The sequence below is a fragment of the Microbacterium sp. CFBP 8801 genome (assembly GCF_014839455.1).
Lineage (GTDB): Bacteria > Actinomycetota > Actinomycetes > Actinomycetales > Microbacteriaceae > Microbacterium.
In genome coordinates, this window is sequence record NZ_JACYNU010000010.1 from 1 (window position 1) to 49,946 (window position 49,946).

At 71.7% G+C, this 49,946-nt stretch carries 49 protein-coding genes; 25 read left to right on the forward strand and 24 right to left on the reverse strand.

Features of this window, described 5'->3' with window-relative positions; all coding sequences use genetic code 11:
* The first annotated feature begins 534 nt into the window (after positions 1-534).
* The 3 genes from IFR11_RS12150 to IFR11_RS12160 all read left to right on the forward strand — a co-directional run bounded on the left by IFR11_RS12150 (position 535) and on the right by IFR11_RS12160 (position 2,454).
* Positions 535-1,395, forward strand: coding sequence for an SGNH/GDSL hydrolase family protein (locus IFR11_RS12150; RefSeq protein WP_055837571.1), 861 nt, complete (start codon positions 535-537; stop codon positions 1,393-1,395).
* A 5-nt stretch (positions 1,396-1,400) separates the two neighbouring features.
* On the forward strand, positions 1,401-2,084 hold the full coding sequence (locus tag IFR11_RS12155) for a hypothetical protein (RefSeq protein ID WP_192040466.1): 684 nt from the start codon (positions 1,401-1,403) through the stop codon (positions 2,082-2,084).
* 67 nt (positions 2,085-2,151) lie between these two features.
* Positions 2,152-2,454: a putative quinol monooxygenase gene (locus tag IFR11_RS12160; RefSeq protein WP_191916328.1), complete on the forward strand. Its 303-nt coding sequence runs from the start codon at positions 2,152-2,154 to the stop codon at positions 2,452-2,454.
* Here the strand turns inward: IFR11_RS12160 and IFR11_RS12165 are convergent.
* The gene (locus IFR11_RS12165; protein ID WP_055837580.1) at positions 2,451-3,257 is read right to left on the reverse strand and encodes a TrmH family RNA methyltransferase; all 807 of its coding nucleotides are present in this window, start codon (positions 3,255-3,257) and stop codon (positions 2,451-2,453) included. The genes IFR11_RS12160 and IFR11_RS12165 overlap by 4 nt on opposite strands.
* A gap of 682 nt (positions 3,258-3,939) precedes the next feature.
* Positions 3,940-5,142 (reverse strand): amidohydrolase family protein, encoded by a 1,203-nt coding sequence (locus tag IFR11_RS12170; protein ID WP_244630755.1) that lies wholly within the window; start codon positions 5,140-5,142, stop codon positions 3,940-3,942.
* Between the two features lie 96 nt (positions 5,143-5,238).
* On the opposite strand from IFR11_RS12170, the gene IFR11_RS12175 reads away from it, so the two are divergent.
* The 3 genes from IFR11_RS12175 (at position 5,239) to IFR11_RS12185 (ending at position 7,235) form a co-directional block, all read left to right on the forward strand.
* Complete coding sequence (locus IFR11_RS12175) at positions 5,239-5,409, forward strand: hypothetical protein (RefSeq protein WP_156458872.1); 171 nt, start codon at positions 5,239-5,241, stop codon at positions 5,407-5,409.
* 74 nt (positions 5,410-5,483) lie between these two features.
* Positions 5,484-6,332: a Sir2 family NAD-dependent protein deacetylase gene (locus IFR11_RS12180; RefSeq protein ID WP_055837586.1), complete on the forward strand. Its 849-nt coding sequence runs from the start codon at positions 5,484-5,486 to the stop codon at positions 6,330-6,332.
* 315 nt (positions 6,333-6,647) lie between these two features.
* Complete coding sequence (locus IFR11_RS12185) at positions 6,648-7,235, forward strand: histidine phosphatase family protein (protein WP_191916329.1); 588 nt, start codon at positions 6,648-6,650, stop codon at positions 7,233-7,235.
* 39 nt (positions 7,236-7,274) lie between these two features.
* On the opposite strand, the gene IFR11_RS12190 is transcribed toward IFR11_RS12185, so the two are convergent.
* From IFR11_RS12190 to IFR11_RS12210, 5 genes are read right to left on the reverse strand one after another with little or no spacing between them, the layout of a single operon-like run.
* Positions 7,275-8,087 (reverse strand): aldolase/citrate lyase family protein, encoded by an 813-nt coding sequence (locus tag IFR11_RS12190; RefSeq protein ID WP_191916330.1) that lies wholly within the window; start codon positions 8,085-8,087, stop codon positions 7,275-7,277.
* Between the two features lie 43 nt (positions 8,088-8,130).
* Positions 8,131-8,598, reverse strand: a complete 468-nt coding sequence (locus tag IFR11_RS12195) for a MaoC family dehydratase (RefSeq protein WP_070408047.1) — start codon at positions 8,596-8,598, stop codon at positions 8,131-8,133.
* Entirely contained in the window at positions 8,595-9,770 is a 1,176-nt protein-coding gene (locus IFR11_RS12200) for an acyl-CoA dehydrogenase family protein (RefSeq protein WP_191916331.1), read from the reverse strand. The genes IFR11_RS12195 and IFR11_RS12200 overlap by 4 nt, the downstream gene beginning before the upstream one ends.
* Positions 9,767-12,049 (reverse strand): ATP-binding protein, encoded by a 2,283-nt coding sequence (locus IFR11_RS12205; RefSeq protein ID WP_191916332.1) that lies wholly within the window; start codon positions 12,047-12,049, stop codon positions 9,767-9,769. Before IFR11_RS12205 ends, IFR11_RS12200 begins: the two co-directional genes overlap by 4 nt.
* 5 nt (positions 12,050-12,054) lie before the next feature.
* Complete coding sequence (locus tag IFR11_RS12210; RefSeq protein WP_191916333.1) at positions 12,055-13,662, reverse strand: carboxyl transferase domain-containing protein; 1,608 nt, start codon at positions 13,660-13,662, stop codon at positions 12,055-12,057.
* 119 nt (positions 13,663-13,781) lie between these two features.
* Between IFR11_RS12210 and IFR11_RS12215 the strand changes: the two genes are divergently transcribed.
* On the forward strand, positions 13,782-14,615 hold the full coding sequence (locus tag IFR11_RS12215; RefSeq protein ID WP_244630756.1) for a TetR/AcrR family transcriptional regulator: 834 nt from the start codon (positions 13,782-13,784) through the stop codon (positions 14,613-14,615).
* Between the two features lie 565 nt (positions 14,616-15,180).
* On the opposite strand, the gene IFR11_RS12220 is transcribed toward IFR11_RS12215, so the two are convergent.
* From IFR11_RS12220 to pdhA, 3 genes are read right to left on the reverse strand one after another with little or no spacing between them, the layout of a single operon-like run.
* Entirely contained in the window at positions 15,181-16,584 is a 1,404-nt protein-coding gene (locus tag IFR11_RS12220) for a dihydrolipoamide acetyltransferase family protein (protein ID WP_191916334.1), read from the reverse strand.
* Positions 16,581-17,627, reverse strand: a complete 1,047-nt coding sequence (locus IFR11_RS12225; RefSeq protein WP_191916335.1) for an alpha-ketoacid dehydrogenase subunit beta — start codon at positions 17,625-17,627, stop codon at positions 16,581-16,583. Before IFR11_RS12225 ends, IFR11_RS12220 begins: the two co-directional genes overlap by 4 nt.
* Entirely contained in the window at positions 17,624-18,751 is a 1,128-nt protein-coding gene (pdhA, locus tag IFR11_RS12230; protein WP_191916336.1) for a pyruvate dehydrogenase (acetyl-transferring) E1 component subunit alpha, read from the reverse strand. Before pdhA ends, IFR11_RS12225 begins: the two co-directional genes overlap by 4 nt.
* Before the next feature lie 176 nt (positions 18,752-18,927).
* Between pdhA and IFR11_RS12235 the strand changes: the two genes are divergently transcribed.
* On the forward strand, positions 18,928-19,401 hold the full coding sequence (locus tag IFR11_RS12235; protein WP_055837611.1) for an Lrp/AsnC family transcriptional regulator: 474 nt from the start codon (positions 18,928-18,930) through the stop codon (positions 19,399-19,401).
* A gap of 92 nt (positions 19,402-19,493) precedes the next feature.
* Here the strand turns inward: IFR11_RS12235 and IFR11_RS12240 are convergent, their stop codons facing one another.
* The gene (locus IFR11_RS12240) at positions 19,494-20,486 is read right to left on the reverse strand and encodes an EamA family transporter (protein WP_191916337.1); all 993 of its coding nucleotides are present in this window, start codon (positions 20,484-20,486) and stop codon (positions 19,494-19,496) included.
* Between the two features lie 72 nt (positions 20,487-20,558).
* Here IFR11_RS12240 and IFR11_RS12245 point away from each other — a divergent pair, with 72 nt between their 5' ends.
* Positions 20,559-21,119: a CGNR zinc finger domain-containing protein gene (locus tag IFR11_RS12245; protein WP_191916338.1), complete on the forward strand. Its 561-nt coding sequence runs from the start codon at positions 20,559-20,561 to the stop codon at positions 21,117-21,119.
* A gap of 114 nt (positions 21,120-21,233) precedes the next feature.
* On the opposite strand, the gene IFR11_RS12250 is transcribed toward IFR11_RS12245, so the two are convergent.
* Positions 21,234-22,106 (reverse strand): alpha/beta fold hydrolase, encoded by an 873-nt coding sequence (locus IFR11_RS12250; protein ID WP_191916339.1) that lies wholly within the window; start codon positions 22,104-22,106, stop codon positions 21,234-21,236.
* 141 nt (positions 22,107-22,247) lie between these two features.
* Between IFR11_RS12250 and IFR11_RS12255 the strand changes: the two genes are divergently transcribed.
* From IFR11_RS12255 to IFR11_RS12265, 3 genes are all read left to right on the forward strand, one after another.
* Positions 22,248-22,982, forward strand: coding sequence for an exonuclease domain-containing protein (locus tag IFR11_RS12255; RefSeq protein ID WP_191916340.1), 735 nt, complete (start codon positions 22,248-22,250; stop codon positions 22,980-22,982).
* A 229-nt stretch (positions 22,983-23,211) separates the two neighbouring features.
* A complete protein-coding gene (locus IFR11_RS12260) occupies positions 23,212-24,765 on the forward strand; it encodes an HNH endonuclease signature motif containing protein (protein ID WP_191916341.1) in 1,554 nt (517 codons plus the stop codon).
* A gap of 281 nt (positions 24,766-25,046) precedes the next feature.
* A complete protein-coding gene (locus IFR11_RS12265; RefSeq protein ID WP_191916342.1) occupies positions 25,047-25,853 on the forward strand; it encodes a carbon-nitrogen hydrolase family protein in 807 nt (268 codons plus the stop codon).
* Between the two features lie 791 nt (positions 25,854-26,644).
* On the opposite strand, the gene IFR11_RS12275 is transcribed toward IFR11_RS12265, so the two are convergent.
* The 3 genes from IFR11_RS12275 to glgA form a co-directional block, all read right to left on the reverse strand.
* Positions 26,645-26,896 carry a type B 50S ribosomal protein L31 gene (locus tag IFR11_RS12275; RefSeq protein WP_055837630.1) on the reverse strand — a complete coding sequence of 84 codons (252 nt, stop codon included), beginning with the start codon at positions 26,894-26,896 and terminating at the stop codon, positions 26,645-26,647.
* 112 nt (positions 26,897-27,008) lie between these two features.
* Positions 27,009-27,791, reverse strand: a complete 783-nt coding sequence (locus IFR11_RS12280) for an ABC transporter ATP-binding protein (protein WP_055940109.1) — start codon at positions 27,789-27,791, stop codon at positions 27,009-27,011.
* Positions 27,792-27,912: 121 nt separating this feature from the next.
* Positions 27,913-29,103, reverse strand: a complete 1,191-nt coding sequence (gene glgA / locus IFR11_RS12285; protein WP_191916344.1) for a glycogen synthase — start codon at positions 29,101-29,103, stop codon at positions 27,913-27,915.
* 76 nt (positions 29,104-29,179) lie between these two features.
* Between glgA and glgC the strand changes: the two genes are divergently transcribed.
* A complete protein-coding gene (glgC, locus tag IFR11_RS12290; RefSeq protein WP_055837638.1) occupies positions 29,180-30,424 on the forward strand; it encodes a glucose-1-phosphate adenylyltransferase in 1,245 nt (414 codons plus the stop codon).
* Between the two features lie 210 nt (positions 30,425-30,634).
* Here the strand turns inward: glgC and IFR11_RS12295 are convergent, their stop codons facing one another.
* A complete protein-coding gene (locus IFR11_RS12295) occupies positions 30,635-31,108 on the reverse strand; it encodes an S-ribosylhomocysteine lyase (protein WP_055837641.1) in 474 nt (157 codons plus the stop codon).
* Between the two features lie 121 nt (positions 31,109-31,229).
* Between IFR11_RS12295 and serB the strand changes: the two genes are divergently transcribed.
* The gene (serB, locus tag IFR11_RS12300; protein WP_055837644.1) at positions 31,230-31,871 is read left to right on the forward strand and encodes a phosphoserine phosphatase SerB; all 642 of its coding nucleotides are present in this window, start codon (positions 31,230-31,232) and stop codon (positions 31,869-31,871) included.
* Between the two features lie 209 nt (positions 31,872-32,080).
* Here serB and fabG read toward each other — a convergent pair whose 3' ends face one another.
* Entirely contained in the window at positions 32,081-32,791 is a 711-nt protein-coding gene (fabG, locus tag IFR11_RS12305) for a 3-oxoacyl-ACP reductase FabG (RefSeq protein ID WP_055837650.1), read from the reverse strand.
* Between the two features lie 274 nt (positions 32,792-33,065).
* Between fabG and IFR11_RS12310 the strand changes: the two genes are divergently transcribed.
* The 4 genes from IFR11_RS12310 (at position 33,066) to IFR11_RS12325 (ending at position 35,465) form a co-directional block, all read left to right on the forward strand.
* A complete protein-coding gene (locus tag IFR11_RS12310) occupies positions 33,066-33,782 on the forward strand; it encodes a DUF4190 domain-containing protein (RefSeq protein ID WP_342030296.1) in 717 nt (238 codons plus the stop codon).
* A 118-nt stretch (positions 33,783-33,900) separates the two neighbouring features.
* Complete coding sequence (locus tag IFR11_RS16650; RefSeq protein WP_082516580.1) at positions 33,901-34,275, forward strand: DUF3099 domain-containing protein; 375 nt, start codon at positions 33,901-33,903, stop codon at positions 34,273-34,275.
* Complete coding sequence (locus IFR11_RS12320; protein ID WP_191916346.1) at positions 34,272-34,478, forward strand: hypothetical protein; 207 nt, start codon at positions 34,272-34,274, stop codon at positions 34,476-34,478. The genes IFR11_RS16650 and IFR11_RS12320 overlap by 4 nt, the downstream gene beginning before the upstream one ends.
* A 132-nt stretch (positions 34,479-34,610) precedes the next feature.
* A complete protein-coding gene (locus tag IFR11_RS12325) occupies positions 34,611-35,465 on the forward strand; it encodes an SURF1 family cytochrome oxidase biogenesis protein (protein WP_191916367.1) in 855 nt (284 codons plus the stop codon).
* A 171-nt stretch (positions 35,466-35,636) separates the two neighbouring features.
* On the opposite strand, the gene IFR11_RS12330 is transcribed toward IFR11_RS12325, so the two are convergent.
* Positions 35,637-37,235, reverse strand: coding sequence for an ABC-F family ATP-binding cassette domain-containing protein (locus IFR11_RS12330; RefSeq protein ID WP_055837672.1), 1,599 nt, complete (start codon positions 37,233-37,235; stop codon positions 35,637-35,639).
* A 267-nt stretch (positions 37,236-37,502) separates the two neighbouring features.
* Here IFR11_RS12330 and IFR11_RS12335 point away from each other — a divergent pair, with 267 nt between their 5' ends.
* Genes IFR11_RS12335 through IFR11_RS12355 form a run of 5 tightly spaced genes read left to right on the forward strand, consistent with a single transcriptional unit; the run spans position 37,503 to position 42,524 of the window.
* Entirely contained in the window at positions 37,503-38,525 is a 1,023-nt protein-coding gene (locus IFR11_RS12335; RefSeq protein WP_191916347.1) for an ABC transporter substrate-binding protein, read from the forward strand.
* A gap of 32 nt (positions 38,526-38,557) precedes the next feature.
* Positions 38,558-39,604 (forward strand): FecCD family ABC transporter permease, encoded by a 1,047-nt coding sequence (locus IFR11_RS12340; protein ID WP_235561609.1) that lies wholly within the window; start codon positions 38,558-38,560, stop codon positions 39,602-39,604.
* A gap of 56 nt (positions 39,605-39,660) precedes the next feature.
* Positions 39,661-40,725: an iron chelate uptake ABC transporter family permease subunit gene (locus tag IFR11_RS12345; protein ID WP_191916368.1), complete on the forward strand. Its 1,065-nt coding sequence runs from the start codon at positions 39,661-39,663 to the stop codon at positions 40,723-40,725.
* Positions 40,726-40,777: 52 nt separating this feature from the next.
* Entirely contained in the window at positions 40,778-41,632 is an 855-nt protein-coding gene (locus IFR11_RS12350; RefSeq protein WP_055837679.1) for an ABC transporter ATP-binding protein, read from the forward strand.
* Positions 41,616-42,524: a siderophore-interacting protein gene (locus tag IFR11_RS12355; RefSeq protein WP_191916348.1), complete on the forward strand. Its 909-nt coding sequence runs from the start codon at positions 41,616-41,618 to the stop codon at positions 42,522-42,524. The genes IFR11_RS12350 and IFR11_RS12355 overlap by 17 nt, the downstream gene beginning before the upstream one ends.
* A 97-nt stretch (positions 42,525-42,621) precedes the next feature.
* Here IFR11_RS12355 and IFR11_RS12360 read toward each other — a convergent pair whose 3' ends face one another.
* From IFR11_RS12360 to sufB, 6 genes are all read right to left on the reverse strand, one after another.
* Positions 42,622-43,785: a MalY/PatB family protein gene (locus IFR11_RS12360; RefSeq protein WP_191916349.1), complete on the reverse strand. Its 1,164-nt coding sequence runs from the start codon at positions 43,783-43,785 to the stop codon at positions 42,622-42,624.
* 107 nt (positions 43,786-43,892) lie between these two features.
* Positions 43,893-44,222: a metal-sulfur cluster assembly factor gene (locus tag IFR11_RS12365; RefSeq protein WP_055837689.1), complete on the reverse strand. Its 330-nt coding sequence runs from the start codon at positions 44,220-44,222 to the stop codon at positions 43,893-43,895.
* A 9-nt stretch (positions 44,223-44,231) separates the two neighbouring features.
* Complete coding sequence (sufC, locus tag IFR11_RS12370; RefSeq protein ID WP_055837692.1) at positions 44,232-45,002, reverse strand: Fe-S cluster assembly ATPase SufC; 771 nt, start codon at positions 45,000-45,002, stop codon at positions 44,232-44,234.
* A gap of 37 nt (positions 45,003-45,039) precedes the next feature.
* A complete protein-coding gene (locus IFR11_RS12375) occupies positions 45,040-45,369 on the reverse strand; it encodes a non-heme iron oxygenase ferredoxin subunit (RefSeq protein ID WP_055837695.1) in 330 nt (109 codons plus the stop codon).
* Positions 45,366-46,559, reverse strand: coding sequence for a Fe-S cluster assembly protein SufD (gene sufD / locus IFR11_RS12380; protein ID WP_055837697.1), 1,194 nt, complete (start codon positions 46,557-46,559; stop codon positions 45,366-45,368). The genes IFR11_RS12375 and sufD overlap by 4 nt, the downstream gene beginning before the upstream one ends.
* 64 nt (positions 46,560-46,623) lie before the next feature.
* The gene (sufB, locus tag IFR11_RS12385) at positions 46,624-48,042 is read right to left on the reverse strand and encodes a Fe-S cluster assembly protein SufB (RefSeq protein ID WP_055837990.1); all 1,419 of its coding nucleotides are present in this window, start codon (positions 48,040-48,042) and stop codon (positions 46,624-46,626) included.
* A gap of 247 nt (positions 48,043-48,289) precedes the next feature.
* Between sufB and IFR11_RS12390 the strand changes: the two genes are divergently transcribed.
* Positions 48,290-49,276 carry a COX15/CtaA family protein gene (locus IFR11_RS12390; RefSeq protein WP_191916350.1) on the forward strand — a complete coding sequence of 329 codons (987 nt, stop codon included), beginning with the start codon at positions 48,290-48,292 and terminating at the stop codon, positions 49,274-49,276.
* Positions 49,277-49,535: 259 nt separating this feature from the next.
* Positions 49,536-49,946: hypothetical protein (locus IFR11_RS12395; RefSeq protein ID WP_191916351.1), on the forward strand; the 411-nt coding region annotated here is incomplete at its 3' end.

Here is a 49,946-nt window from a genome sequence, read left to right on the forward strand (position 1 = left end):
GCCGCCTCGCGAGGCGGCGCGGGGGGGTCGTCGAGCGGGGAGCGGCCCGGGCTGGCGATCGGGCCCGGGCTGGCGATGCGCGCCGTGCTCGCGACAGGGCCGGGGCTGGCGATGCGGATCGTGCCGACGCCCGCCGGGGAGGAGTCTGCGTGAGGGGGGTGCGGGGGGCGGGCTTCTTCTTCCAGCATCGAACCTCCATCCCTCGCGAGCGCGAACATCAACGATAGGTCACCTCCGCACGGTGTCGCACCGGACTGCGGACAGATCTCGCCTTCGCCGGGCTCTCACCGCGGGCCGGAGCGGGTCGTGCGGCCGCGCGCGTCCGCACGGCCGTCTGCGCGGCGGGGCGTCGCGGCGCGGCGGGCAGCGCGGAGGGCGCGGCGCGGCGGGGCGGGCGGCGCGGAGGGCGCGGAGGGCGGTGCAGCGGGCGTCGCGGCGGGCGACGGCCGACCCGCTGCCGCGTGCGCCGCCCCGGCCGTCCGGCACCTCCCGCCGTGTCGGGGGTCGGGGTTAGCCTGGACCGAGGAGGTACCGATGACGACAGATCCGCACTCGCCCCGCATCCCGTCCGCATCCGACAATCCCGGCCCCCACCCGTGGCGCCGCTACGTCGCCCTGGGCGACTCGTTCACCGAGGGGATCGGCGACCCGCTCCCCGACGGCGATCACCGCGGCTGGGCCGACCGCGTCGCGGCCGTGCTGGCCTCGCAGGTCGACGACTTCGCCTACGCCAACCTCGCCGTGCGCGGAAAGCTCATCGCGCAGATCGTCGCCGACCAGATCGAGCCGGCCCTCGCCCTCAAGCCCGATCTCATCACCTTCTCGGCCGGCGGCAACGACGTCATCCGCCCCGGAACCGATCCCGACGCCGTCTCGCGCCAGTTCGAAGACGCCGTCAGGCGCCTGCGCCGCGACGGCGCCACCGTCGTGGTGTTCACGGCGATCGACACCGAGTTCACGCCCGTGTTCCGCGGCATCCGGGGCAAGGTCGCGATCTACAACGAGAACATCCGCGCGATCGCCGACGCCCACGACTGCGTCGTCGCCGACCAGTGGGGGCTCAAGGGGGTGCAGGACATGCGCTTCTTCGACGACGACCGCCTGCACTACAACGCGCTCGGCCATCACGAGGTGGCGCGCATGGTGCTGCGGGCGCTCAACGTTCCCAACGATCTGCAGCCGATGCAGCCCGAGACGCTTCCGGTGCGCACGTGGCGCGCCGCGCGCGAGCGCGACCTGGTCTGGGCGCGGTCGTACCTCATGCCGTGGGTCCTGCGGCGCCTGCGGCACCAGTCGTCGGGCGACGACGTGCACGCCAAGCGTCCGGAGCCGCTGCCCGTCGTGACCCTCGCGCCGGGTCCGGATGCCGCGGGCCCACGCGGGACGCAGGTGTGAGCGGCGTGGACCACGACGACCTGCCCGACGCCGTCACCGCGCTGCTGGACGCCGCCGACGCCGACGTGCTGCTGCGCGATGCCGAGTCACTGGCCGCGGGACTCGTCGAGGCCGGCTGGACACCCGAGGTCGAGAGCGGGCGCTTCAGCGCCGACGGCTGGGACGTGCTGTCTTCGGCCCGGGCGCCCCACGTGTCGGTGTTCCTCGACGGCGAGGTGAGCCGGGTGAGGGGCGCCGCCCTCGCGGTCGCGTCGGCGATGAAGGCCGTGCCGCACCGCTGGGTGTTCGACTCCGAGGGGCCGGACTGGTCGACGTGGTCGGTCGACGACGAGCGATGGGACGCCGAGTCCATCGACGCGCTGGAGTGGACGGGAGCCGACGTCGTCGTCACCCTCTTCACCGCGGGCGAGACGCCGGCGGGGCCGGGCACGCTCCCCGCCCACCTGCACCTCGCGATCGAACGCGCCGACACTCCGTCGGACGGCCTGCCGCGCGATGACGACCGCGCGCGGCGCGTGCTGCGCGAGGGCTCCGTCATCGATCGCTGGTACCTCACGGGCGAGGATGACCTCCCCGACGACGTGCTCACGGCCCTCGAAGCCGACCACGACCCGCGCGTGCGCGCCGCGGCCGAGTCGGAGCGGTGGATCCGCGAGCGCTCGCTCGGTGAGCAGCCGCCGGGGCTCTGACCCTTCTGCGCGCCCCGGCGCCGCGGCGGCTCCCCGCGATGTCCGAGCCCCTCGCTAGCCTTCAGGCATGACCTTCGTGAACGCCGGCACGCTCGGCACCGAACCCGGCCGACGCGATGAGCTCGTCGGCATCCTGACTCGTCGCAACGACGCGCTGCGCGAGCTGGGCTGCGAGCTGTACGAGGTGGGCACGACCGACGACGAGCCCGACACCGTGTTCGTCGTCGAGGTGTGGCGCGACGCCGAGGCTCATAAGGCCTCACTGCGGCATCCCGACGTCGTTGCCGCGATCGCCGAGGCCAGGCCGCTGTTGAACGGGGAGTTCGGCGGCTTCCGGTTCGAGGTGTCGGGGTCGCCTCTGCGCGACTAGCGCCGCCCGCGCCCCAGTTCCCACAGCGCGACGGCGCTCGCCGCGGCGACGTTCAGGGAGTCCACTCCCCCGGCCATCGGGATCGTCACGACCGTGTCGGCCGCGGCGAGCGCGGTACGACTCAGACCGTCGCCCTCGGCGCCGAGCAGCAGCGCGACGCGTTCGTGTCCCGCGGCCGAGAAGGCGTCGAGGCTGACGGCGTCGTCCGAGAGCGCGAGGGCGGCGAGGTGGAGCCCCGCGTCGTGCAGCAGCGGGGTCGCTTCCGACCACTCGGGCAGGCGGGTCCACGGCACCTGGAACACCGTGCCCATGCTCACGCGCACGCTGCGTCGGTACAGCGGATCGGCGCACCGCGGCGTCACCAGCACGGCATCCGCGCCCAGGGCCGCCGCCGAGCGGAACGCGGCACCGATGTTGGTGTGGTCGACGATGTCCTCGAGCACGACGACGAGCCGCGCATCCCGGACGACGTCAGCGACGGATGCCGGCATCGGGCGGTGCATGGATGCCAGCAACCCCCGGTGCACGGCGTACCCCGTGATCTGCTCGGCGGTCTCGGACGTGACGACGTACACCTCGGCATCCTCACCGACGAGGGCGAGGGCGTCGGCGAGGAACTTCTGCTGTACCAGGACCGAGCGGGGGCGGTGCCCGGCGCGGAGGGCCCGGTCGAGCACCTTCGACGACTCGGCGATGTACAGCCCTCCCGCGGGCTCCGATACCCGGCGCAGCGACACGTCGGTGAGATCGCGGTAGTCGGCGAGTCGGGGGTCGTCGGCGGAGTCGAGCGGGATGACGGGCATCGTCCCATCGTGCCAGCCGCGTGCCGCGCGCTGCGCCCACGCCCACGCCCGGTCCCACGTCCACGCCCAGTCCGCCCACGTCCAGGCCGCATCCGCCCCCCACGTCTACGCCCAGGCCCACGCCGCGCCCACCCCCACGCTTGCGCCCAAGCCCACGCTCCGCACCCACGCTTACGCCCAGACCGCGCCCCGTGCGCCCCGGGAGCACGTCGAGTGTCCGGAACACGCCGCATCCGGGCCCGCTGGCACGGCGCGTCTTGGACACTCATCAGCTTCGGCGCCGCGCGTCACTCCCGCAGTCCGCACCGGCGTTCGCGCCCGGGGCCACGCCCGCGCCCACGCGTAGGCCCGGGCCCGGGGCTAGGCCGCGCCCATGCCCGGGACTAGGCCGCGCCCACGCCCGGGCTCGCGCCTCGCCGGCGCCCCGTGAGGGCCGGAGCACGTCGAGTGTCCAACACACGCCGCGTCCCTGCCCGCTGGCACGGCGCGTCTTGGACACTCAACGGCTTCAGCGTGAGCGTGAGCGTGAGGGCCGGGACCGAGCCGGGGCCGGGCCGGGCGCGAGCCGGCGCGAGGCGCGAGCCGGCACGAGGCGCGAGCCGGGGCCGGGCGCGGGGCGACGCGAGCCGGGGCCGGGCGCCGGGCGGCGCGAACCGGGACCAGCACCAGGCGCCGCGCGCCTTCACGCCACGTGCAGCACCCGCCCGCCGCCGACGACCAGCATCCGCTCGGGCAGGCGCACCAGCACGTCGAGGGGGTTCTCGGCATCGAGCAGCACGATGTCGGCGCGGGCACCCTCGATGAGGTCGTGGGTCTCCCGGCCGACCGACCAGGCCGCGTCGGTCGTGGCGAGATGCACGACGCGCAGCAGATCGTCGTCGCGCACGAGGCCCGCCGCGCGGGCGTACTGCCAGGCGATCCCGAGGGTGTCGCCGGTGCCGTAGGGGCTCCACAGATCACGGATGCCGTCGGTGCCGAACGCGAAGCGCACCCCGGCCTCGTCGAGCTCGGCGAGCGGCAGCTGCGGCAGGCGGAGCGGGGCGACCGTGGTCATGGTGACACCGACCTCGGCCATCGCGGCGAGCAGGTCGCGGCGGCGCGCGGGCTCGATCTGCGCGACGGCGAACCCGTGGGCGATGTTCACCCGCCCCTGCAGCCCGAGCCGGGCGGCACGGTCGACGAGAAGTTCGATCTGGAAGGCTCCGAGGTCGGCGGGGTCGTGCAGGTGGATGTCGATGCCGACGCCAGTGTCGGCGGCGAGCGCGGTGATCGCGTCGATCTGCCCGACGGGGTCGCGGTCGATGGTCGCCGGGTCGAGTCCGCCGATCCCCTCCACGCGGGGTCGGGCGGCGGCCGCGCGCAGCAGGTCGAGGACTCCGGGGCGGCGCAGGACCCCGTCTTGAGGGAAAGCGACGATCCGCACGTCGAGCGCGCCTTCGTATACCGCGGCCGCTTCTTCCACGGCCTCGATTCCCCGCAGGCCGACTCCGCCGTCGACGTCGACGTGGGTGCGGATCGCGGTGGTGCCGTGGCGGACGAATTCGCGCAGCACGTGGGCGGAGCGCTCGAGCGACGGGATGCCGAGGCGGTCGCGCTCGGAGCGTTCGTGGCGGATGCGCCCCTCGGTGGACGCCTCGCCGCCGTAGGACTGCCAGGGAAGCCCCCACCACGACTTGTCGACGTGCGCGTGCGCGTTCACGATGCCGGGGAGGGCGAGGAGACCGCGTCCGTCGAACTCCCGCACGCCGATGGGGGCCGTGCCCGCCGGGGTGATGCCGGTGATCTTCCCGTCGGCCATCGCGATGTCGACGAGGTCACCGCCCCAGGGCCGGACGCGCCGGAGCGAGGTGATGTCGAGCATGGCCGGAGGGGGAAGGGGGGTCATGGTCCCAGTATCCCCAGCGCCTCGGCCCCGTCGGCGGCGCCGCGCGCGGCGACCGCCCGCGCGCCCCGCTGGCCGGGGCTGTGCGACGATCACCGTATGGATCTGCAGAGCTTTCTCGCCGACGTGTGGTCGTACGGTGTCCTCGGCCTCATCGGCCTGATCGTTCTCGCCGTCGTGCTCGCCGTCATCTTCGGGCCGGCCCTGCTGCAGGCGCGGATCGCGCGCACGGAGCCGAAGAAGCCCTACCCCTGGCAGCGGCGCAAGTAGGGGCCTCCCGCGCCGGCCGCCCGCGCGCGTCCGGTGTCGGTGCCCGTCCTAGACTCGGTACGACGGAGGTGAGCATGACCGACACGACGGAGGATGCCGAGTTCCTGGCATCCATCGATCGAGCCGTCGAGGTGCTCGCGGGCCGCCGCATCGCGGTGTTGACCGGTGCCGGCGTGTCGACGGACTCGGGGATTCCCGACTACCGCGGCAAGGGGGCTCCGACGCGGACGCCCATGACGGCGCAACAGTTCCTCTCGAACGCCGAGGCGCGACGCCGGTACTGGGTGGGCAGTCACTTGGGCTGGAAGGTCTTCGCCGCCGCCGAACCCAATGACGGGCACCGCGCGCTCGCCGACCTCGAACGCGCGGGAGTGGCGAACGGCGTCGTGACGCAGAACGTCGACGGACTGCACGTGCGCGCGGGCAGTGGACGCGTCGTCGAACTGCACGGCACGATGCGCCGGGTCGGCTGCCTGCACTGCGGTCAGGTGTTCGACCGTCGCGACCTCGCCGAGCGCGTCGAAGCCGACAACCCGTGGATCAGCCTGCCCGAGAACGTGGAGCTCGGCCCCGACGGCGACGTCACCCCCGCCTCGGCCGACGGGTTCGTGGTGCCGGTGTGCTCAGTGTGCGGTGGCACACTCAAGCCCGACGTGGTGTTCTTCGGCGAGTACATCCCGGTCGAGAGGTTCCGCGAGGCGGAGCAGCTCGTGCACACCAGCGGGGCCCTGGTGATCGCCGGCTCGTCGCTGGTGGTCAACTCCGGCATCCGTCTGGTCGAGCGGGCGCGACGCAAGCGCCTGCCGGTCGTGATCGTGAACCGCGGCGAGACCCGCGCCGACCAGCGCGCCGCGGTGAAGATCGACGGGAGCACGACCCACGTGCTGCGCGCACTCGCCGAGCGGCTGCCCGCGCTCCTCTAACGCCTGTCAGCGGAACCGACGTTCGCGGGTCGAGATCACCTGCGGCGGGCGCTGCGAGCCGCGATGCCCGGCCCGTCGCGCGGTGGAGCGTGACGGGCGGAGGATCTGGGACGAGTGGAGGAGCGCAATCCGCCCCGGCATCCTCCCCTGCCCCCACGCCCTCCGCTCCGCACTACCCCGCGCGACCCACCCGCACCACCCGCACCACCCGCGCGAGCCGCGCGATCTGCGCGAGCCGCGCGAGCCGCGCGAGCTGCGCAACCTGCCGCCCGGAGGGCCGGACCGGCGGATGCCGCGCTCGGTTAGGCTCGAACGGTGACGATCCTGACCCTCGTGCGACACGGTGAGACCGACTGGAACTCCGGGGGCCGCATCCAGGGCTCGACCGACATCGCCCTGAACGACAGCGGTCGCGCCCAGGCGCGCGAGCTCGCCGAGCGTCTCGCCGCCGAGTACGCCGGGCGCGACGCGGTGGTGGTCTCGAGCGACCTGTCCCGCGCGGCCGAGACCGCCGACGTCATCGCCGCAGCACTCGGCACCACCGTGGCGCTGCGACTCCCCGGCCTGCAGGAGCGGTCGTACGGAGACGCCGAGGGGATGGACGCCCCGTCGTTCGCCCGGGCCTATGGAGCATGGCACGCGGCCGACGTCCCCGGCGCCGAGACCTGGCCGGTGGTGCGCGAGCGCGCGCTCACCGCACTCGCCGAGGCCCTGGCCGCCGCTCCCGAGGGTGCCGACGTCATCGCCGTCGCGCACGGCGCGCTCATCCGCGAAGTCATCCTCTACGCCACCGACGGCGCGTTCCCCCGCGAGGGCGAGCGACTGCCGAACTGCTCGGCGACCACGTTCCGCCTCGATGGCGACTCGTGGGAGATGCTGGCGTACGCCGGCGTCGCGAGCTGAGACGCCCGGACCGGAGTCGCTGAGACCGGGTTCCCCGCCTCAGCGCCTCGCGCGCTCAACGAGCGATCGCGCGTGCCGCAGGATCGGCTCGTCGATCATGCGCCCTTTGAACCGGAACACCCCGCGCTCGCCCTCGGCGGCCGCGAGCACGGCGTGCGCCCACTCCACCTGCTCCGGGCGGGGGGCGTAGGCCTCGCGGATCGCCGCGACCTGCCCCGGGTGGATGCACGCGGTGGCCGCGAACCCGGATGCCGCGGCATCCCGCGCCTCGAGCGAGAGACCCTCGAGGTCGGCGATGTCGACGTGCACGGCGTCGATCGCCTGCTTGCCGAACGCTCCCGCGGCGAGAAGCACCCGGGCGCGCGCGAGGCGGGCGACGTCGCGATACCCGCCGTCGTCCCCCCGGCTGGAGGTACCGCCAAGGCTGGCGACGAGGTCTTCCGCGCCCCACATCAACGCCACCACCTGCGCGCATGCGGCGAGCTGTTCGGCCGCGACGACGCCGCGCGCGGTCTCGCAGAGGGCGATGACCTCGTACGACACCAGCGGATCGAGGGATGCCGGGTCCTCGGCCTTGGCGACCATCACCGTGCGCACGCGGGTCTGCGCCAGCGCGGCGAGGTCGAGCGCGAAGTCGGCGGTCGCAGGAGCGTTCACCCGCACCACGACCCGGTCGGGATCGGGATCGGCGGCGATCAGCGCCTCACGGGCGGCGGCCTTGGCATCGGGGGCCACGGCGTCTTCGAGGTCGAGGATCGCGGCATCCGCGCGCTCGAGGGCTTTGGCGAGCCGCTCGGGCCGGTCTCCGGGAACGAAGAGCAGCGCGGGGCCGAGCTCGAACGACCCGCTCACGCAAGACGCCCCTGCGGGGGCACGCCGAGCAGCGCCGAGCCGCTCACGCCCGCCCCTCCTGCGCCCACACCAGCACGGTCCGCGTCGCCGTGACGACCACCTCGTCGTTCTGCGATCGACCGGTGTGCGCCATCACCACGATCCCTTGACCGGGGCGTGAGCTCGAGGCGCGCACCGACACGACCTCAGTCTCGGCGCCGAGGGTGTCGCCGACGAACAGCGGGGCGGGAAAGCTCACGTCGGTCAGCCCCAGCTGGGCGACGAGGGTGCCCTGCGTCAGCTGCGCGACCGACAGTCCCACGAGTGTCGACAGCGTCCACATCGAGTTCACGAGCGGCCGACCGAAGGGCTGGGTCGCCGCGTAGGCGGCATCCAGATGCAGGGCCTGCGTGTTCATCGTGAGGGTGGTGAACAGCACGTTGTCGGCGTCGGTGACGGTGCGACCGGGGCGGTGCGCGTACCTCTCGCCGACGACGAACTCCTCCAGATACAGGCCGCGCTGCTCGATCATGCCGCCACGGTACCGGTGAGGCCCAGCGCGCGCGAGATCACCATGAGCTGCACCTCGGTCGTGCCCTCGCCGATCTCGAGGATCTTCGAGTCGCGGTAGTGCCGCGCGACGGCGTACTCGTTGATGAACCCGTTGCCGCCGAACACCTGCGTCGCATCGCGCGCGTTCGCCATCGCCGCATCGCTCGCGGTCATCTTGGCGACCGCGGCGTCGACCGAGAACGGCTTTCCGGCGTCGCACAGCCGCGCTGCGTGCACCCAGGCCAGCCGGGCGGTGTGCACGCGGGCGTGCATGCGCGCGAGCAGGAACTGCATGCTCTGACGCGTCGACAGCGTCTCACCGAACACGGTGCGGGTGCGGGCGTAGTCGACCGCCGCTTCGAGGCAGCCCTCGGCGGCTCCGGTCGCGAGGGCGGCGATCGCGACGCGGCCCTCGTCGAGCGTGCGGAGGAAGTTCTTGAACCCCTGTCCGCGCGCGCCCAGCAGGTTGGCCGCGGGCACGCGCACGCCGTCGAAGTGCAGCGGGTGGGTGTCGGAGGCGTTCCAGCCGACCTTGTCGTAGGCCGGGCCCACGGTGAAGCCGGGGGTGCCGTTCGGCACGATGATCGTCGAGATCTCGGGGCGATCGCCCGTGCGACCCGTCACCGCGGTGACGGTCACGAACCGGGTGATGTCGGTGCCCGAGTTGGTGATGAACTGCTTCGACCCGTCGATCACCCACTCGTCGCCCTCGAGTCGGGCGGTGGTGCGGGTGGCGCCGGCGTCGCTTCCCGCTTCGGCCTCGGTCAACCCGAAGCCGGCGAGCGCGCGACCGGCGACGAGGTCGGGGAGGTACTCGGCCTTCTGCGCCTCGGTGCCGTAGCGGTAGATCGGCATCGCGCCGAGCCCCACTCCCGCTTCGAGGGTGATCGCCATCGACTGGTCGACGCGCGCGATCGCCTCGATCGCGACGCACAGGCTCGCGTAGTCGCCGCCCTGCCCGCCGACCTCCTCGGGGAACGGCAGTCCGAACAGGCCGAGCTCGCCCATTTGCGCGACCAGGTCGAGGGGCAGTTCGTGCGCACGGTCGGCCTCGTACGAGCGGGGCGCGATCACCTCGTCGGCGAACTCGCGCACCATGGCGCTGAGGTCGCGCTCGTCGTCGGTGAAGGCCTGCTGGCTGTCGATGCTCACGGGAGGGTCTCCTTGTGGGAAGCGGGGATGGACGAAGCGGGGAGAGAGGATGCCAGGGTGGCGGCGGAATCGCGAGGTTTCGCGGGTGCGGCGTCTGGGTCTGCGGGTGCGGCGTCTGGGTCTGCGTCTGCGTCGGTTTCTGCGTCTGCGCCGGCGTGCGCATCCTCCGCGATGCGCGCATCCTCCGCCGCACTCGCCGCATCGGCGACGGAGGTTGTGCGCATCGCCGAGGTTGTGCGCGAGGATTCGCGCCCGGCGGGGGCGTCGATGGGCTCAGCGACCTGATCAGCTCCGGTCGGTGAGCCGGTCGACGCCTCTCCCGCGGGGGTAGCCGGCGTCACGGTCGCGACCACCGCATCGCGGGCGACCTGCGCGCCCGCGGACGTGCGCAGCCGCACGGTGCCGGCGTGGGGAGCGGTCACTGTGTGCTCCATCTTCATCGCCTCGATGGTGACGAGCCGGTCCCCCGCCGCGACCGCGTCGCCGTCGGCGGTGTGCACGGCGACGACGGTGCCCGGAAGCGGGGCGACGAGGTCGGGGTCGATCGTTCCCGGCGCCCGACCCGCGGCCGCCCGGCGCCGTTCGGCGGCCGCCCGCCGCGAGACGACACGCAGCCGGTGCGCCCCGCCGTCGGCGTGAACCCAGTACTCGGTGGGCCCACCGGTCACGACGGCGGCCTGAACCGGGCCGGGAGCCACACCGTGCGCGCGCTCCAGGTCGTCGCCGAGGTGGATGACCCCGGGCGCGACGTCGTGCACGCGACCGGCGTCGTCCTCGAGGTGGACGATCCGCGGGGCGGCCGCTCCCCCGGCGCGCCACGGTCCGACGCGGCGCCACACGGAGCCGAGGGTCGGGGTGCCGGCATCCGGGCCCTGTTCATTCGCGACGCGGTCGGCGACCGCGGCGAGCGCGGCGGCCGAGGGGTGGGGAGCCTCGGGCGTTCCGCGCCGATCCAGCAGACCGGTATCGAGCTCACCGGCCCGCACCGCGGGATCGGCCAGCAGCCCTCGCAGATCGGCGATGTTCGTGTCGACGCCGAGCACGACGGTGTCGGCGAGGGCGGCGTCGAGGCGGGCGAGCGCGGTGGCGCGGTCGGGGCCGTGCGCGATGACCTTCGCGATCATGGGGTCGTAGAGCGCGCTGATGACCGATCCGGTCTCGACGGCACTGTCGACGCGCGCGTCTCCGGCGTGCCAGTGGGTGACGGTGCCGGTGGCGGGAAGGTATCCGCGAGAAGGCGTCTCGGCATAGACCCGGGCCTCGATCGCGTGCCCGTCGAGGCGCGCCTCGGGCAGATCGAGCGCGAACCCCGCCGCGACCCGCAGCTGCTGCTCGACGAGGTCGATGCCGGTGACGAGCTCGGTGACGGGGTGCTCGACCTGCAGGCGCGTGTTCATCTCGATGAAGAAGGGGTCGTCGAGCCGGTCACCCGAGACGAGGAACTCCACGGTGCCCGCGCCGAGGTATCCGACGCTGCGGGCAGCGGCCACGGCTGCCTCGCCCAGACGCCGGCGGGTGTTGGCGTCGACCACCGGCGAGGGCGCCTCCTCGATGACCTTCTGGTGCCGGCGCTGCAGGGTGCACTCGCGTTCGCCGAGCGACAGCGTCGTGCCGTGCCGGTCGGCGAGCACCTGCACTTCGATGTGCCGGGGGCGCTCGAGGAGGCGCTCGAGGAGCAGGGTGTCGTCGCCGAAGGCCGATGCCGCCACCCGGCGGGCCGTGGCGAGGGCGTCGACGAGGTCGTCGGGGCGGGTGGCCACCGTCATCCCCTTGCCTCCCCCGCCGGCGGAGGGCTTCACCAGCAGGGGGTACCCGGCACGGTCGGCCTCGACGGCGATCTCGGCGTCGGTGAGCCCGGTCGCCGAGAACCCCGGCACGGTCGGCACTCCGTGGGCGGCGACGTGCTCCTTCGCGCGGATCTTGTCGCCCATGACCTCGAGCGCCTCGACGCCCGGGCCGACGAAGACGACCCCGGCCGCGGCGCACGCGCGGGCGAAACCGGCGTTCTCGCTGAGGAAGCCGTAGCCCGGGTGCACGGCCTCGGCACCGCTGGCGACGGCCGCGGCGACCACCGCATCGACGTCGAGATACGAGGGCACGCGCACGGCGTGGTCCGCCTCGCGGGCGTGGGGGGCGTCGGCATCCGCGTCGGTGTACACGGCGACGGAGCGGATGCCGAGACGCCGGAGCGTGCGGAACACCCGGCGTGCGATCTCTCCCCGGTTGGCGACGAGCACGGAGGAGAACGGGCGCGGGTCGGCGTCGGGGCTGGTGGGCACGGGGATCACATCCGGAAGAGGCCGAAGCCCCGGTCGGCCAGCGGCACCCGGCTGACGACGTCGAGCGCGAGCCCGAGCATCGTGCGGGTGTCGGCGGGGTCGATCACGCCGTCGTCCCAGAGGCGGGCGGTGGCGTAATACGGGCTGCCCTGTTCGTCGTAGCGCTCGCGGATCGGCTTCTGGAACGCCTGGTCGTCGGCATCCGTCCACTCCTCGCCGCGGGCGGCGCGCTGATCGCGCGTGACGGTCGAGAGCACGGAGGCCGCTTGCGCGCCGCCCATGACCGAGATGCGGCTCGCGGGCCAGGTCCACAGGAACCGCGGATCGTACGCGCGCCCGCACATCGCGTAGTTGCCCGCGCCGTACGAGCCGCCCACGAGTACGGTGAGCTTGGGCACGCGGGTGGTGGCGACGGCGGTGACCATCTTGGCGCCGTCTTTGGCGATGCCACCGGCCTCGGCGTCGCGGCCCACCATGAACCCGGTGATGTTCTGCAGGAACAGCAGGGGGATGCCGCGCTGGTCGGCGAGCTCGATGAAGTGCGCCGCCTTGAGCGCGGATTCGCTGAACAGCACCCCGTCGTTCGCGATGATGCCGACCGGGTGGCCGTGCAGGCACGCGAAGGCGGTGATGACGGTCTCGCCGTAGAGCGCCTTGAACTCGTGCAGGGAGTCCGCGTCGACGAGCGTGTCGATGATCGCGCGCATGTCGACGGGGTGCGACACGTCGACGGGGACGAGGTCGTACAGGTCTTCCGCCGGGCGTCGGGGGGCGACCGCGGGCAGCACCTCCCACACCGGCGCGGGAGTCGGCGGCAGGGTGGCGATGATGTCGCGCACGATCTCGAGCGCGTGCGCGTCGTCGTCGGCGAGGTGGTCGACCACTCCGGAGCGGCGCGCGTGCATGTCTCCCCCGCCGAGCTGCTCGGCGGTGACGTCTTCGCCGATGGCGGCCTTCACCAGGGGCGGTCCGCCGAGGAACACCGTGCCCTGGTTGCGCACGATCACGCTCTCGTCGCTCATCGCGGGCACGTACGCGCCTCCCGCGGTGCACGAGCCCAGGACGGCGGCGATCTGCGGGATGCCGAGGGCCGACAGCTGCGCCTGATTGCGGAAGATGCGACCGAAGTGCTCGCGATCGGGGAAGACCTCGTCCTGCATCGGCAGGAACGCCCCGCCCGAGTCCACGAGGGCGATGCAGGGCAGACGGTTGTCGCGCGCGATCTCTTGGGCGCGCAGGTGCTTCTTGACCGTGAGGGGGAAGTAGGCGCCGCCCTTCACGGTGGCGTCGTTGGCCAGCACCATCACGTGGCGCCCGTGCACGAGACCGATCCCCGCCACCATGCCCGCCCCGGGGGCGCCGCCGTCGTAGAGCCCGTGGGCGGCCAGAGGCGCGACCTCGAGGAAGGGGCTGCCCTCGTCGAGCAGGCGGTCGATGCGGTCACGGGCGAGGAGCTTGCCCCGCGCGGTGTGGCGTTCGCGGGCGGCATCCGATCCCCCGCGCGCGGCCCGGGCGAGGGTGTCGCGGAGCTCGGCCGCCAGGGAGCGCTGCGTGGGCGCGGCGTCGCTCGTCGCCTCGGGCGAGGGTGAATCGATAACCGGTGCTGTGCTCATGGCGGCTCCGTCTCGATGCCGCATCGTCGACGGCATCGTCGTTCCCGGCGGGGGGTCGTTCCCCGGGGAAGGGTTTCAGTTAATGTTGGCTAACTGAGATTTCAGGCTAGCCCGATGGGATGCCGATGACAAGAGCGAACGGGAAGCCGCCGGCCGACGCCGGCGAGGCGCGCGACGAGCCCTCCGCCCGCGCCGCCGAAGCGCGCGACGAGCCCTCGGCCGACGTCGGCGAAGCGCGCCCGGGCACCGCGCGAGACCGCGCCAAGGCCGATCGCCGAGCGGCGCTGCTCGCGGCCGCCGCCCGTCTCTTCGCCGAGCGCGGCTTCGACGGCGTGACCCTCGAAGACATCGGCGCCGCCGTCGGGGTCAGCGGCCCCGCGGTGTACCGCCACGTCTCCGGCAAGCAGGCGCTGCTCGGTGCGATCCTCGTCGACGTCAGCGAGCGGCTCCTCCACGGCGGGCGTGCCGTCACCGCGGCGGCGTCGGACCCCACGACCCCGAGCACAACGGCGGAGGCCCGTCACGACACACCGGGCGACGGCTCCCTCGACCGGCGTGTCGCCGAGGATCCCCGCAGCCGTGCACGCTCGGCATCCGGGGACTCCCCGTCCGAGCGGAATCCGGGCGCACCGCTGCTCCGCGCCCTCGTCGACTTCCACGTCGCGTTCGCGCTCGCCGAGGCCGACGTGATCCGCGTGCAGGACCGCGACCTCGACCGCCTCTCGCCCGCCGACCGCCGTACGGTCCGCGACCTGCAGAACGCGTACGTCTCGGTGTGGACCGCGGCTCTCGCCGCCGCGGACCCGGATGCCGAGACCCCCGCCGAACGCCGCGTCCGCGCCCTGGCCTGCTTCGGTCTGATCAACTCGACCCCGCACAGCGTGCGCGGGGTGGCGGCCGCTCGCGTGGGCCCCACGCTGACGCGCATGGCCCTCGCGGCGTTGACGGCCTGACGCGCTCTCGCGGCGTTGGCGACCTGGCGCGCCCTCGCGCGGCGCCGCGCGTCGCCCCGCGCCTCGTCACCCGCCCGCCGTCTCCCCACTGTCGAGTGTCCAAGACACGCCGCACGCCGGAGCCCACTCGCGGCATGTCCTGGACACTCAACCTGTGTCACGACGGCCACTCGGCGTCGAACCCTGCGCCGCCTGCCCGGGTCACTCGACCCGCCTCACGACGCCGCCCGGCGTCGAACCCGCCTCATTCGCCCCGCCCCCTGTCGAGTGTCCAAGACACGCCGCACGGCGGAACCCTCTCGCGGCATGTCCTGGACACTCAACCTGTGTCACGACGCCACTCGGCGTCGAACCCTGCGCCGCCTGCCCGGGTCACTCGACCCGCCTCACGACGCCGCACGGCCGCGAACCCGAACCCACTCGCACCCGCACACGCACACGCACACGCACACGCACACGCACACGCACACGCACACGAGTGTCCAAGACACGCCGCATTCCGAAGCCCCTCCCCGGCGTGTCCTGGACACTCGACGCACCCGCCACCCCAGCGCTCGGCCCGAGCTCACCGCAGCAGCATCGCCCTCCCGGGTTCGCGCAGCACTCCGGCGACGTCGGTGAGGAACCGGGCCGCCTCGGCGCCGTCGACGAGACGGTGGTCGAACGACAGGCTGAGCGTCAGCACGTCGCGCAGCGCGATCTCGCCGCGGTGCTCCCACGGCGTGCGGCGAACGGCCCCGACGGCGAGGATCCCGGCCTCACCCGGGTTGAGGATCGGGGTGCCGGCATCCACGCCGAACACGCCCACGTTGGTGATCGAGAACGTGCCTCCCGTCATCGCCGCCGGGGAGGTGCGCCCGGCCCGCGCGGTGGCGGCGAGTTCCGCGATCGCGTCGGCGAGGTCGACGAGGTCGAGGCCGTCGGCATCCGGGATCACCGGCACCACCAGCCCGCGCTCGGTCGCCGCGGCGATGCCGAGGCCGACGTAGTGGTGCTCGACGATCTCACCCGCCGCCTCGTCCCATCGCGCGTTCAGCGCGGACGTGCGCCCGAGGGCGAGGCACACGGCCTTCGCGACGATCGCGAGCACTCCGATGCGATGACCGTCGAGGGCGCGATCGTGTTTCAGGGATGCCAGCAACTCCGTCGTCGCGGTGACGTCGACCGTGAGGAAGGTCGTCGCGTGCGGAGCGGTGAAGGCGCTGCGCACCATCGCCGCGGCGGTGTGCTTGCGCACTCCGCGGATCGGCGTGCGGGTCTCGCGCGCGCCGGGAGACGAGGCCGGGGGGACCGTCGACGTGGGAGTGGAGGCGAGGGAGGAGTCCGCTCGTGCGGCGTACTCCTCGACGTGCGTGCGCGTGACCGCTTCACCGGGGTGAGCGGCGGCGACGAGCACGAGATCGACGCCCAGGTCTTTCGCGAGCTTGCGCACCGGCGGCGTCGAGCGCGGACGCTCCATCGGCAGATCGATGGGGCCGGTGCGCAGCACGTCGTGCGGGGCGGCTTCGCGCACCGCGGTGTCAACGGCGGCGTCGGCGTCGAGGGTAGCGGTGACGCCGCGCGCTCGCCGCCGGGGGCGACCGCCCGACGACGGAGCCGCGCCGTAGCCCACCAGGTTCGGGGTCGCGCGGGCGGCGATGTCGTCGGCGGGAGCCTCGACGGGCGCCTCGACGACGGTCTCGACGGCCCGGCCCTCGGCGGCGGCGGGGGCGTCGGGCTCATCGTCGGCCCCCGCCACGGCGAAGGACACCAGCGGTGCCCCCACGGCCACGACGTCGCCGGCGGCGGCGTGCAGTCCCTGCACGGTGCCCGCGTACGGCGAGGGGATCTCGACGATGGCCTTGGCCGTCTCGACCTCGGCGATGGTCTGGTTGAGGGTGACGTCGTCGCCCTCGGCCACGTGCCACTGCACGATCTCGGCCTCGGGCAGTCCCTCACCGAGGTCGGGCAGCAGGAACTCGGCGATCATCGGACACCCCCGTCGACGCGGACTCCGGCGGGGGTCGCGGCGGCTGCGACCGCACCCGTCCCGCGATCGAGCACCCGGTCCACCGCGTGCAGGATGCGGTCGAGGTCGGGCACGTGATGCTTCTCGAGCTTCGACGGCGGGTAGGGGATGTCGTGGCCCGTGACCCGCATCGGCGGCGCCTCGAGGTACTCGAAGCACTGCTCGGTGATGCTCGCCACCAGCTCCGCACCGAGACCTGCCTCGCGGGCGGCTTCGTGGGTGACGACGACCCGGCCGGTCTTGCGCACCGACGCGGCGATCGTGTTCAGATCGAGGGGCGACAGGGAACGCAGGTCGACGACCTCGAGCGAGATCCCCTCGTCTTCCGCGGCGAGCGCGGCATCGAGTGCCGTCCGCACCTGCGCGCCGTAGGTGACGATCGTCGCGTCGGTGCCCTCGCGGGCGATGCGGGCGAGGTGCATGGGCGGGGCGTCCGAGAGGTCGGCGTCCAGGTCGACCTCGCCCTTGGAGTGGTAGAGGCGCTTGGGTTCGAAGAAGATGACCGGATCATCGGATGCCACGGCCTGCTGCAGCATCACGTAGGCGTCCTGCGGGTTGCTGGCGGCCACGACGCGGAGCCCCGCGGTGTGCACGAAGTACGCCTCGGGGGACTCGGAGTGGTGCTCGGCGGCGCCCACGCCCCCGGCCCACGGGATGCGGATGACCAGTGGCATCCGGATCCGCCCGTTGCTGCGGTAGTGCAGCTTCGCGACCTGGCAGACGATCTGGTCGAACGCGGGGTAGACGAAACCGTCGAACTGGATCTCGACGACGGGCCGGTAACCGCGCAGGGCGAGTCCGACGGCGGTACCGACGATGCCCGCCTCGGCCAGCGGGGTGTCGACGACGCGCTGCGCTCCGAAACGCTTCTGCAGGCCGTCGGTCACGCGGAAGACCCCGCCGAGCTTGCCGATGTCCTCGCCCATGAGCAGCACCTTGTCGTCGCCCTCGAGGGCTTTCGACAGGCCGGCGTTGATGGCGGCACCGAGGGTGAGGGCGGTCATCGCGAGACCTCGAATCCGGCGAGGTACTGCACGTACTCCGCCTTCTGCTGCGCGAGCCCCGCGTGCGGCTCGGCGTAGACGTGGTCGAAGATCGTCTCGGGTGCCCGGGTGGTAGCCCCGATGCAGGCGGCGCGCACCTCGGCGGCGAGGGCGTCGGCGGCACGGGCCACCTCGGCGAGGCCGCCGTCGTCGAGCATCCCCTCGGCGCGCAGGTACGCCTCGAGCCGGGCGATGGGGTCGCGCTCCGCCCAGGCCTCCACCTCGCCCGGCTCCCGGTACCGGGTGGGGTCGTCGCTGGTGGTGTGCGGACCCATGCGGTAGGTCACGGCCTCGAGGAATGAGGGTCCCTCCCCGCGGCGCGCGCGGTCGAGCGCCCACCGCATTGCCGCGACGCAGGCGAGCGCGTCGTTGCCGTCGATGCGCAGGCTCGGGATGCCGAACCCCGGCGCCCGTCCCGCGAGGGGGAACTCGGACTGCACGGTGACGGGCTCGGAGATCGCCCATTGGTTGTTCGAGCAGACGAACACCACGGGGGCACGGAACGACGAGGCGAACACCATGGCCTCGTTCACGTCGCCCTGGCTCGTGGCCCCGTCACCGTAATACGCGACGGCGACGTCGGTGGAGCCGTCGCGCTGCGCACCCATCGCCCACCCGGTCGCGTGCAGCGACTGGGCTCCGATGATGATCTGGGGCGGGGCGGCGTTGATGGTCGTGTGGTCGTAGGCCGAGTGCTCCTCGCCGCGCCAGGCGAGCACGTAGTCGGCGGGCTGGGCGCCGCGGCCGAGGAGCACACCGTGCTCGCGGTAGCTCGGGAAGACGAAGTCGCCCGGGGCGAGGGCGTGCGCGGTTCCGACCTGCGTGGCCTCCTGTCCGCGACACGGGGCCCAGAGCGCCAGCTGCCCCTGGCGTTGCAGGGCGACGCCCTCGGCATCGAGGCGGCGGGTGAGGACCATGTCGCGGTGGAGGGCCCGCAGCTCGTGCGGAGACAGGTCGCTCACCCAGGGATCGAGCGTCGGCTCGGCAACGCGGGTCCCATCCGATTCCAGGAGCCGCAGGGCGTCCTCATCGTCGTGGTGGCGCGCTCTTCCGATCGAAGAATCCTGCGTCTGGGTGTACGTCATCGTCATCCCTCCAGGTGCGGCCGGGGCTCCTCGTGGGAGCGTCGGCGGTCCGGGTGCCGGCAGCGTCGCCGACGAGGCCGACCGTACGCGCGGAATGCACCCCGCTCAAGACCTCGCCGTCATATTGAGCACACTGCCCATTGCGAACGGTCGCGCCGCTGCTAATGTTTCGCAGCATGAGCAAGCTCGACGCGGTCGACCTCGACCTCCTCCGCGCCCTCGCCGCCGATCCGCGGGCCACCGTCGTGGCGCTCGCCGAGAAGCTCGGCCTCTCGCGCAACACCGTGCAGGCGCGCATGAGCCGCCTCGAACGCGGTGGGGTGTTCCTGTCGTACGAGCGCACGCTGTCGGCCGAGGCCCTGGGCTTCCCGATCGAGGCGTTCCTGCAGGTGACCGTGCGCCAGGCCGAGTTGCCGGCGATCCGCGCGGAGCTCGCGAAGGTACCCGAGGTGCTGCAGGCCCACGGCCTCAGCGGCCAGGTCGACCTTCTCGTGCGCGTCGCCTGCCGCGACACGCAGCACCTCTTCGACACCGACGCGCGCATCCTCGCGATCGAGGGCGTCGAGCGCACCGAGACCTCGCTCGTGATGGGCGAGGTCATCGGCTACCGCGTGGGTCCGCTCATGCAGCTGGCGCGCGAGGACATCTAGGTCGGGGGCGGGCGGGTCAGTCTGCGCTCACGCACCGACGGCCCCGCGGCCGCACACGACGCCCCGGGCCACCCCCACACCGCCGCACCGCCCTACGGCGACGGCACCACCGGAATACTCGCCGTCTCGGCGCTCCGCTCGGCCGGACTCGCGGCATCCAATCGCACGAGCACGACCCCGACCAGGATCAACGCTCCGCCGACGAACTGGATCTGGGCGGGCGTCTCACCGAGCAGCAGCCACGCGAAGCCCAGGGCGAAGAGCACCTCGCTGAGCCCGACGAACGACGCGAGCCGCGACCCGATGAGCGGCACCGCGATCACCCCGAGCGCGTACCCCACGGTGGTGGCGACCGCGCCGACCCACAGCAGGGGCAGGATGCCGGGGAGCTCCAGCCCCGCCAGCGTCACCGTGATCGACGGCGCGGCGAACGGCAGCACCCCGGTGCCGACGAGCACGCCCATGAGCAGCGTGCCGGTGAGCAGGCCGCCCGCGGCGAGGGCGAGCGGGGGGAGGTCGTCGCCCGCGCGTCCGGCGATGACGAAGTACGCCGCCGCGCAGACGGCCGCGCACAGCGCGAAGATCGTGCCGAGCAGGTCGAACCGGGCTCCGCTGATGTCGACGACGAGCACGAGGCCGGCCATCGCGACGACCGAGCCGATCAGTACCGCTCTCGACGGCGCACGGCGCGTGCGCACCCAGACGGCGATGACGATCAGCACGGGGGCGATGTACTGGATGAGCAGTGCCACGGCGACGGGCATGCGCTGCATGGCGGCGAAGTAGAACAGCTGGCACCCGGCGACGGCGGTGAGACCGAACGAGACGATCAGCAGGCCGTGACGGCGCAGGAACCCGCGTTGCCGTCGGATCGCGAGCAGGAGCGCCGGCGAGAGCAGCAGGGCGGCGACGCCCATGCGCACGAGCAGCACCGCGCCCAGCGACCACCCGCCGTCGAGCAGCGGCTTCACGAACGGACCGCTGGAGGAGAAGGCGAGGGCCGAGGCGACCGCGATCGCGAGGCCGGTGACGGCGCTGGATCCGCGATGCGTGGGGCGCGGGAGGGTGACGGACGACGTGGTCATGCGATGCCTGCTGTCAGGAGTGAAGAACGTTTACACTCGTGACAGTACGACCTCGACATGTCAGGAGTCAACGTGATCTTCATTCGTGACACGGAGCTCGTGCTGCGCGCCGCCGTGGAGCTCGTCAACACCCTGCCGCAGACCGACACCAGCGGTGCCGACACGCTCACCGACGTGTCCGACCTCGAGGCCTTCATCGAGCGGCACGGGTACACCGGATCCCGCACCCGCGACGCGGGCGAGCTCGCCGCCGTCCGCGGCATCCGGGGACGTCTGCTGCCCCTCTGGAGCGTCGACCGCGACGCAGCGGTGCCCCTCGTGAACGCGATGCTCGCCGACGGCCGCGCCCTTCCTCAGCTCGTTCGGCACGACGGGCTCGACTGGCACATCCACGCGAGCGACCCGGCGGATCCGCTGGCCACGCGCATCCTCGTCGAGACGGCGCTCGCGTTCGTCGATGTGATCCGCGCGGATGAGTACGGGCGCGTGCGGGTGTGCGACGCCGACGACTGCAACGGCGTGTACGTCGATTTCTCGAAGAACGGCTCGAAACGCTACTGCGACGCGGGCAACTGCGGCAACCGCATGAACGTCAACGCGTACCGTAAGCGCAAGGCCGACGCGCCGGTCTGACACCGCGCGGCCCCGTTGACGAGGTGCCCACCGAAGCGCAGGGCCGACCCGCCGGCCTGACACCCCGCGCGGCCCCGTCGACGAAGCGCCCGCCCGACCGCGACACCCCTGCGCCTAGGCGAGGAACTCCCGAATCGCGGATGCCGCCGCCCGGGGCGTCTCGTAATGAATGAGGTGCCCGACCTCGGGGATCTCGACCAGCTCGGCGTTCGGGAAGAGCGTCGCGAGGTGCCGCTCGGCCTCGATCGGCGTGATGTCGTCTTTCTCGGCGGCGATGAGCAGAGTCGGCTGGGCGATGCGCGGCGCGAAGGCGCGCACGTCGTGCGACACGCTCGTCACGAACGCCTCGTGCAGCACGTCGCGGTCGGCGAACCGCGAGAAGTACTCGTCGTGCTGCTCGTGCACGAAGCGACGCAGCGCGGGGTCGCGCGTCTTCGCCATGGCGTTGCTCATGACGCGCACGATGATCCCGTTGCGCAGCAGCCCCTCGCCCACCGGGCGCGGCAGCTTCGCCCCGGCGAGGTAGTAGAAGACGGCGAGACGCGTGAGGACCCCCCGCGGCCCCTCGAGCGCGGGCGCGCCGATCGGGTTCACCAGGATCAGTTTCGGGGTGGAGAGCCCCCCGGCGACCGCGGCCGACGCGACGATGGATCCGAACGAGTGGCCGAGCACGACGGCATCCGGAGCGACGGATTCGACGAACTGCCGCAGCCACTCGGCGTACGTGTCGAGGTCGTGCGCGTGCCCGACGAGAGGGGCGGTCTCACCGAAGCCGGGGAGATCGGGCGAGATGACCCGGATGCCGGGAAGATGCGCCACGACCGGATCGAGCCCGTGATGCTCGCCGCGGAACCCGTGCACCGCCACGATCGTCATCGTCGCGGTGTCGTCGCCGTAGACCCAGTACGCCGTGGTTCCACCGAGCAGGGCGACCTCGCGCCGCACGACGGGGATCTCGGCGAGCTGCGCGGCATAGGGGTTCGGCATCCGTGAAGTCTACGAGCAGGGTCCGACATCGCCGTGCCGGGCGGAGCGGGCGCGGGCGCCGGACCCCGTGACCCCGGCCTCTTCGCTTTCGGGCCTGCGCGCCTCGGCGGCCATGTCGGAGCCCCGCTCTACCGTGGGCGCATGACCCTGTGGCAGGCCGAGCCGCTCCCGCTCTTCCAGACTCCCGAGTGGACGCGTGTCGTCGGCGTCTTCGACCTCGAGACCACCGGTGTCGACGTCGTGAACGACCGCATCGTCACCGCGCACGTCGGTGTGCTCGACGCCGATGGGCAGGTGGTCGACGCCCGCGATTGGCTGGCCGATCCCGGCATCGAGATCCCCGCGGGTGCGGCCGCGATCCACGGCGTGACCACCGCGCACGCGCGCGCCGAGGGAGACCCCGCCCCGCGCGTGGTCGCCGAGGTCGTCGAGGCGCTCGGCGCGCTGTTCGCCGCCGGCATCCCCGTCGTCGCCTACAACGCCCCGTTCGATTTCTCGATGCTCAAGTACGAGGCCCTGCGCCACGGTGTCGAGCCCATCCACTCCCCCGCGCCCGTGATCGACCCGCTCGTCGTCGACAAGACGTACGACCGGTACCGGCGCGGCAAGCGCACGCTGTCGGTCGTCGCCGAGCACTACGCCGTTCCGCTCGAATCCGCCCACGAGGCCTGCGCCGACGCGGTCGCCGCGGGCCGTCTCGCCCTGGCCCTCGCCGAGAAGTTCGGCCCCTGGATGCCACCCACCCTCGACGAACTGCACACCCGCCAGATCGCCTGGGCCCGCGCGCAAGCGGCGAGCCTCAGCGAGTATTTCGTGAAGATCGGTCGACTGGATGCCGCGGCGGCGCCGATCGACGGGGCGTGGCCGATCCGCTGAGGTGAGGTTCTCTTCGCGGCGGGGCGTGGCCGATCCGCTGACGCCGAGTCTGACTGCTCCGGGGCCTTCCGGCATCCGTCCCGCTCAGCGCCCGCCCGAGCCGACTTCTGCCCGCTCCCCGGCATGGCCCTGGCTCCGCCGGACCACGCGAACGGTCCTCCCGCATCGATCCCCGCGCCGCGACATCCCTCCGCCAGCCAATGTCGGAGGTCCCCGATACCGTTCTCCCATGACCCGAACCGCACGTCCCGCCGACCGGCCCGCGCCGGTGTTCCGGGCGTGCGACGGGGTGCCGTGGCCGACCGACGACGACCTCGATCTGGATGCCGAGTGGGCAGCGTTGCGCGAGTGCGGCGACGTCGAGTGGTGGACGGATGCCGCGCCCGAACCCACCGATGAAGACGCGCCCCTCGAGATCCAGAGCCCGCACGATCGGGGTCACGGCGCGGCCGATGCGGCCTCCGACCTCGACGCGCGGCTGGGGCATCTCGAGACCGTCGTGAGCGAGCGCCAGCGGGCGACCGCCGAGGAGTACCGGCTGATTCTCACGGTCCTCGACGACGCGGCGTTCGACCCGGCGCCCTGGGTCGGGCCCGACCCCACGCTCGACCGCGCCTGGATCGACGCCCGCGGGCGGACGCCCCGGGCCGTGCGGCGCGACCGCGTCGACCTCGCGGAACGCGCCGCCGTCGCCGAGATCGCGGTACGGCTGCACCTCTCGGAGCAGACCGTGCGAACGCGCGCCGCCCACGCACGCACGCTTGTCGGCGGTTGTCCGCAGCTCTGGGCGGCGTTCGGCGACGGTCGCATATCCGAGAAGCACGCCGTCGACGCGGCTCGCCTGGCGTCGACCCTCCCCGCGGGCGATACGGCAGCCTTCCATCGCTTCGACGATGAGGCGTGCGCCCGGGCGCTCGTCCTCCCACCCGCGAAGTTCTTCGTCGCGGCGAGGGCGGTGCGCGAGCGCGTCCACGCCGAGTCCCTCGAAACCCGGCACCGTCGCGCCGCAGACGACCGTGCCGTATGGATGACGCCCGAGCTCGACGGCATGGCCACGCTGCACGCGCTCCTGCCCGCCGATCGGGCGAGAGCCGTGATGTCCACGCTCGATCAGACGGCCCGTCACCTCCGCTCGCGCGACGACGAAGACCGCACGCTGGCGCAGTTGCGAGCGGACGCGTTCGCCGACCTCGTCACGACGACGGGCGATGAGGCGCCCGCTCCCGCTGAGGGTGCGACGACGGCCACCGAGGCGGCGCGCCCGGCCGGCGCGCCGACGTCAGGGACAGCACCGCGCACTTTCCGCGCGGCTCCCCCGGCGACCGTCGTCGTCACCATTCCCGCTCTCACCCTTCTCGGCGCCGACACCGAGCCCGCGACGCTGGAGGGCTACGGCCCCATCGACCTCGACACGGCCGGGCGGCTGGCCGGCACCGCCACGTCGTGGATCCGGCTCCTCACCCACCCCGTCACCGGGGCGCCGCTGGTTCTCGACCGCAAGACCTATCGCGTTCCCGCCGCGCTGCGGCGCCGGCTCGGCGTCACCTCACCCACCTGCGTCTTCCCCGGCTGCGGCCGAGCGGCCCGAGACTGCGACATCGACCATCTCACCGCCTGGGCCGACGGCGGAACTACCGACGACGACAACCTCGACCCGAAGTGCCGACATCACCATCGCCTACGCCACGAGTCGCGATGGGACATCGCGCACACGACCGGCGGGCCCACGGCCTGGACGTCGCCCCTCGGCGGCACGTACGGCACCGATCCCCCGCCGTTCTAGGAACGGCGCCTATCGCGCATCACCCCCGACCCCGCCGACCCCGCCCCCGAGGCTGCGAGTCGCGCACACCACCCCCGCCCTCCCGCGAAACCGTGAGTCACGCGCATCACCCCCGCCCCGCCCGCGAGGCTGCCGGTCGCACACCTCACCCCGTCCCACCCGAGTAGCCGCGAGTCGCGCAGATCACCCCCGCCCGCCCGCACGGCCGCCAGTCGCACACACCACCCCCGCGTCGCCCGAGAGGCCGCGAGTCCCCCGCACCTCCCTGCCAGACTGTCCCCGTGACCTGCCGCATCGCCACCGTCCAGGCTGAGGCCGTTCCCGGCGCGCTCGAGCGCAACGTCGCTCGTGCCGCCCGCTTCGTCGCCGAGGGCTCCGCCCAGGGAGCCGACGTCGTCGTCTTCCCCGAGGCGTTCCTCACCGGCTACGACGAGACCGTCTTCGCGGGCGTCCTGCCGCACCTCGACGATGTCGCCTGGTTGCACCCGCTGCAGAGCGTCGTCGATGAGACCGGCGTCGTCGCCGTCGTGAACACCGCTCTTCAGCTCGGCGAGCACCGCACTCTCACCGACCTGCTGATCGCCCCCGGTCGATCCCCTCACCCCGCGTACGCCAAGCAGCACCTCCACGCACCCGAGAGGGCGATCTTCACCCCGGGAACACGCGGATACTCCTTCGAGGTCGGCGGCGTCGAGCTCGCCCTGTCGGTCTGCTACGACGCGAACTTCCCCGAGCACGCCGCCGCCGCGGCCTCCGCGGGAGCCACCATCTATCTCAACAGCGGAGCGTACTTCCCCGGTGGGCAACGCCGTCGCGACCTGCACCTGGCCGCACGCGCGCTCGACAACGGCATCTACGTCGTCTACAGCGGTCTCGTCGGCGCCCCGAGCGACTTCATCGGCGGCTCGGCGATCTTCGACCCCCTCGGCCGCCGCATCGCCGACGTCACCGAACGCGAGGGACTGGCCGTCGCCGACATCGATCCCGCCCTCGTGGATGCCGTCCGCGGCGACCAGCGGATGTGGACCGACCGGCGCGCCGACCTGGGTGCGTACGAACGGTCAGGCTCGCTCGTGCCGCGCGGCTAGGGCATGTCTGACGAAGGTTCGGGGCGTCTGGACCCTGGCAGACGGCGTGGACCTGGCGTCACCGGATGGCGATGTTCCTGCCACTGATGCAACAGCTTCGCGTGGCCCGCGCGCTCCGTCGCCGTCCTCAACGCAGTCATCGCCTGGACCAACCATCTGACCGGAGTCCAGTAGACCGAAGCGAACGCCGCAACAGCCCCGGCAGACCGGCTCTGGCGACTATGCAAACCGCCGGATACAGTCCGCGAGTCGATACCGACGACCGTCACTACAGGCCAACTCGTTGCCTTCGATCAAGGCAATCACACAGTGCCGATGACGCGCGATCGCCTCAACGTACCGCCGCCACCCTTCGATGTCGCCCCGATAAGAGAGTCCGGCGAACACCAAGCCATCCGGAGTGCGAACGAGTACCCGCTCCTCGACGCAACCACCTTCGGCAGGCAGTGGCAGAGTCTCAGCGACATCGAGGAGGTCATGGAACCATCCCCGCGAAGACGCCGCTGCTTCGGCAACCTGCACGTAGCGAAACTCGCGCCACTCGAGGGCCACGAACCCGGGCAGCTCTTCCACCGCCACCTCTCCTACACCAGCCACACCTCAACGCTAGAGCACTGTCGGACAAGCCCGAGCTCGCACCGCGGGACTCCTCGCTCGCACCCAACGGATCCACGCTCGCACCACACGCCCCCTCGCTCCCACAGCACACCTCCCCGCCGCACCGCGCTGACGGAACGAAAAAAGCCCCCCGTCCCGAAGGACGAGGGGCTTTCGCGACGGATCCGTGGGGATCAACGACCGCCGAAGTTCTTGAAGCGCTGGTTGAACTTCTCGACGCGACCGGCCGAGTCCATGATGCGCTGCTTACCCGTGTAGAAGGGGTGCGAGGCCGACGAGATTTCCACGTCGATGACGGGGTACTCCACGCCGTCGAGCTCGATCGTCTTGTCGCTCGAGACCGTCGAACGGGTCAGGAAGGTGTCGCCCGAACCGAGGTCGCGGAAGACGACGGCCTTGTACGTGGGGTGGATGTCAGTCTGCATGGGAGGTCCTTTGAGAAGTGGTGCCCTGGATTCTGCCAGGACGTCAAAGTCGGCGGCGCCGTATGCACCAACGGAAGAGTCTACCAGGCCCGCGCGCGAACGCCGGTCGCGCTCAGACCGCGCGCGCCGCGTAGCGACCGGCTTCGTGCGTCAGCGTGATGTTCAGCCCGAACGTCGACGAGAGGTTCTCGGCGGTGAGGGCCTCATCGAGGGGTCCGGATGCCACGACCTCGCCGTCGCGCAACAGCAGCACGTGCGTGAATCCGACGGGGATTTCCTCGACATGATGCGTCACCATCACCATGGCGGGCGTCGTGGGCGCTTGCGCGTATCCCGACAGCAGCGCGAGCAGTTCCTCGCGCGCGCCGAGGTCGAGGCTGGCCGTGGGCTCGTCGAGCAGCAGCAGTTCGGGGTCGGTCATGACGGCGCGGGCGATCTGCACGCGCTTCTGCTCGCCGTCGCTGAGCGTGCCGAACGTGCGGTCGGCGAGGTGGTCGAGCTTCCACTCGGCGAGCACCCGCAGCGCGCGTCGCTCGTCGATGTCGTCGTAGTCCTCACGCCAGCGCCCCACGACCGAGAACGCGGCGGTGAGCACCACGTCGAGCACGCTCTCCTCGGGCGGAACGCGGCGGGCCATCGCCGACGAGGCGAAGCCGATGCGCGGACGCAGCTCGAACACGTCGGTGCGCCCGAGCTGCTCGCCGAGGATCGTGACGGAGCCCGAGGTGGGATGCAGAAGCGTGTCGGCGAGCTGCAGCACCGTGGTCTTGCCGGCGCCGTTCGGTCCGAGGACGACCCAGCGCTCGTCATCCGAGACCGTCCAGTCGAGGTGGGACACGATGTCCCGACCGTTGCGGCGGACGACGACATCGGAGAATTCGAGCACCTGCGGCATGGGGCTAGCCTACTGGCCCCGACACGCCGGGCCGTGTGCGACGCGGCCCGCGCGGCGAGGCGCCGCGGCACCGCGAGGCCCGAGACCTCGGCGTACCGCGCGCCCCCGACGGCGCCGCCCGCTACTTCCCCGCCACCTCCGCGTACAGCGCCGCCGTGGTTTCGGCGATCGCCGCCCAGCTGAAGTCGTCGATGGCGCGCTGGCGACCGGCCTGTCCGTAGGCGCGGGCGGTCTCGGCATCCGTCACCACCTCGGTGAGCACGCGGGCCAGGTCGTCGACGAAGCGCTCGGGGTCGACGGGCGTGCCCGTGCCGTCCTGCACCTGCTCGATCGGCACGAGACGGCCGGTGACGCCGTCGACGACGACCTCGGGGATTCCCCCGGTCGCCGTGCCGACGACCGCGGCACCGCACGCCATGGCCTCGAGGTTGACGATGCCCAGCGGCTCGTAGACCGACGGGCACACGAACGTCGTCGCCGAGGTGAGGATCGCGCACAACTCGCCCCGCGGCAGCAGTCGGTCGATCCAGACGACGCCGTCGCGCGTGGCCTGCAGTCCACGCACGAGCTCCTGCACCTCGGCCATGATCTGCGGGGTGTCGGGCGCCCCCGCGCACAGCACCAGCTGCACCTCGGGGGGCAGCTGCTCCGCCGCGCGCAGCAGGTAGGGCAGCCCCTTCTGACGGGTGATGCGCCCGACGAACACGACCGAGGGCCGCGCGGGGTCGATGCCGACCGACGACAGGAACGCGTCGTCCGACACCGGATGCCACGACTCGGTGTCGATGCCGTTGTAGATCACGCGCACCTTGGCGGGGTCGAGAGCGGGGTAGCTGCGAAGGATGTCGTCGCGCATGCCCGAGCTCACCGCGACGACCGCCGCGGCTCCCTCGTACGCGGTCTTCTCGATGTAGCTCGACACGGCGTAGCCGCCGCCGAGCTGCTCGGCCTTCCACGGGCGCAGCGGCTCGAGGCTGTGCGCGGTGACGATGTGCGGGATGCCGTGCAGCAGAGAGGCGAGGTGTCCGGCGAAGTTCGCGTACCAGGTGTGGGAGTGCACGACGTCGGCGCCGGCGGTGTCGGAGACGATCTCGAGGTCGGTGCCGAGCGTCTGGATCGCGCCGTTCGCGGAGGAGAGCTCCGCCGGGACGCCGTACGACGTCGTGTCGTCCTCGTCGCGCGCCGCACCGAAGGCGCGGACCTGCACCTCGGTGCCCTCGGCACGCAGCGCGCGCACCAGTTCGGTGGCGTGGACACCCGCACCGCCGTAGATCTCCGGCGGGTATTCCTTGGTCACGATGTCGACGCGCATGACACGAACGGTAGTACACCCGTCAAGCGACGCGCCGCGTGTAGTCGCGGGAGTTTTCGACCCCTAGTGTGGTGCCATGCCTGCAGCGCCGAAGGTCTTCGGAATCATCCTCGCCGGCGGCGAGGGAAAGCGTCTCATGCCCCTCACGGCCGACCGCGCGAAACCCGCCGTGCCGTTCGGTGGTCAGTACCGCCTGATCGACTTCGCCATCTCCAACCTCATCAACTCGGGGTTGCGTCAGCTGGTCGTGCTCACGCAGTACAAGTCGCACAGCCTCGACCGCCACATCTCGCAGACCTGGCGCATGTCGCCGATGCTGAACGCCTACGTGGCGTCGGTGCCGGCGCAGCAGCGTCTCGGCAAGCGATGGTTCTCGGGTTCGGCCGACGCGATCCTGCAGTCGATGAACCTCATCCGCGACGAGAAGCCCGACATCGTGGCCGTCATCGGTGCCGACCACGTGTACCGCATGGACTTCAAGCAGATGCTCGACGCGCACATCGCCTCCGACGCGCGCGCCACGGTGGCCGGCATCCGTCAGCCCATCGGGCTCGCGAACCAGTTCGGCGTGATCGACACCGATCCGACCGACCCCACGAAGATCCGCGCGTTCCTCGAGAAGCCGCAGAACCCCACCGGTCTCGCCGACGCCCCGCACGAGGTGCTCGCGTCGATGGGCAACTACATCTTCGACGCCGATGCGCTCGTCGAAGCCGTCACGCACGACGGTGAGCTGCCGACCTCGGCGCACGACATGGGCGGCGACATCGTGCCCTGGTTTGTCGACCGCGGCGAAGCGGCCGTCTACGACTTCCAGCGCAACGACGTTCCGGGCTCCACGCCGCGCGACCGCTCGTACTGGCGCGACGTGGGCACGATCGAGTCGTTCTACGACGCCCACATGGACCTGATCTCGACCCTGCCGATCTTCAACCTGTACAACACCGACTGGCCGATCTACTCGCAGACGTTCAACGCCCCGCCGGCGAAGTTCGTGCGCGACTCGGTCGGACGCATCGGCAACGCGATCGACTCGATCGTCTCGCTCGGTTCGGTGCTCTCGGGCACCCACCTCGAGCGCAGCGTCGTCGGCCCCTGGGCCCTGGCGGGTGGCGGCTCGACCATCACCGACTCGGTGCTGTTCGACAGCGTGCAGGTCGGCGCGGGAGCCCGCATCCACCGCGCGATCCTCGACAAGAACGTCGTGCTCGAACCGGGCGCCACCATCGGCGTCGACCGCGAACGCGACCTGGCCCGCGGCTTCACCGTCACCGAGACGGGCATCACCGTCGTCGGCAAGGACGTGCACGTCCACGCGTGAGCGTGATCCAGACCCCGGATGCCGGGATCCTGGATGCCGGAAGGGGCGGTGACCATCACGGTCGCCGCCCCTTCTGGCATCCGGTCTCGTTCAGGCGCCCACGCGCGCGAACGCGTCTCGGCTGATCAGCGCCTCCGCACCGACGTCAGATCAGACGCCCACGCGCGTGAACGCGTCCCGGCTGATCACCGCCTCCGCACCGACGTCGGATCAGACGCCCACGCGCGCGAACGCGTCGCTGCTGATGCCCTTGTCGAGCACGACCTTCGACCACTCGCGGGCGCTGTGCAGACTGTGGTCGCGGTAGTTGCCACAGCTGAACGCGTCGGTGCCGGGCACGTCATCCCACTGCACGTCTTCGGCGATCGCGCGCAGCGAGCCCGTGATGGCCTCGACGAGGTCGGCGACCGCGGGCTCGCCCCACATGATGACGTGGAAGCCGGTGCGGCATCCGAACGGCGAGATGTCGATGAGACCCTCGATGCGGTCGCGCACGAGGCTCGCGAGCAGGTGCTCGATCGTGTGGAGCCCGGCCGTGGGAATCTCCTGCTCGTTCGGCTGCACGAGGCGCAGATCGAAGTTGGAGATGACGTCGCCGCGCGGGCCCGACTCCGTGCCGATCAGGCGCACGTAGGGCGCCAGCACGGCGGTGTGATCCAGGGTGAAGCTCTCGACATCGGCCATGGAGGGTCCCTTCTGAGGGGTTCGGGGTACCGCGAAAGCCTACGCGGCGATGCCGGTGACGGCGCCGCGCGTGACGCCGCGCGACGCGGGACCCGCGGCCCGACCCGCTAGGGTCGAGCGCGTGCCTGCGCCCGCCCGATTCCTCGTCGTGCTCGATGCCGACTCCACCCTGATCCGCAATGAGGTCATCGAACTCCTCGCCGACGAAGCCGGCCGAGGCGCCGAGGTGGCCGCGGCGACCGAGGCCGCGATGCGCGGCGAGGTCGACTTCGCCACGAGCCTGCGCTCGCGGGTCACCGCCCTCACGGGCGTGCCGACCGAGGCCTTCGCCCGGGCGATCGCCCGCATCGAACCCACGCCCGGCGTGCGCGAACTCATCGCCGCTGTGCACGAGCGCGGTGGGGTCGTCGGCGTCGTGTCGGGCGGGTTCCACGAGGTGCTCGACACCGTCGCCCCCGACCTGGGAGTCGACGTCTGGCGCGCCAACCGGCTCGTCGCCGTCGACGGCGCGCTCACCGGCGAGGTCGACGGCGCGATCGTGGATGCCACGGCGAAGGCCGAGACGCTGCGCGCCTGGGCGGCGGAACACGGCGTGCCCCTCTCGCTCACCTTCGCGATCGGCGACGGCGCGAACGACCTCGAGATGATGGCGACGGCCGGCCTGGGGCTGGCGTTCAACGCCAAGCCCGCCGTGCGCGAGCGCGCCGACCTCGTGATCGGCGACGTCGACCTGGCCCAGGTCATCGCGCTGCTGCCGCGCTGACGCGGCGGGCGTGGACGGCGCCGCGCCCTGCATGGCCGGGTGTGGTTCGTCGTGCGCCGGCGAACCGACGGCGCGGTGCTGACGGTCTCGGCACGCATCCCCACCGACCCGAGCCCGCTCCACGACGACCGCCGGCACGGCATCCCGTTCACCGTCGTGACGTGCACCCTGTCGGCCGACGACCCGCGCCCCAGGAGGGTCCTGCCTCGTCAGTGCCCCATGCCGAGGCCGCCGTCGACCGGGATCACGGCGCCCGAGATGTAGGCGGCGTCATCGCCGGCGAGCCAGGTGACGACACCGGCGACCTCGTCGGGAGAGGCGAAGCGCCCCGCGGGGATGCTCTTCTTGTAGTCGGCCTGCGTGTCGGCCGGAAGCTCGGCCGTCATGTCTGTCTCGATGAAGCCCGGAGCGACGACGTTCGCGGTGATCCCGCGCCCCCCGAGCTCGCGCGTGAGTGAGCGGGCGAAACCGACGAGGGCGCTCTTCGACGCCGCGTAGTTGATCTGACCGGCCGAACCGTACAGTCCGACGACGCTGGAGATGAGGATGACGCGGCCCCACCGTGCCTTCAGCATGCCCTTCGAGGCACGCTTGACCACGCGGAACGCTCCCCCGAGGTTCGTGTTGACGACGCTGTCGAAGTCGTCCTCGGTCATGCGCAGCAGCAGAGTGTCCTTGGTGACGCCGGCGTTGGCCACGACCACGGCGATCGGTCCGAGCTCGGCCTCCACCCGCGAGAAGGCGGCGTCGACGGCGGCGGCGTCGGTGACGTCGGCGCGCACCGTGAGGGTGCCCTCGGGGCCCTCGCCCGAGCGGGCGGTGACGGCGACGCGCCACCCCTCCGCGACGAAGCGCTCGGCGATGGCACGACCGATGCCCCGGTTTCCACCGGTGACGACGACGACGCGGTCCTGAGACATGGGTGAGACTCCTGCGCTTGCGAGGGACGGAACCGACTCAGCCTACCGAGGCTGACGTCCGAGCCGTGGAGCGCGGGCTCGGGCTCGAAGCGCGGCCGCGGAGCACGGGCACCGGCACGGAGCACGGCACCCACGACGACGGGCGCGGGGGAACCCGATGCCACCCGTCCGCGCGCCCCCACCGCACCGCCGCCCGCCTCCCGCGAGCCCCGGAGGTTTGACACGGCCCGAGCGGCGCTGGAACTCTGGAGCGACGCACGATGAAAGGGACCCCGTGAGCGACGACCGCACGACCGACCCGAACCAGCCCGCCGGTTCGTCCGACGCCAGCGCCGACGCCTCCGGCGTGCCGGTGTCGCCGTACGCTCCCCCGACGGGCGACCCCTCGCCCGGCGCGAGCCCGTTCGACGGCGGCGACGCCGTCTCGAGCGACGGTGCCCCGTCGGCATCCGGTACGGCTCCCGAGGCCCCGGCAGCCCCGGCTCCGGCCCCCGGTGCCGCTCCCGAGGCGCCGTACGGGTCCGCCCCCGCCGCCCCGGCGTACGGTGCTCCCGCGACCCCGCCCTACGACGTGGCGGGCGACGCGGCATCCACCTCCGGCGCACCGGCCTACGGCGCCCCCGCCTACGGAGCGCCGGCGTACGACGCCCCCTCCGATGCACCCGCGTACAACCAGGCGACCGCGGCCTACGGTGCGCCCGCCTACGGCTACGGATACGCCGCAGCGCGCACCAACACCCTCGCGATCGTCTCGTTCATCGCGTCGTTGGCCGGGGTGTTCGTGCTGCCGGTCATCGGCCAGATCGCCGGGGTGGTGATGGGGCACATCTCGCTCTCTCAGATCAAGTCCCGGGGAGAGAAGGGCCGCGGCCTCGCCCTGGCCGGCGTGATCATCGGTTACGCCACGCTCGCCCTCGGCGTGCTGGCCATCATCGCGTTCGCGATCTTCATCGGAGCGCTCGCGAGCGCACCCGGGTCGCGGTACTCCTGAGACCGCAGCGCCTCGCGCCGACGGCACGGGGAGGGCGGCGACGCGCTTGTCACGACGTCGAACAGACGTGGCATCCCCTCACCCCGTGCCGTCGCGACGGGCGTACTGTGGTCTCACTGTGAAGACACCGTCCCGTGCGCAATCCGCGACGTCGCTCCCGAAGGCACCCCGGGACGACGCCGACTCCCGTTTCACCAAGTACATGGTGATGATGGGGATCCGCATCGCGTGCTTCATCGCGATGGCCGTCATCACTCCCTACGGTTGGTACACCTTCGTGTTCGCCGCGGGGGCGATCTTCCTGCCCTACCTCGCCGTCATCGTGGCGAACGTCGGCCAGGACGCCGCACCGAGCACGGCGATCAACCCCGAACGCGCCATCGACGCACCGCGGCCGGCCGCGCCGACGCCGGCTCCCGCCGCCGACGAGCCGCTCGTCATCCGCATCGCCGAGAGCCCGCGTCTCGCCCCGCCGCGCGACGACCGGTCGTGACCGAGGCCGCCGCCGAGTGCTCGCGGGCCGGATGCCGTGACACCGCCGTCTGGGTCATCGGCTGGCGCAATCCCCGCATCCACGCCGCCGACCGCAGGAAGACCTGGGTCGCCTGCGACGCCCACGTGGCCTACCTCCGCGAGTTCCTCCACGCCCGGGACTTTCCCGTCGACGTCGCCGCCCTCGCTCAAGACGCGCGATGAACTCGCGCACGCCGCCGATCGACGTACGCTGGAAGGCGTGGCCGAAAGCTTGCAGGTGAGCGCGCGCGAGACGCGGCAGAGGGACGGTGCGGCGTGAGCGCCCGCGAGACCCCCGCCGCCGCGCGCTGGGCCATGTACGTGGGCGTGGCGATCCTGTTCGCGATCGCGTGCGCCTTCCTGTCGAACTGGCAGTTCTCGCGCAACGCCGAGCGCAGCGAACAGCTCGAGCTCGTGGCGAACAACTACGACGCCGCCCCGGTCGCCCTGGGCGATCTGCTCGCGCCCGGCGCGGAGCTCACCCCCTCCGACGAATGGCGGCCCGTGCGCCTCGAGGGCCGGTACCTCGCCGACGAACAGCTCCTCGTGCGCAACCGCGCCCACGGCGGCTCCGCCGCCTACGAGCAGCTCGTGCCCTTCCGCCTCGACGACGGACGCACGCTGCTCGTCGACCGCGGATGGCTCCCGCCCGGCAACAGCCAGTCGCTCCCCGACGACATCCCCGACCCGCCGTCCGGCGAGGTGACCGTCGAGGTCCGCCTCCGTCCGGGCGAGGCCGCCCCCACCTCGGGCCGCACCGCGGAAGCCGGCCAGGTTCCCACCATCAACCTCGGTCTCGTGGCCGAGCAGACGGGTCCCCTCGAGCCCGGCGCGTACGGACTGCTGATGTCCGAGACCCCCGCCCCTGCGACCGCGCCGCTGACGGTCGACCCCCCGAGCAACGATCCCGGCCCCTACCTGTCGTACGCGATCCAGTGGATCCTCTTCGCCCTCATGGGCTTCGGGTTCATCACCTACGTGATCGTGAGCGAACGGCGCCTGCGCCGCGAGGACGCCGAAGACGACGATGACGACGTCGTTCCCGCCGCCGCGCCCGTGCGCGCCGACGAGGGCCGCCGCCGCGTCGACCCGGTCGCCCTGCACCGCTCGCGCAAGCTCCCCCGCGACCGCGATGCCGACGACGAGGACGCCCTGCTCGACGCGAGGTGAGCGGGACGGGCCTCGATCGCCGCCGCGCGCAGTCAGCTCCGCAATCGAGGACGCCGTCAGCAACGGGCGCGTTCGTGACGACCGCGCTCAGGCCGGCGTGATCAGACCAGCGTGATCAGGCAAGCGTGATCAGGCCGGCGTGATCAGGTCAGCGCGATCAGGTCAGCGCGCTCAGGCCAGCGTGATCAGGTCCGCGTAGTCGCGACCCCAGATGTCCTCGACGCCGTCGGGCAGGATCAGCACGCGCTCGGGGTTCAGCGCCTCGACGGCCCCCTCGTCGTGCGAGACGAGCACGACGGCACCCTCGTAGTGCGAGAGCGCCCCGAGAATTTCTTCGCGCGAGGCCGGGTCGAGGTTGTTCGTGGGCTCGTCGAGCAGCAGCATGTTCGCCGACGACACCACGAGGGTCGCGAGAGACAGACGGGTCTTCTCGCCGCCCGAGAGCACCCCGGCGGGCTTCAGCACGTCGTCGCCGACGAACAGGAACGAACCCAGCACCTTGCGGGCCTCGGTGGCGGTGATGTGCGGCGCCGACGACATCATGTTCTCGAGCACCGAACGATTCACGTCAAGGTTCTCGTGCTCCTGGGCGTAGTAGCCGACCTTCAGGCCGTGCCCGGGCTCGAGCTGACCGGTGTCGGGCTGGTCGACGCCGGCGAGGATACGCAGCAGCGTCGTCTTCCCCGCACCGTTCAAGCCCAGGATCACCACGCGGGAGCCGCGGTCGATCGCGAGGTCGACGTCGGTGAAGATTTCGAGCGAGCCGTACGACTTCGACAGTCCGGATGCCATGAGCGGGGTCTTTCCGCAGGGCGCGGGCTTGGGGAAGCGGAGCTTCGCCACGCGCTCTTCGGCGCGCACCTCGTCGAGTCCCGACAGCATCTTCTCGGCGCGGGCGACCATCTGGTGCGCGGCCGCGGCCTTCGAGGCCTTCGCGCCGAAGCGCGCCGCCTGCAGCTGCAGAGCAGTGGCCTTCTTCTCGACGTTGACGCGCTCTTTCTTGCGGCGCTCCTCGTCGGCCACCCGCTGGCGCAGGTAGTTCTTCCAGTTCATGTTGTAGACGTCGATAACCTGACGGTTCGCGTCGAGGTAGAACACGCGGTTCACCGTCTCGCCGACGAGCTCCACGTCGTGCGAGATCACGATGAGCCCGCCCTTGTACCCCTTGAGGAACTCGCGCAGCCACACGACGCTGTCGGCGTCGAGGTGGTTGGTGGGCTCGTCGAGGATCATCGTCTGGGCGTCCGAGAACAGGATGCGCGCGAGCTCGATGCGGCGACGCTGTCCTCCCGAGAGGGTCTTCAGTGGCTGCTCGAGGATGCGGTCGGGAAGCGAGAGGTTGTGGGCGATGGATGCCGCCTCGGCTTCGGCCGCGTACCCGCCCTGCGCCTCGAACTGCTCGGTGAGGGTGCCGTACTTCTTCATGGCCTTCGCGGCCACGGCGGGGTCGTCGTCGCCCATCGCCATCGAGGCCTCGTGCATGCCGAGCGCCAGTGAGCCGAGGCCGCGGGCGTCGAGGATGCGCGTGCGGGCCAGCATCTCGGGGTCGCCCGAGCGGGGGTCCTGCGGCAGGTAGCCCAGTTCGCCCACGCGGTCGACGCCGCCGTTCGCGGGGAGCAGGTCGCCCGCGAGCACCTTGGTCAGGGTCGTCTTCCCCGCGCCGTTGCGCCCGACGAGGCCGATCTTGTCTCCGTCGGAGACGCGGAACGCCACGTCGGACATGAGCACGCGGGCACCCACGCGGATCTCGAGGTCGTGCACGGCGAGCACAGCGAACGTCCGTTCTTCGGGGTTGGGGGTGGGTGGCCCAGAAGGCCAGCCACCCAGTATACGGCGGCTTCCTGCACGCATTCCGACAGCGTCCCGACAGCCCCGTCCCGGCGGTCGTGGACGCGCACCCGATCCGCGCGCGGGTGGTCGCCGTCGATACCTCGGTGTCGAGACGATCGGCGCGGGAGCGGGCCCGCGGGTTTGCGTTCTCACCCGATCGAGGACATAAGCTAAGCCTGTCCTTACTTAGATCACAGGAGGCTCTCTGTGTCCCGATTCCGCGCCCTGGCTGCTCTCGCCGCCGGTTCCGCCCTCGTTCTCGCCGGCTGCGCCGGGTCGCCCGAAACGTCGGAAGGCGGGGCGGCGCAGGAGTCCGACAGCGTGTTCCCCGTCACGGTCGACAGCGCCCTCGGCCAGGCCGTGATCGAGAAGAAGCCCGAGCGCGTGGCCACCGTCGCGTGGTCGAACCAGGAGGTCCCCCTCGCCCTCGGCATCGTGCCCGTGGGCATGGCCAAGGCCACCTGGGGCGACGATGACGGCGACGGCATCCTCCCCTGGGTCGAAGACAAGCTGACCGAGCTAGGTGGTGAGACCCCCGTGCTCTTCGACGAGACCGACGGCATCGACTTCGAGGCCGTGGCCGACACGCAGCCCGACGTGATCCTCGCCGCGTACTCCGGCCTGACGCAGGAGGACTACGACACCCTGTCGAAGATCGCCCCCGTCGTCGCCTACCCCGACGCCGCCTGGGGAACCACGCTCGACCAGATGATCCAGCTCAACTCGAAGGCCCTCGGGCTCGAGAGCGAGGGCGACGCTCTCATCGACCAGATCAAGACCGAGTCGCAGGAGGCGTTCGACGCCCATCCCGCCCTCGCCGATGTCGCGCCGTTGTTCGCGTTCACCGACCCGACCAACATGAGCAAGATCACCTACTACACCTCGCACGACCCGCGCGCGGGCTACCTGCACGAGCTGGGCATGCCCGTGCCCGCACAGGTGAGCAAGACCTCGGCCGAGATCGACGCGTTCTACAGCGAGATCAGCGCCGAAGAGGCCGATACGTTCAGCGACGTGGGCCTGTGGATCACCTACGGCAACACCGACGGCTCGACCGTCGCGCAGCTGCAGGCCGACCCGCTGCTGTCGAAGATCCCCGCCATCGCCGCCGGCCACATCGCGGTCCTCGAAGACGGCACGCCCCTCGCGGCCTCGGCGAACCCCTCACCGTTGTCGATCAACTGGGGCTTCAGCCGGTACCTCGACCTGCTCACCGCCGCCGTCGGCTGATCCCCTACCCCGCACACCGGACCGCGCCCATCGTGACCTCCCGCTCCACCGTCGTCGACGTGCTCCCGGATGCCGCTTCCCTGCGGCGCCCGGCGAGCCGACGGCTCCTCTGGCTGCTGGTGCTCACGGTGGGCGTGGTCGTGGTGTCGGTGGCATCCGTCGCCTTCGGCACGCGCGACGTGTCGATCACCGAGATCGTCTCGGCCTTCACCGGCGGCACCGGGGTCGGCGAAGCCGCGGTGACGACGCGCATCCCGCGCACCGTCCTGGGCCTGCTCGTCGGCGCGGCCCTGGCCATGGCCGGTCTCACGATGCAGGCCGTGACCCGCAACCCGCTCGCTGACCCCGGCATCCTCGGGGTGTCCGCCGGAGCATCGCTCGCGGTCGTCACCGGCATCGCCTTCTTCGGCCTGTCGAGCTCGTTCGGCTACCTGGGCTTCGCGATCGTGGGCTCGGCGGTCGCCGCGGTGTTCGTCTACACCGTGGGCTCGCTCGGACGCGGAGGCGCGACCCCGCTCAAGCTCGCCCTCGCGGGAGCGGCGACCACGGCCGCCTTCGGATCGCTCTCGAGCGCGATCCTGCTCCCCCGCGTCGATCTGCTCGAGACGTTCCGGTTCTGGCAGATCGGCGGCATCGGCGGCGCCACGTGGGACCGCGTGCAGGTCGTGCTCCCCGTGCTGGCCGCCGGCGCGCTCGTCTGCGTCCTGTGCTCGCGCGGTATGAACTCCCTCGCGCTCGGCGACGACGTCGCGACGGGCCTCGGCGAGCACGTCGGGCGCACCCGCCTGGTCGCCTCGGCCGGCGCCGTCGTGCTCGTGGGGGCGGCGACCGCTGTCGCCGGCCCGATCGCCTTCGTGGGCCTGGTCGTGCCGCACGTCTGCCGACTGCTGATCGGCACCGACCATCGCTGGCTCGTCCCCTTCTCGGCCCTGGGCGGGGCGGTGCTGCTCGTCGGCGCCGACGTCATCGGGCGCCTCGTCGCTCGTCCGACCGAGATCGAGGTCGGCATCCTCACCGCCCTCATCGGAGCGCCGTTCTTCATCTGGATCGTGCGTCGGCAGAAAGTACGCGAGCTGTGAGCGCCCCCGACACCCGCGACCGCCGGACCACCGCGCGTACCCCCCTCACGCCCCGGATCGCCACGCCCGCCGCCGCCACGTCCGGAGCCGCCGCCCCCGACGTCGCCGCCCTCGTGCGCGGCCGGCGCAGCCGCGCCCGTCGACGCACCACGGTCACCGGCATCCTGGTCGCCGCCGTGGTCGCCGCCTTCGTCATCACCCTGATGGTGGGCAACACCTTCTACACGCCCGACCAGGTCGTGCGGGTGCTCCTCGGGCAGACCGTGCCCGGCGCCTCCTTCACCATCGGCGAGCTGCGCCTCCCCCGCGCGAGCCTCGGTCTTCTCGCGGGCCTCGCCTTCGGCATGGCGGGCGTGACGTTCCAGACCATGCTGCGAAACCCCCTGGCCTCCCCCGACATCATCGGCATCTCGTCGGGCGCGAGCGCCTTCGCCGTCGTCGCCATCGTCGGCTTCTCGTTGTCGGATGCCGCGGTCTCGGCCTTCGCGCTCGTCGGCGCCCTGGGCACCGCGGGAGCGATCTACCTGCTCTCGCGCCGCGGAGCCTTCACGGGCACCCGGCTCGTGCTCATCGGGATCGGCGTCGCCGCGATGCTCGACAGCGTCACGACCTGGATGCTCACCCGCGCGGCCAACTGGGACCTGCAGACCGCGATGCAGTGGCTGACCGGCAGCCTGAACAACGCCTCGTGGGGGCGCCTGCTCCCCCTCGCGATCGCCGTCGTCGTCATCGTGCCGCTCATGGCCGCGAACACCCGCGGTCTGGCCGTGCTGCGCCTCGGCGACGACTCCGCGGCGGGGCTGGGCGTACGCGTCGAACGCACGCGTCTGCTGCTCATCGTCGGCGCCGTCGTGCTGCTGGCCGTCGCCACCGCCGCGAGCGGTCCCATCGCCTTCGTCGCCTTCATGGCCGGCCCCATCGCCGCGCGACTCATCGGCCCGGGCGGTTCGCTGCTGCTGCCCGCGGGACTCGTCGGGGCCCTGCTCGTGATGGTCTCCGACCTGGTCGGCCAGTTCGCCTTCGACAACCGCTACCCCGTCGGCGTCATCACCGGCGTGCTCGGTGCCCCCTACCTCATCTACCTGCTCATCAGAACGAACCGTTCCGGAGGCTCGCTGTGATCGCGACCCGAAGCACCATCCCGCCGATTCCCGTCGACCGGGGAGGCCTCTCGTGACTGCTAACCGCACGCTCTCGGCCGAGAAGCTCACCCTCTCGTACGGCGACCGCACGATCATCGACGAGCTCGACCTCGAACTCCCCGCCGGGCGGATCACCGCCATCGTCGGTGCGAACGGGTGCGGCAAGTCCACGCTGCTGCGCGCCCTCGCGCGCCTGCTGCCCCCCAAGACGGGGCGCGTCGTCCTCGATGGGAAGGCGCTGCACGAGCGCCCCTCCAAAGAGATCGCCCGCATCCTGGGTCTGCTTCCCCAGAGCCCGATCGCCCCCGAGGGCATCGCCGTCGCCGACCTCGTCGGCCGGGGGCGCCACCCCCACCAGCGCGCTCTGGCGCGGTGGAGCGCGCGCGACTACGAGGTCGTCGCCGAGGCTCTCGCGGCCACCGGCATCAGCGACCTGGCCGACCGCTCCATCGACGAGTTGTCGGGCGGCCAGCGCCAGCGGGTGTGGATCGCCATGGCTCTGGCGCAAGAGACCGACATCCTGCTCCTCGACGAGCCGACGACCTTCCTCGACGTGGCCCACCAGGTCGAGGTGCTCGACCTGCTGACCGACCTGAACCGCGACCGCGGCACCACCACCGTGATGGTGCTGCACGACATGAACATGGCCGCGCGCTACGCCGACCACCTGGTGGCCCTGCGCGACGGCCGCATCGTCGCCGCCGGAGACCCGAGCGCGGTCATGACCTCCGAGCTCATCGCCGACGTCTTCGGCCTCGATGCCCTCGTCGTCCCCGACCCCGTCTCGGGCACGCCCCTCGTCCTCCCCCGCGGTCGCCACCACGTGAGCGCCCGCGTTCCCGCCCCCGACGCCTCGCCGGAGACCCTCGATGCCCTCCACTCCTGACACCGCGCGGTTCTTCCGCGTCCGCGTCGCCCGCATCACCGACCTCACCCCCAGCTTCCGTCGGTTCACCTTCACCGGCGACGACCTGCACGAGTACGGCGACCCCGGCTTCGACCAGCGCATCAAGGTGGTCTTCCCCACCGACGACCTGGGATTGGATGCCATGCCCACGGGCGCGGACTGGTGGACCGACTGGCGCGCCCTGCCCGACGAGCGCCGCCTGCCCTTCCGCACTTACACGACGCGGGCGGTGCGACGCGGCGACCGCGAGGTCGACATCGACATGGTCGCGCACGAGGTGATCGGACCGGCCTCGGCGTGGATCGAGAACGCGCGCCCCGGCGACGAGGTGCTCATCTTCGCCCCCACCATCGCCCTCACCGACGTGAGCTTCGGCGTCGACTTCGTTCCGCCCGCGCAGACCGGCGAGTACCTGCTCGCCGGCGACGAGACCGCAGCTCCCGCCATCGCCGTCATCCTCGAGCAGCTGCCCCCGGATGCCACCGGCACGGTCGTGCTCGAAGTGCCCACGCCCGAGGACTGCGCGTATCTCCCGCAGCATCCGGGCTTCTCGTTCCGGATCGCTGCCCGCGCGGACGGCGACCGCCACGCGCACCTGGTCACGGCGACGCGCGACGCGGCCTTCGCCCTCACCCCCGAGGGCCACGGCGACGAGGTCGAGGAGATCGACATCGACGAGGGCATGCTCTGGGAGGTTCCCCGCACGGCCAAGGGCGGGGCGGCGCTGAAGAAGGCCCCGCTGTACGCCTGGCTCGCGGGTGAGGCATCGGCGATCAAGGCGTTGCGCCGCCACCTCGTCACCGAGCGCGGCGTCGATCGCCGCGCCGTGGCGTTCATGGGCTATTGGCGCACGGGTCGCGCCGAGTACTGACGCGACGACCCGCCCCCGTCAGGCGCGGAGCGCCGATGCACCCGCGTCAGGTGCAACGACCCGCCCGCATCGGGCGCGGAGTACCGATGCACCCGCGTCAGGCGCGGCGGGCCAGCGCGCCGATGCGTTCGATCGCCTCGCGCAAGACCTCGGGCGCGCACCCGACGTTGATGCGCACGTGTCCCACGCCCTGCTCGCCGAAGAGCGGGCCGTGGTGCAGGGCCACCCCCGCTTCACGGCGGAGGTACGGTGCCGGGTTGTCGCCCCAGCCGTAGGCCGAGACGTCGACCCACGCCAGGAAGCCGGCCTCGGGCGGCCGGTACCGCGCGAGCGGCAGGTGCTCGGCCAGCAGATCGGCGAGCAGGTGGCGGTTCTCGTCGAGGGCGGCCATCAACCCCTCGAGCCACTCGTCGCTCTCGGCCGAGAACGCCGCCCTGTTGGCGATGACCCCGAACAATCCGGCGCGCCACTCGACTTCCCAGGGCAGCCCGCGCACGACCTCGGCGGTCGACTCGTCGGCGGTCACGATGACCGCGCACTTCAGGCCCGCGAGGTTGTAGGTCTTGCTCGCGCTCGTGACGGTGTAGCCGACGAGGGCGGCCTCGGGGCCGGCATCCAAGAAGGGGGTGAAGGTGATCGGAGCGTGCGTCAACGGGGCGTGGATCTCATCGCTCACCACGGTGGCGCCGTACCGGTGCACGAGGCGCGCGAGCGCCGCGAGCGACGCACGGGTGTGCACGGTGCCGGTGGGATTGTGCGGGTTGCACAGCAGCACCGAGCGGGCGCCGGCGGCGAGGGCGCGCTCGATGCCGTCGAGATCGAGCGACCACCGCTCGCCGTCGTCGACGAGGGGCACGCGCTCGACGACCGCACCAGCCTCTTCGACGGTGTCGTAGAAGGGCGGGTACACCGGCGGGGTGACGATCACGCGGTCGCCCGGACGGGTGACCGCGCGCAGCACCTCGACCACGCCCATCATCACGTCACCCGTCCACCGGATGCGCGCCGGATCGGGTCGCCACCCCCACTGCCGCTCGGCGTACGCGGCGAAGTCGAGGTCGATGCCCGGACGCGGCGGGGTGTAGCCGGTGTCGCCGATCTCGACCGCCCGGGTGAGCGCCGCGGTGATCGCGGGGGCGAGGGCGAAGTCGGTCTCGGCGACGAACATGGGGATGACGTCATCCCCGTACGAGCGCCACTTGGTACTGCTGCGCTGACGGAGGAGCTCGAGCGGCAGGGCCTTCAAGGGGGGAACGCTCATCCCGAAAGCCTAACGAGCACGCTCGCACGACGCGGGGGTCGGCGTCAGACGGCGACACACGAAACGCCCACCCCGCCGGAGCGGAGCGGGCGTTTCGTCGAGCATTCTCAGATCGCGAAGCCGAGGGCGCGCATCATGTCGCGGCCGTCGTCGGTGATCCGCTCGGGACCCCACGGCGGCATCCACACCCAGTTGATGCGGAAACGGTCCACGACGTTGTCGAGCGACTGCGCCGTCTGTTCTTCGAGCACATCGGTCAGCGGGCAGCCGGCCGACGTCAGGGTCATGTGGATGACGAGCGCGTCGTTCTCGTCGTCCCACGCGAGGTCGTAGATGAGTCCCAGGTCGACGACGTTGATCCCCAGTTCGGGGTCCATGACGTCTTTCAAGGCCTCGGTGACCTCGTCGTACTTCTCGGGAGCGAGCGTTGCGGTCATGTAACGATCCTACGCGTCGATCGGCGTACCGGCCTCGAGGAAACGGTCGTAACCCTCTTCCTCGAGACGGTCGGCGAGTTCGGATCCACCCTCTTCGACGATGCGGCCCTGAACGACCACGTGCACGAAATCGGGACGGATGTAGCGCAGGATGCGCGTGTAGTGCGTGATGAGCAGCACGCCGAGACCGGTCTGCTCCTTGGCGCGGTTCACACCCTCGGAGACGATCTTCAGCGCGTCGACGTCGAGGCCGGAGTCGGTCTCGTCGAGCACGGCGATCTTCGGCTTGAGGAGCTCGAGCTGCAGGATCTCGTGGCGCTTCTTCTCGCCGCCCGAGAATCCCTCGTTGACGTTGCGCGAGGCGAACTTGGGGTCCATGCGCAGGTTGCCCATGGCCTGCTTGACGTCCTTGGTCCACGTGCGGATCGCCGGCGCCTCGCCGTCGATGGCCGTCTTGGCCGTGCGCAGGAAGTTGGTGACCGTGACGCCGGGGATCTCGACCGGGTACTGCATGGCGAGGAAGAGGCCGGCGCGCGCGCGCTCGTCGACGGTCATCGCGAGCACGTCTTCGCCGTCGAGCGTGATGGAGCCGCTCGTCACCGTGTACTTGGGGTGACCGGCGATCGTGTACGCCAGGGTCGACTTGCCGGAGCCGTTGGGCCCCATGATGGCGTGGGTCTCACCGGTGCGCATGGTCAGCGTCACGCCGTTGAGGATGGGGGTCGTACCGTTCTCCGTCTCGACCGTCACGTGGAGGTCGCGGATCTCGAGGACAGACATGGGGTTCCTTACGTAAATCTGGGTTCGTGGGCGCGGCTCAGGCCGTCGCCTTGGTGACGGAGGTGTCGATGAGCACGTCGTCTCCGTCGATCACGACCTCGTACACGGGGACCGGCTCGAAGGCCGGCAGGTTGAGGGGGCGGCCGGTGCGCAGCGAGAACGCCGAGCCGTGGGCCCAGCATTCGAGCGTCTCGCCCTCGACGAAGCCGTCCGACAGCGAGATGTCGCCGTGCGTGCAGACGTCGCCGATGGCGTGCACTTCTCCGTTGCCGTCGAGCACGACCGCGATCGCGACGCCGTCGAGCTCGACGCGGTGCGCCTCGTCTTGCGTGAGGTCGCTGAGGGCGCAGGCGCGCGCGGCGCTCACGCCGCTGCTCCGTCGGCCAATTCGCGCTCGATGGCCGCGGTGAGCTCGGTCTCGAGCTCCGGGATGCCGATGCGCTGCACGATCTCGCTCAGGAACCCGAGCACCACCAGACGGCGGGCTTCGTACTCGTCGATGCCGCGCGCCTGCAGGTAGAACAGCTGCTCGTCGTCGAAACGACCGGTCGCGCTCGCGTGGCCGGCGCCCTGGATGTCACCGGTCTCGATCTCGAGGTTCGGGATCGAGTCGGCGCGCGCGCCATCGGTGAGCACGAGGTTGCGGTTGGCCTCGTACGAGTCGGTGCCCGTGGCATCCGGTCCGATGAGCACGTCGCCGATCCAGACGCTCCGAGCGCCCTGGCCCTGGAGGGCTCCCTTGTAGAGCACGTCGCCGACGGTGTGCGGGCCCTTGTGGTGCAGGTACACCTGCGACTCGAGGTGCTGGCCGGCGTCCGAGAAGGACAGGCCGTACATGCGCCCCTCGGCGCCGGCGCCCGAGAGCTCCAGCGACGGGTTCACGCGCACGACGCCGCCGCCGAAGCTGACGACGATGTGCGTGAACTTCGCGTCGCGGTCGACGCGCGCCTGGTGCGCCGAGGCGTGGATCGCGTCGTCGTCCCAGTTCTGCACCGACACGACCGTGAGGTCGGCGCCGTCGCGCACGATGATCTCGACGTTCTGCGCGTGCTGGGCCGTGCCCTCGTGGCGCAGCACGACGGTGCCGCGCGAGTGCGGCTGCGCCTCGATGACCACGTGGGCGTGAGCGAGGCCGCCCGTGCCCGTCAGGCGGACGACGACCGGCTCGGTCAGCTCGACATCGGCGGGGATGCGCAGCAGCGGTGCCTCGGCCTCCTGCGACCAGGCGATGGCGCTGGGCAGGTCTTCGGGGCGGAAGTGCTCGCCGCGGGGCGCGTCACCGTGACCGAGACGCAGCTGCTCGAGCTCGGCCGGGGCGTGCACCTCGACCTGCATGACGCCCGTGGGACCGGCCTGGTCGACGAACAGCGGCGCGAGCCGGTCGATCGGGCTGAGCTTCCAGTTCACCTCGCGGCCTGTCGGCGTGCCGAAGTCGGCCGGATCGAACGAGGTCGCCCGCTCCGAGCGCGTCTGCACCGGAACGATGGATGCCACGAGGGCGGCCGGGTCGATGTGACCCGCCGCGGAATCCGCGGGGGTCGTGGTCGCTGTGGTCACTGAGCTGATACTCCGTTCGGCGCGAGAGGGGAGAACACGGGAGGCGCGGATGTCGCCGAAGAGATCATCCGACGCTGCCCTCCATGCCCATCTCGATGAGCTTGTTGAGTTCGAGGGCGTACTCCATGGGGAGTTCGCGCGCGATGGGCTCGATGAACCCGCGCACGATCATGGCCATGGCCTCGTCTTCGGGCATGCCGCGCGACTGCAGGTAGAAGAGCTGCTCTTCGCTGACCTTCGAGACGGTCGCCTCGTGTCCGAGCTGCACGTCGTCGACGCGGATATCGATCGCGGGGTACGTGTCGCTGCGCGAGATGGTGTCCACCAGCAGCGCGTCGCAGCGCACGGTGTTCGCGGAGTGGTGCGCGTTGGCATCCACTCGCACTTCGCCGCGGTAGCCCGCGCGACCGCCGCCGCGCGCGATGGACTTCGACACGATCGACGACTGCGTGTAGGGCGCCATGTGCACCATCTTGGCGCCGGCGTCCTGGTGCTGTCCGGGACCGGCGAAGGCGACCGACAGGGTCTCGCCCTTGGCGTGCTCGCCCATGAGGTAGATGGAGGGGTACTTCATCGTCACCTTGGAGCCGATGTTGCCGTCGACCCATTCCATGGTCGCGCCCTCGTGGGCCACGGCCCGCTTGGTGACCAGGTTGTACACGTTGTTCGACCAGTTCTGGATCGTCGTGTAGCGAACGCGGGCGTTCTTCTTCACGATGATCTCGACGACGGCCGAGTGCAGCGAGTCGCTCTTGTAGATCGGCGCCGTGCAGCCTTCGATGTAGTGCACGTAGCTGTCTTCGTCGGCGATGATCAGGGTCCGCTCGAACTGGCCCATGTTCTCGGTGTTGATGCGGAAGTACGCCTGCAGCGGGATCTCCACGTGCACGCCCTTCGGCACGTACACGAACGATCCGCCCGACCACACGGCGGTGTTGAGCGCGGCGAACTTGTTGTCACCGGCGGGGATGACGGTGCCGAAGTACTCCTCGAAGAACTCGGGGTGCTCGCGCAGCGCCGTGTCGGTGTCCATGAAGATGACGCCCTGCTGCTCCAGGTCCTCGCGGATCTGGTGGTAGACGACCTCGGACTCGTACTGCGCGGCGACGCCGGCGACCAGGCGCTGACGCTCAGCCTCGGGGATTCCGAGCTTCTCGTACGTGTTGCGGATCTCTTCCGGAAGGTCTTCCCAGGTCTGCGCCTGCTTCTCGGTGGAGCGCACGAAGTACTTGATGTTGTCGAAGTCGATGTCCGACAGGTCGGCACCCCACGTGGGCATGGGCTTGCGACCGAAGAGCTGGTAGCCCTTGAGGCGCGTCTTCAGCATCCACTCGGGCTCGGACTTCAGAGCGGAGATCCCGCGCACGACGTCCTCGTTGATGCCGCGCTGCGCGAGCGCACCGGCGGCGTCGGTGTCGTGCCAGCCGAACTCGTATTGCCCCAGGCTTTCGAGCTCGGGTCGGTCGATGAGTACATCGGACATGGTGATCACTCTCCTTCTCGGGCCTCAACGGTGTCATCCGCCCCGGCATTCCGGACTCCGGTCGAAGTCCCAGGAATGTCGCTGGTGGGCCCGTTCGAAGGCGCTGGCTGCGCGCCTAGACTGTCTCCGGTGCGGATCGCGTGAGCGCTGCACCCGGACCCTTTGATTCTACAGGCAACACCCGCTCCCGGCACGGCAGGTCCGCTGTTCCCGCAGCCCGAGCGGACCGATGCCAGGAAGCCAGCGCATGTCCCCCGCCTCGACCACGCCCCCCTCGTCCCGCGCCGCCACGATCCCCGGTCGCTTCCTCGCGTGGCTCCCCACCGATGTCGATCGGCGCGTGCGCGTCTTCGCCTGGCTGTCGTTCCTCGCCGAGGTGCTCATCATCGGCACGGGCGGTGCGGTGCGCCTGACCGGCTCGGGCCTCGGATGCCCCACCTGGCCGCGCTGCACCGCCGACTCGATCGTGAACACGCCCGAGATGGGCATCCACGGCATCATCGAGTTCGGCAACCGCACGCTGACGGGGCTCGTCGGCATCCTGGCGATCGTGGTCGTCGTGCTGGTCTGGCGCCTGCGTCGCGAGCGTCGCGCCCTCTTCGTCCTGTCGCTCATCGTGCTCGGCGGCGTCGTCGCTCAGGCGCTCGTCGGCGGCGTGACCGTGCTGACCGGCTTGAACCCCTTCATCGTCGGATTCCACTACGTCGCCTCGGTGTCGTTGGTGGCGGTGTGCGCCGCCTTCCTGGTGCTGATGAACGCGCCCGCCGGCCCGCGTACGCTCGCGGTGCCCCACTGGTTCGCCGGTCTCGTGCACACGACGACCGCCGTCCTCGCCCTCACGATCGTGTTCGGCGTGCTCACCACCGGAGCGGGGCCGCACTCGGGCGATGCAGCCTCGGTGCGCAACGGCTTCGACGCCCAGGTGCTCGAACACGTGCACGCGTGGCCGGGCTACGCGCTGTTCTTCCTCACGCTGATCGTGGTGGTGCTCGCGTGGCGCCTGCGCCTGGGCGTTCGACGCTGGGCGACGGCGCTGGTCGCGGTCGAGCTCGTGCAGATCGCGGTGGGCCTCTACCAGGCCCGCAACGGCCTGCCCGAGATCGCGGTCGGCACGCACATGGTGCTCGCCGCCCTCGCCGCGGCCACCATGACGGTGGTCGTCCTGCGCCTCAAGGAGCCCGCGGTCACCGAACGCCCCGCGCCCCCGCGCCAGACGGCGGCCGCACGCGGCTGAGGCCGGAAGAATCGCGTCGGCACGACACTTTTCGCGCGTTTCCGCGGGGAGGCGACCCTCGTCCGCGCGGTCGCCCCGGCAGTCCGCGGCCCTTATACCCTCATAGGCGATTCATCGGCGTCCCCTAGCCGACACCCCGACCCGTGCGACACTGTGGGACTTCCGGTGCCCTGAGAGGCCCGGATCCCCTCCCGGTGCCCCGGTACCGGAAACAGCCGTCGTGCATCCCCGGAGCACGGTACGACAAGGAGTTCATCTCATGCAGACCCGTCCCCGCCTGGTGACCAGCATCCCGTTCTGGGTGCTCGTGGTCGCGTCGCTCGCCGCAGTGATCGGCGGACTCGTCCTCGTCTTCCGTCAGGTCGACGAGATCCAAGCCCTCGTCAACGACCCCAACGCCACGGTCGTGACCGTCTACGTCGCACAGGCGTGGGTGTCGGTGGGCGCCGCCGTCCTCGCCGCCGGTGCCATCGGCATCGCCTCCGCCCTGGCCGTGGCCGCCGTGGTGACCACGCGTGCCCGCGCCGACGTCGCGATCGAGACCATCGACTGGACGAGCGACGACGAGACCTCGGCCGAGCCGCCCGTGTCGTCGACCCCGTCGTACACCGCCCCCGCCGCGACCGCGGCGCCCCTGGCGGTCGAAGACGCCGACGTCGAGACGTCGTCG

Excerpts from the sequence above, each read along its gene's own strand:
- IFR11_RS12355 (WP_191916348.1), top strand. The coding sequence starts at position 41,616 with ATGCCCTCCACTCCTGACACCGCGCGGTTCTTCCGCGTCCGCGTCGCC.
- IFR11_RS12295 (WP_055837641.1), bottom strand. The coding sequence starts at position 31,108 with ATGGCCGATGTCGAGAGCTTCACCCTGGATCACACCGCCGTGCTGGCG.
- glgC (WP_055837638.1), top strand. The coding sequence starts at position 29,180 with ATGCCTGCAGCGCCGAAGGTCTTCGGAATCATCCTCGCCGGCGGCGAG.
- glgA (WP_191916344.1), bottom strand. The coding sequence starts at position 29,103 with ATGCGCGTCGACATCGTGACCAAGGAATACCCGCCGGAGATCTACGGC.
- IFR11_RS12215 (WP_244630756.1), top strand. The coding sequence starts at position 13,782 with ATGCCGATGACAAGAGCGAACGGGAAGCCGCCGGCCGACGCCGGCGAG.
- pdhA (WP_191916336.1), bottom strand. The coding sequence starts at position 18,751 with ATGACGTACACCCAGACGCAGGATTCTTCGATCGGAAGAGCGCGCCAC.
- IFR11_RS12240 (WP_191916337.1), bottom strand. The coding sequence starts at position 20,486 with ATGACCACGTCGTCCGTCACCCTCCCGCGCCCCACGCATCGCGGATCC.
- IFR11_RS12195 (WP_070408047.1), bottom strand. The coding sequence starts at position 8,598 with ATGATCGAGCAGCGCGGCCTGTATCTGGAGGAGTTCGTCGTCGGCGAG.
- IFR11_RS12165 (WP_055837580.1), bottom strand. The coding sequence starts at position 3,257 with ATGCCCGTCATCCCGCTCGACTCCGCCGACGACCCCCGACTCGCCGAC.
- sufB (WP_055837990.1), bottom strand. The coding sequence starts at position 48,042 with ATGTCCGATGTACTCATCGACCGACCCGAGCTCGAAAGCCTGGGGCAA.
- IFR11_RS12325 (WP_191916367.1), top strand. The coding sequence starts at position 34,611 with ATGTACGTGGGCGTGGCGATCCTGTTCGCGATCGCGTGCGCCTTCCTG.
- IFR11_RS12160 (WP_191916328.1), top strand. The coding sequence starts at position 2,152 with ATGACCTTCGTGAACGCCGGCACGCTCGGCACCGAACCCGGCCGACGC.
- IFR11_RS12260 (WP_191916341.1), top strand. The coding sequence starts at position 23,212 with ATGACCCGAACCGCACGTCCCGCCGACCGGCCCGCGCCGGTGTTCCGG.
- IFR11_RS12280 (WP_055940109.1), bottom strand. The coding sequence starts at position 27,791 with ATGCCGCAGGTGCTCGAATTCTCCGATGTCGTCGTCCGCCGCAACGGT.
- IFR11_RS12150 (WP_055837571.1), top strand. The coding sequence starts at position 535 with ATGACGACAGATCCGCACTCGCCCCGCATCCCGTCCGCATCCGACAAT.
- IFR11_RS12365 (WP_055837689.1), bottom strand. The coding sequence starts at position 44,222 with ATGACCGCAACGCTCGCTCCCGAGAAGTACGACGAGGTCACCGAGGCC.
- IFR11_RS12250 (WP_191916339.1), bottom strand. The coding sequence starts at position 22,106 with ATGCCGAACCCCTATGCCGCGCAGCTCGCCGAGATCCCCGTCGTGCGG.
- IFR11_RS12255 (WP_191916340.1), top strand. The coding sequence starts at position 22,248 with ATGACCCTGTGGCAGGCCGAGCCGCTCCCGCTCTTCCAGACTCCCGAG.
- IFR11_RS12225 (WP_191916335.1), bottom strand. The coding sequence starts at position 17,627 with ATGACCGCCCTCACCCTCGGTGCCGCCATCAACGCCGGCCTGTCGAAA.
- IFR11_RS12175 (WP_156458872.1), top strand. The coding sequence starts at position 5,239 with ATGGATCTGCAGAGCTTTCTCGCCGACGTGTGGTCGTACGGTGTCCTC.
- IFR11_RS12390 (WP_191916350.1), top strand. The coding sequence starts at position 48,290 with ATGTCCCCCGCCTCGACCACGCCCCCCTCGTCCCGCGCCGCCACGATC.
- fabG (WP_055837650.1), bottom strand. The coding sequence starts at position 32,791 with ATGTCTCAGGACCGCGTCGTCGTCGTCACCGGTGGAAACCGGGGCATC.
- IFR11_RS12220 (WP_191916334.1), bottom strand. The coding sequence starts at position 16,584 with ATGATCGCCGAGTTCCTGCTGCCCGACCTCGGTGAGGGACTGCCCGAG.
- IFR11_RS12180 (WP_055837586.1), top strand. The coding sequence starts at position 5,484 with ATGACCGACACGACGGAGGATGCCGAGTTCCTGGCATCCATCGATCGA.
- IFR11_RS12275 (WP_055837630.1), bottom strand. The coding sequence starts at position 26,896 with ATGCAGACTGACATCCACCCCACGTACAAGGCCGTCGTCTTCCGCGAC.
- IFR11_RS12235 (WP_055837611.1), top strand. The coding sequence starts at position 18,928 with ATGAGCAAGCTCGACGCGGTCGACCTCGACCTCCTCCGCGCCCTCGCC.
- IFR11_RS12170 (WP_244630755.1), bottom strand. The coding sequence starts at position 5,142 with ATGACCCCCCTTCCCCCTCCGGCCATGCTCGACATCACCTCGCTCCGG.
- sufC (WP_055837692.1), bottom strand. The coding sequence starts at position 45,002 with ATGTCTGTCCTCGAGATCCGCGACCTCCACGTGACGGTCGAGACGGAG.
- IFR11_RS12210 (WP_191916333.1), bottom strand. The coding sequence starts at position 13,662 with ATGAGCACAGCACCGGTTATCGATTCACCCTCGCCCGAGGCGACGAGC.
- IFR11_RS12360 (WP_191916349.1), bottom strand. The coding sequence starts at position 43,785 with ATGAGCGTTCCCCCCTTGAAGGCCCTGCCGCTCGAGCTCCTCCGTCAG.